This is a genomic window from Tenacibaculum sp. TB-53 (genome assembly GCF_059716285.2).
In genome coordinates this window covers 2,077,913-2,135,583 of sequence record NZ_CM202790.1, presented here as the reverse complement: position 1 = coordinate 2,135,583, position 57,671 = coordinate 2,077,913, and the positions used below count along the sequence as shown (strand labels likewise).

The window sequence follows — 57,671 nt, the reverse complement described above, 5'->3', positions numbered from 1 at the left end:
AGATTTCATATGATAATCCTTTAATCTTAATATCCATTTGACAAGCTGTAATACCATCAGCAGTACCAGTTACTTTAAAGTCCATGTCTCCTAAGTGATCTTCATCTCCTAAAATATCAGATAAAACTGCATAACGATCACCATCAGAAATTAACCCCATTGCAATACCAGAAACTGGTTTTTTCATTTGAACCCCTGCGTCCATCAGTGCCATTGTACCCGAACAAACAGTAGCCATTGAAGAAGAACCATTAGATTCTAATACTTCAGATACTATACGAACTGTATAAGGGCAATCTTCAGGAATCATTCCTTTTAAAGCTCTTTGAGCTAGGTTACCATGACCAATTTCACGGCGAGAAGTTCCTCTTAAAGGGCGTGCTTCTCCAGTTGAAAAAGGAGGGAAGTTATAGTGTAAGTAGAATTTCTCTTCTCCTTGCATTGTTGGAGAATCTACCATGTTTGCATCTCTAGAAGTACCTAAAGTTACTGTAGCTAATGCTTGAGTTTCTCCACGTGTAAAGATTGATGAACCATGAGTTCTTGGTAAGTAATCTACCTCACACCAAATAGGTCTAATATCAGTAGTGGTACGTCCGTCTAAACGTAAACCTTCATTTAAAGTTAAATCTCTAACAGCAGCTTTGTGTGCTTTACTAAAATATTTTCCTACTAAATCACCGTATTCTTCTAATTCTTCTTCGGTGAACATTGCAATAACCTCTTCTTTAACTTCAGAAAAAGCTAATCCTCTTTCTTGTTTAGAAGTTCCTTTTTTAGCAATGTCATAACATTTTTGGTAAGCTGCATCATGAATTTTTTGTGCCAACTCTTCGTCTTCAGCTTCTCCTTCATACTCACGAGTTTCTTTTTTACCAAAAGCTTCTGCCAATGCTACTTGAGCATCACATTGTACTTTAATAGCTTCGTGTGCCACACGGATTGCTTCTGCCATTTCTTCTTCAGAAACTTCATCCATTTCTCCTTCAACCATTGCAACAAAGTCATTAGAAGCTCCAACCATTAAGTCGATATCCGCTTCAGCTAATTGAGTAGCACTAGGGTTGATAATGAATTCACCATTAATACGCGCAACACGTACTTCTGAAATCGGTGCTTCAAATGGGATGTCTGATAATTGAATTGCAGCAGAGGCGGCTAAACCAGCTAAGGCATCTGGCATTACCTCTTCGTCATGAGACATTAATTGAATCATTACCTGAGTTTCTGCGTGGTAATCTTTTGGGAATAGTGGACGCAATACACGGTCTACTAAACGCATTGTTAAAATTTCTTCGTTTGAAGGGCGTGCTTCACGCTTCATAAATCCACCAGGGTAACGACCTGCAGCTGCAAATTTTTCACGGTAATCTACCGTTAATGGTAAAAAGTCAATACCTGGATTTGCAGTTCTTGCTGATACAACTGTTGCTAATAACATTGTATCTCCCATTCTTACAACAACAGAACCATCTGCTTGTTTTGCTAATTTTCCTGTTTCTAATGTGATGGTTCTTCCATCTCCAAGTTCTATTACTTGGTTAAATACTTTTGGAATCATAAATTAATTCTTCTAAATTTTAATTCGTTTTTGTTTGTTGTTGTGTTGTTGTTGCTCCAATGGAAAATCAAAATTGTTGTTAGTAATTTTGAGCTTTTTATATATAAATTTCTGTTTGTTAGTCAGAAATAAACTTCATGTAAAAATAAAAAAGAGGCACGTTTATAGAGCCTCTTTTCTTGTAGAATTATTTTCTAATTCCTAATTCTTTAATAATCGCACGATATCTATTAATCTCTTTTTTCTTTAGATAATCTAATAAGCTTCTACGCTTACCTACCATACGTACTAACGAGCGTTCTGTGTTAAAATCTTTACGATTTTTCTTTAAATGCTCAGTTAAGTGGTTAATTCTGTGCGTAAATAACGCGATTTGACCTTCTGCAGTACCAGTATCATTTGCTCCTTTACCGTGTTTTGCGAAGATTTGTTCTTTAACTTCTTTTGTTAAATACATGCCAATATTATTTAAATGATTATTATGTACTCAATGCATTTACATTGAAGATGCAAATGTACGATTATTTTTTTGAATGGTAACGAAAAAGTTAGAAAGCAAAAAAGCTAGCAATCGCTAGCTTTTTTGTTATGCTCTTACAGGTTGATTTTGTATTAAATCTAAATACAAGTTTACCTGTTTTTTTAAGTCTTTTCGTTCGTAAATACCATCTAAGAAACCGTGTTCTAATAAAAATTCTGAACGTTGGAAGCCTTCTGGTAAATCTTTACCAGTAGTATCTTTTACTACACGAGGTCCTGCAAATCCAATTAAAGCATTTGGTTCAGCAATGTTTATATCTCCTAACATGGCAAATGAAGCTGTAGTTCCTCCAGTAGTTGGATCGGTACATAAAGATATATATGGAATTTTAGCCTCTGCTAATTGCGCTAGCTTTGCAGAAGTTTTAGCTAATTGCATTAAAGAAAGTAAAGCCTCTTGCATACGAGCTCCTCCTGATTTAGAAATCATTAAGAAAGGAATATTGTTTTTGATAGAATAATCAATAGCTCTTGCTATTTTTTCACCAACAACACTTCCCATAGATCCACCAATAAAAGCAAAATCCATTGAAGCAATTACTAAATCTTTTCCCATTGATTTACCAACAGCAGCACGAGCAGCATCTTTTAATCCTGTTTTCTTCTGAGCAGCTTTTAGTTTTTCAGGGTACTTTTTAGTATCCTCAAATTTTAATGGGTCTTTAGCAGATAATTTTGGATCAAGTTCTGTGAACTTATTATCGTCAAAAAATATTTCAAAATATTCTTTACTCCCTATACGCACATGATATCCATCTTCTGGACTTACGTATAAATTTTTTTTAAGTTCGTCTGTGTCAATTATCTTTCCGCTTGGGGTTTTATACCACAAGCCTTTTGGTGTGTCTTTTTTTTCTTCTGTTGGGGTTTGAATCCCTTTGTCTGTACGTTTAAACCAAGCCATAATTTAGTTTTTTAATCTTTAGTTGTTTGGTTTTTCTTTTTTCAAAGAATTTTATAATGTGTTTACATTATTTAGGTCTTCAAAAGCTTTCTTTAATCTAGCTTTAAAAGTTTGTTCTCCTTCACGTAACCATTTACGAGGGTCATAATGTTTTTTGTTAGGAATATCATCTCCTTCAGGGTTACCGATTTGAGATTGCAAATATGCAGATTTTTCTTTCATATAATCACGAACACCTTCGGTAAATGCATATTGCAAATCAGTATCGATATTCATTTTTATAACTCCGTAACTAATTGCTTCACGAATTTCTTCTAAAGTAGAACCAGATCCTCCGTGGAAAACAAAGTCGATTGTGTTATGAGGAACGTTATATTTTTCTGAAATATGTTCTTGTGAGTTCTTTAAAATTTTTGGAGTTAATTTTACGTTTCCTGGTTTATATACTCCGTGAACATTTCCGAAGGCAGCAGCAATAGTAAATTGTGGACTAACTTTCATTAATTCTTCATAAGCATAGGCTACTTCTTCTGGCTGTGTGTATAATTTAGAGCTATCAACATCTGTATTATCAACACCGTCTTCTTCACCTCCAGTAATTCCTAATTCAATTTCTAAAGTCATTCCCATTTTACTCATACGAGCAAGGTATTCTTTACAAATTTCAATATTTTCTTCTATTGGTTCTTCACTTAAGTCAATCATGTGAGAACTGTATAGAGGTTTTCCTGTTTCTTTATAAAATTGCTCACTAGCATCTAATAAACCATCAATCCAAGGTAATAATTTTTTTGCAGCATGGTCGGTGTGTAAAATAACAGGAATACCATATGCTTCAGCTAATAAGTGTATATGCTTAGCGCCAGCTACTGCACCAGCAATAGCAGCTTTTTCATTATCGTTTGATAAGCCTTTACCTGCATTGAATTGAGCACCTCCATTAGAGAACTGGATTATTACAGGCGAGTTAAGTTCTTTAGCTGTTTCTAAAACCGTATTAATTGTGTTTGATCCTACAACATTAACAGCAGGTAAAGCAAAACCTTTTTGTTTTGCTAATTTAAAAATTGCTTGAACTTCTTTTCCGGTGGCAACTCCAGGTTTAATCATTTTTTATTTTGTTTAGTAGTGTGTTACTTAGTTTAAGGAACAAATCTACACTTTTTTATACAAGTTGCGATAAATTTTTATTAGAAAGTACTTTGTTAAAAGGGGTAATTAATACCTATATTTAGCACAGAGTTAGAGAAATTGAAGTTTTGGAACCACTTATTATTAGTTAAATATGGTTCATGAGCTTTGAATCCTAAATCCAATCTTGCAATTAAAAATTTAAAGTCGTAACGAAGCCCGAAACCAGCACCAACAGCCATATCTTTTAACGATTTAAAACCGTTAAATTTAGCTGGATCATCAACAAATTCTGTGTTGGTTATATCCCAAATGTTTCCTGCATCTACAAATAAAGCAGACTTTAAAGAACCAAAAACGTTAAAACGGTATTCAAAGCTAGTTAAAAATTTTAAGCTACCAATGTTGTATTCAAGAAGAGGTGCTCTAGTACCAGGACCCAAATCGTAGGTTCTCCATGCACGTATGTCGTTAGAACCTCCTGCAAAATAACTACGAGAAAAAGGAACGCCAGAATTATCATAAGTAAAAATAGCTCCAAGAAAAGTTCTGTGCGCTAAAACATTGTTATCACCTAAATCCCAATATTTTTTATACTCAATATCTGTTTTAAAATATTGAGCAATAGGAATTTTAAAAACAGTTTTTTGTCCAGAACTATTGGTCTTATTTGATAAAAGTCCCATAATATTTCCTGAGTTAGCAACTCTAAACTTAAAAAAAGAAAAGCTAGCATCTTTAATACTTTCTTGATTATTATAGGTATAACTATAGGCTATTTCTGGAATTAAAAAGTCGGATGTTACAATATTATATCTGTTAGCAAGGTTTAAGACGTTTTGAAACTCAATTGGGTTTGATGCTGCAAAATTAGCATCGGTAAGAACGCCTGAAATGAAATTAATTATTTCACCTGAGTTACTAGGGATATTGTCTGGAAACGTATATGAAGGATCATAAATTTCAGCGACTTCAGATAATTTTCGATATTCAGAATTATATATAGAAAAATAATTATCAACATTTAGATTTCTAATATATTGAGTATTTAATAGTTCTAATTGAATGGATTTTCTTTTGTTATAGTCCCATTTGTAATCTATACCAATAGATATATTTTGTTTATCCAATCCTATGTTTTTTTGAATTCCTATTCCTGAGTAAAACTTAGTTCTAGGAAACATTCTTTTTGGAACCAATTTATGCAATCCGAAAGGAGCCATAAATCGAGGAACTTCTAGTGAAATATCCGAACCAATTTCCCAACCGGGTCCATTATTGGAGTTAAAATAAGAACCAAAAGTAGAGAGTTTAAAAAGCTCAGCACCTTTAAATGTATTTCTATTAGTTAATGAAAACTTTAAAGAAACATCAAAGTTACGAATGTTGGAACGTGATAATTCTGTTTCAAAACCTAAAGTGTATTTTTCTATAGGGGTTAAATATACATTGGCTTCCAGTTCGTTTTCGCTTAATTCATTATATCGAATAGAGGTTGCTTTGAAGTTTTTTAATCCTCTTAAATGTGTGCGTGTTAAATTTCTTAGTGAGTCACTATAAACGGTATTTGGTTTTATGAATAAAGATTGAGATAAGTACTTAGGATTGTATTTTAGTTTTCGAAGTGCGTAAAAATTAATTCCATTATAACTTACACTGTCTTTATGCTTAGAGTTTCTAGTGCTATAATTATAGTCGGTATAAACGTTTACTTTTCTTAATTTCTGAATTTGAAAAGGAATAGTTTTATCAGAAATATTGATATCTACATCGGTTTTTTCATAATTTTTTAAAGTGTCATTTTCAAAGGAGATATAATTTTCATTAAATTGATATATTCCTTTATTCCTAAAAAGTTTTACAAGTCGATTCGCTTCCTTTATAAAGTTGTCATTCTTATAATGATCTCCAGGTTTTAGATAGCTTTTCTTTTTTGTAAGTTGATATAAAGAATCAAGAACTGGAGATGTAATAAAAGTTTTAATACTATCTAAATAAGAAGGATTCCCTTTGGTAATATGGTAGCTAATTTCTCCTTTTTTCTTACCAATAGTATCTTTTTTAGAGAAAACTTTAGCTCTAAAATATCCTTCAGTTTGAAAGTAAGCTTTTAAGTTATCTACAGTTTTATCTGTTTTTTTATCGTCAATAATAATTGGGGGTTCCCCACTAGTTAAAAACCAATTATTAAAACCAATAAGTGTTTTAGCTACAGCTATACTTTGCTTTTCTGAAAATACATCTTTGTAAAAATTATAGGTTTTTGGATTTTTTTTAGCCCATTCACTAGGTGTTTTTGGAGCTTCGGGATTTCCTAAATTATAAAAATGTAATGATAATGGTATACCCAAAGCCTTAGCGTTAGGGCGTTGTAATAATAATTCAGCAATATTATCACTAGAGTTTTTTACACTATCAATATATACTGTGTTTTTAGCTAGTAATAACTCATTTTTTTTAACATATTTAATTGTGCTACATGAGCTGAATAAGCCTACTAATAAAAAGAAGAAAGAAAGTTTTTTCATTAACTTTACGCCTCGTATTAAGAATCAAAAATACTATTTTTTAGTGGTTTTAGAGTGTTAAAAATAATTTAATGAATTTATCTAAAAACAACATAAAGTTAATAACTAGTTTACAGCAAAAAAAGTATAGACAAAAGCATCAATTATTTGTAGCAGAAGGTGTAAAGGTGGTTAATGAATTACTAGCGTCTTCTTTGGTAGTAGAACAATTATATACTACAGAAGAGTCTTTTATTTCTTCAAAAAATGTAGAGGTTATTTTGATTTCTGAAAATGAGTTAAAAAAGATTAGTACTTTAAAAACACCAAACAAAGTTTTAGGAATTTTTAAAATTCCAAACAAAAAAGAGGTTAATAAGGGCAATTTTATAGTTGCTTTAGATGGTATTAATGACCCAGGAAATCTAGGAACAATTATTCGTTTGTGTGATTGGTTTGGGATTTCTGAGTTGGTATGTTCTCAAAATACGGTTGATTGTTATAATCAAAAAGTGGTACAGTCTACCATGGGATCGTTAACTAGAGTTCAGGTTTCATATGTTGATTTGCCTAAGTTTTTAAAGAGTACTCCATTGCCTGTTTATACAGCAGATATGTATGGTGATAATGTTTATACTACTCCATTACCTCAAAAAGCAGTTTTAGTAATGGGAAATGAGGCAAATGGAATTTCTCTTGAAGTTGCTGATATTGTAAAAAACACTGTAACCATCCCAAGGTTTGGCGATTTACAAAAAACGGAGAGTTTAAATGTTGCCACTGCTACAGCTATATTATTAAGTGAGTTTAAAAGAAACTTGATTTAATATGATTGATTAGCTAATGCTTTATTTTTCTTAGAGAAAGCTTCCAATTCTTTTTTGTAAGGAGTGTAAGTGCTTTGAGCAAAAGTTGAAAGATAATTTGTAATTTCTATAGGTTTTATTGGTTGGATGTTCTCTTTTTTATGTAGCTCTGGATAACATGATATAAAGAACTTTTGTATGTGAGCAATAAGCTTAATTAAATCATTACAGTAAACAGAAGGGTTATTGAAACCATTTTTTTTGCTATAACGATGAACCAATCTACCTCCTTTACAAATTTCATTTAATGGACATTCTAAGCATTGTGTACAAAGCTTTGTGTTAAAATCATTAAAATATAATTTACCTAAAGAGGTATGTTGTATGTCTTGAAAATTGTTCTTTTTAATATTAAGACCTGTTTTAGTAAAACCGTGACCGCAAGCTTTAAGAGAATCAATAGCCTCGATTTCTCCATTTGTTTCGATAACTAAAACGCTTGATTCATTTTTTGCTTTTTCGTTAACTCTCATTAGAGAATTTAACAAGCCTAAAAATAATGGGATTTTAAATCGCTTTGTATCTTTAATCCAAATATCAAATAAATTAATTAACCAATCGGCCATTAAGGTTTTGTCTTTATCGAAGGGAAAATTGTCATGTGTGTAATCAGGAATTAAAAAGTTTACATAACTAACATTCATTTTTTTAAAACTATCGTAAATTTCTTTTGGGCTTTCTTCAATATTAATAACACAAGCTATGTCAGCAAAATTCATTTCATTTTTTAATAACTTGACACTTTCAAAAACTGTGTCGTAGCTGCCATTTCCTTTATGGTCTACTCTATACATATCGTGTGCCTTTTTAGTTCCGTCAACGCTTACACTAGGGTAAATGTTCAAGCTTTTGAATAGCTGTATCCAACTTTTATCTAAAAGAACACCGTTTGTTTGCAAGTCAAAAGAAAAAGATACATCGGTTAGTTCTTGTTGTACTTTGTGCACTTTATTTATAAAATTAATATAAAAATCTTTAGAAGCGAGTAGAGGTTCGCCTCCATGGAAAATAAAGGAAAATTCTTTTTTATTATACTTTTTTATATAATTTTTAGTCTTTTCAATAATATTATCAACAACTTCTGAAGACATGAATTTAGGTTGGTTTTTATAGGTAGTGTCTCCAAGATTATACATAAAACAGTATGAACAATTAAGATTACATCTACTAGCAATTTTTATAGCTAAAGAATTAAAATTCATAATTAGAAAAAGTGTTGGTTAAAACAAGGAAACTATACAGTGTACAATTTCCTTGAGAAGATTTTAAAATTCTGTGTTATAATCTGAAGTGCTCTTTTTCAGCTTCAACTTCTATTAATTTCACACATTTTCGTAGCTTGTTACTCCAAACTAATCCGTCAGGACATACTCTTCCTCCTCCACTAGTAGGGTAATAAATTTCTTCTTCCACATAAATAGCTCCTCCTTTAACAAGGTCTAGATTGTCAGTTTGTAAGTTTGTGAACTTTTCTAATCCCTTTGGTAAAAAAAATGTTTTCTTCATAATTATTAATTTTAAGTTAATTGCTTACTCTATTTCTTTTTAAGTTTAAAAGATTACATTTTCAGCTACCTGTAAATCATTAAACTAATAGAAGTTAATAGGCTTGTTTTTAAACAAGTTTCTTAAATGAATTGCAACAAATATTAATGATTTGAGATGAAAAAGTAAGGTGATTAGGTGACTATTTATAAAAAATGGATGCATAATTTAAAAATTATAACACCCTTTTAGAGGGGTAATTAACTTGTTTTTGAAGAGAAGAGATTTGAGAGTAAGATTTCTGTTTGAAGCTAGATTTTTATTTTTTAGGATAGCGAATACGCTATAAAGATATAGATTGATAAAAGAAAACCTCTTTGTTTTTACTAAAAAACAAAGAGGTTGTTATTGTAGGCTTAAATTCTTTAAAACTTAAAATAATCCATTTATTTGAGCATCTATTCTATCGATAATAAAACCTAAGTCTTCTTGGTTATCAACAAAATCTAAATTATCAACATCTATAATTAATAATTTACCTTTATTGTATTGACTAATCCAAGCTTCATAGCGTTCATTTAACCTACTTAAATAATCAATACTAATAGAGTTTTCATATTCTCTACCACGTTTATGAATTTGACCTACGAGTGTAGAAATATCAGCACGTAAATAAATTAATAAATCAGGAGGGGTTACTAAGTTTTCCATTAATTCAAATAATGAAGAATAGTTACTATAATCTCTATTGGTCATAAGCCCCATTGCATGTAGGTTTGGAGCAAAAATATGAGCATCTTCATAAATAGTTCTATCTTGAATTATTTTTTTACCAGATTTACGAAGTTCTAAAACTTGACGAAAACGGCTATTTAAAAAGTATACTTGCAAATTAAAAGACCAACGCTCCATTTCTCCATAAAAATCATCTAAGTATGGATTTTCATCAACCGATTCAAAATGAGCTTCCCAATCGTAGTGTTTTGCTAATAATTTAGTTAAAGTGGTTTTTCCCGCGCCTATGTTTCCGGCAATTGCTACGTGCATAATTGTTTGTGTAAAAATGTTTTTAATATTGCTGGCACAGCCAGATTAGGGGATGGTAAAATTACATAAAAAAAGGAATTAAGAAACAAGTTTAATAAATGAATATTAGATAAAAATAAAAAGCAAGCCAATTAGCTTGCTTTTTACTTTTCAGACATAGTTTATAACCTACTTAACAACTATTTTTCTTGTCACTTGTTTACCCGCATTTTCAACTTGTAATAAATAAAGTCCGCTTGCAGCTTTGGTTAATTGTATTTCTTTATTAAACTGACTAGAAATAGTTGAAAATTTTTGTGTTTCAAGTAATCTTCCCCTAAAATCAAAAAGTCTAATAATTGTTGATTTTTTATCTTTTACCTTGAAGTTTATTGTTAGCTTTTTATTTAATAGCGTGGGTGTTGGGCCTATTTTTAAATCATTAAACAACGTATTGTCTGTAGCAAAGCTTTCTTCAACGGTAATAGTATAGTCTTCTACCTCACCATTAAAATTTAATCCACAAGAATTAGGATTACTATTTACTTTTGTAGAAATTCTCATAGTTGTAGAACCTAATAAAGCATCTTCAGGAACGATAATAGAAAGAGTATTAGAAGTTAAGTCATAAGTTTCATTAGTATCAAATGCACAGTTTTGGTTCCAGTCTATCCAAGCAAATGTGTTTGTATTACTATTTCCTGCTGTATTGATAGTGGTTGTTAAATCATAAGTTTCACCTCTAACTACTTGGGTTGTTACTGATTTAAAATCTGAATACCCATTTGCTTTATCAGAATTATTGTTGATACCATTAAAAGTAACATTAGTAATACTTAATTGAGACTCAGTGTTACCTGAAGAGTTACAAAGGCTGTTGTTTACGTTTAAAAGGATATTTACTGATTTAGCCATTGAACCTGATGCTGCAGTAACAGTAATTGTGTAATCTCCTGTATCTACTTCTTTGGCGGTTAAATTACTTATTGTTAAGGTAAATTTTCCACTAGCATTCATACTAGTAGGGTTTAATGTTACATTTAGGTTAGTTGGTGATACTGAATAAGAAAGATTAACAGTTTCATTAAACCCATACAAAGCTGTATAATCAAAATCAAAGGTTACTTCATTTGTAGCTTGTTTACATACAGATAGGTCTCCTGTACTATTAGAAATAGAAAAAGTAGGTTCTAAAACTGTAATAGTATAATCTTCAACTTCACCATTAAAGCCCAAGTTACAAGAATTTGGGTCAGCGTCTGACCTTGTAGAAACTCTCATAATAGTTTCTCCTGTTGGAATGCCTTCAGGAACCGTGATTAAAATAGCGCTAGTAGAGGTTAAGTCGTAAGTTTCATTAGTATCAAAAACACAATTTTGGTTCCAGTCAATCCAAGCAAATGTTTTTACATTATCATTTCCAGCTGTATTAATAGTAGTTGTTAAATTATAGTTGTTACCTCTAACTACCTCAGTGTTTTGACTGGTGAAGTTAGAATAACCAGTTGTTTTAGTAGAGTTATTGTTAATGCTATTAAAGGTAACATTCGTAATGCTCAATTGCGATGCAATATTTCCAGAAGAATTACAAAGATTGTCATTTACGTTTAAAAGTATATCAACAGATTTAGTTATTGAACCTGACGTAGCTGTAACAGTAATTGTATAATCTCCTTTTGAAATATTTGTAAGGTTAGTTACGGTTAAGGTAAACTTACCGCTACTACTTATTGAAGAATTACTTAACGTAACAGTAGAGTTAGCAGGAGCTCCTGAGTAAGACAAATTTACTGTTTCATTAAATCCGTATAAAGCATTGTAGTCAAAATCAAAAACAAGCTCATTTGTAGCTATATTACATACAGATAAATCTCCTGTATTATTAGCTATTGAATACGTTGGAGCTGTAGGGAAAATGGTTAAATTGCTATTGTTTATGTTATAAAAAATATTATCTGAAGCTTCTACTAATATTCGTGCATTTGTAGTAGGGGTATCAGGTATAATAATATCTTCTGAACCGTCATTTGGTGTATTGTTTTTTAGAGTGATAGGGTAAGTAAGGCCTCCATCTGTTGAAAGTTTTATGTTTACATTAGCACAGTTAATAGGTGATTGGTCTGTAGTTCCTTTATTCCATATAATGGTTTGGGTTGAACCAACTCCCCAAGATACCGCAGAATTAGGAGATGTTACAGTAAAAGCTTCAGCGTTTGTAACAGTTATTTTTATATCATCTCTAGCTGAGCTACCTCCTCCTATATGATTATCTCTAACTGTAAAGGCGAAATCTAATTCTCTTGCCACAGAAGGTAAAACTTCCCATTCAGTAGAATTGTTACCACTTAATACGGTAGATAGTGCAGGTATGTATCTATCAGCTGATGAAGAAGGAAGTAATGATCTGAACATAGGACCTCCTGTATTTGTAGATAATGGAGACATGGTTGCTACTTCATTATCAATTTGTTCCCAAGTATAAGATAAAGATTCTGTTCCATCAACATCTGTAGCGGTTCCTTTTAAAACAAATGGTGTCGATTTAGGAATACTAACATTATTTCCCGCATTAGCTGTAGGAGCAGTATTACCTGTGTTTGAAGTGCTGGCACAATTCCCTGAACCTTGAATATGATTCCACATTTGAGCAATGCTAACCGCATGAAAATAGTCATCACTTACATTTTGTACATTTGGACCGCAAATACCAGCATATCCCATAATTGTTGAACCACTACCTGGTTCAACAGCAGTACTAGAGCTTCTATTCCCCTCACATGAATTATTAAATGTATGAGTAGCTCCGAATTGGTGTCCAATTTCATGAGCAACATAATCTATATCGTAAGTATCTCCTATAGGTCGGCTTCTTCCTGTAACTCCTTGAGCCTTATAGTTTGTAGCACAAACAGAGTTTAGCTGAGCTAGTCCTCCTGCTCCAGTACTAAACGTATGTCCAATATCATAATTAGCATCACCAATAATTTCATCACATTTTTCTTGACTTTCATCAATCAAGGTTCTGGCACTATCATTTGTTAAGCCATCTGTATCAGCATCTAAAAAGATTAAAGCATCATTATTGTCTACGATAACCATTCTTACAGCTAAATCTCTTTCATAAACCTCATTAACACGAGTAATTGTAGTATTCATAGCAGATAGTACAGCTGCTTTTTTTTCTGCATCACTAGCTGTAGATGGTACTCTTTGGTTGTTTATGTGAAACTGAGCATATTCACCTGTACAAGCAATGGCCATTCTATAGGTTCTTAAATTGCCATCATCAGCATTTCTTCGTTGATGTGGTGATATGTTATTTTTTTGTACAGTGTCTTCTACCTTACACGAAAATTCATCTTTGCTTGGAGGTAGACTACTTTTCTTATAAACAATATATTCTTTATAGTCTTTGGTGTATGGATTTATGTAGGAAGTACCTTCATTTGCTGAAGAAATAATTACGTGAACTCCATCTTTTCCAATACTTATCTTAGCCGAAGAAGAAGGATTGTCAATTCCTTGAGCTGAAAAAGATTTAATCATAGGGTATTTTTCAGCTAGGGAAGGAGCTAAATAAGAAGTTTCTTTTATAGAAAATCTTTCTAGTTGTCCGTTAGCATTAGGAAGCTGGATAATTTTTGAATTAGGTGTATTTTTAGATAATGAGTTAGGCAATGTATTTTTAAAGCCTTCTAAGTTTAAACTCATTAAAATGTATTCTTTAGGTAAAGTATTATTTGTATTAAAAATTTCTTTCTTTTGTTGAGTAATGGCGTCTTTATGACTCCTTGTCCATAGTTGTTGTGAAAACAAGCTAGCTATTGATAAATAGAAAGCAAATAAAAAAGGAAGGGTACTTTTTTTAAACATGATTTTTGTTATTGATATGCGTTTAGTTTATAACAGTAAAACTCTAAATTTCCCTACCTTTGTAGGGTAGTTTAGCGCCACAATTTATGAATAAAAAAATAAGAATTAGTGATCTAGGAAGAAAAGATTACAAGGAAACATGGGATTATCAAACGAATCTTTTAGATGAAATAGTATCATTAAAAAGAGAAAGAAGAAATGGAGATAGTGAAATAGAAACTCCTAATTACTTTTTGTTTGTAGAGCACCCGCATGTGTACACCTTAGGAAAATCAGGAGATATAAAAAATCTTTTGTTGAATGAAGAAAAATTAAAAGAGAAAGAAGCAACTTTTTATAAGATTAATAGAGGAGGGGATATAACTTATCATGGACCAGGACAAATTGTTGGTTATCCAATTTTAGATTTAGAAAATTTTTTTACAGACATCCATAAATATTTACGTTTGTTGGAGGAGTCAATCATTTTAACAATAGCAGAGTATGGGTTGGAAGGAGAAAGAAGTGAAGGAGAAACAGGTGTATGGCTTGGAGTAGGTACGCCGTTTGCTAGAAAAATTTGTGCCATGGGAATTAGAGCCAGTAGATGGGTAACTATGCACGGTTTTGCTTTAAATGTGAATGCTAACTTAGGCTATTTTGATAATATTATTCCTTGTGGAATACGTGGAAAAGCTGTTACTTCAATGGAAGTTGAATTAGGTAGAAAGGTCTCGGAAGAAGAGGTAAAAGAGAAAATTATAAAACATTTTAAAGAACTGTTTGAAGTGGAAGAGTTTATAAAAGCATAAAAAAAGGTTGACAATTGTCAACCTTTTTTTATGCTTTAGAACTAAAAATTATTTTTTAGCTTTGATTTCAAAAGAAATTTCCATTAAATCATTGATGAATTTGTCTTTTAAAGCAGCGTCAATTTTTTTAGACTTGTAAGTAACACCAAAGTCAGTTCTGTCAATACTAAAAGTATCACTTTTAAAAGTTACCATATCATCAGCTTCTGTAATAGTAGCAGGTATAGTAATACTTTTAGTAACGTCTTTAAGAGTTAAGTTCCCTGTAACGTGTACTTTTCCACCTTTTACTTCAGAGCTAGCTACTTGAAATTTAGCAGTAGGGAATTTTTCAACATCAAAGAAATCAGCATTTTTTAAGTGTCCCTCTAAATCTTCTTTACCGTCTCCAGCTTTTAAATCTTCACAAGAAATAGTAGTCATGTCAATAATGAACTCACCAGATTTTACGTTTCCGTTTTCGATTTCTAACGTTCCTTTACTTAAACTTACGACACCATTATGAGAACCAGTAGGTTTGCTACCTTTCCAAGCAACAGAAGATTCAGCGATGTTAGCCTTATAAGTATTAATAACATTCTCTGTTTTTGCAACTTCTTTAATTTCGTCACTAACAGTAGCCTTGTTTTTATCTGTTTTACAAGAAACAGCTCCAATTGCAACAAATGCAATAGCTAAAATTGTTTTTTTCATTTTTGTGTTTTTAATAATGATACTTAATCAGATACAAATATAATTAAAAATAATTCCCATGGAAATTATTTTTTATCTTTGGAATCAATAATGATAGTTATAGGTCCATCATTTAGCAACTCTACCTTCATATCCGCACCAAACTGACCTGTTTGTACTTTTTTACCTAAATCAACCTCAATTTGTTGAACAAACTTTTCATATAAAGGAATAGCAACATCAGGTTTGGCAGCTTTAATATAACTAGGACGATTTCCTTTTTTGGTAGAAGCGTGTAAAGTAAATTGACTTACTATAATAGCATCTCCATTTATATCTTTAATCGATTTATTCATAACACCTTCTTCGTCATTAAAAATACGAAGGTTTGTTATTTTGTTTGAGAGCCATTTAATATCATCAGGTGTATCTTCAGTAACAATTCCAAGTAAAATTAAAAGCCCCTGTTGTATTTTAGCTACTCTTTCACCTTCAATAGTAACGCTAGCTTTTGAAACACGTTGAATGACAATTTTCATTTTATATAAATTGTTGAATTTTTAAATATTTGAATGTTTTGAACCTTAGTGGAGATTAGACTAAAAAATTATATTACTCCCAAATGTCGGTTCTGTAGTGTTCTTCTTCGCCTTCTAAAATTTGTAGATAACTTTTATAACGAGACCAAGCTATTTCTTCATTTTCTAGGGCTTCTTTAACTGCGCACTGTGGTTCGTTAATATGAATGCAATTGTTGAATTTGCAGTTTTGTTTTAAAGCAAAAAACTCAGGAAAATAATCACCTAATTCATCTTTGTCCATATCAACTACACCAAAACCTTTAATACCTGGAGTGTCTATAATGCGAGCATTAAAACTTAAATCAAACATTTCGGCAAATGTAGTAGTATGTTGCCCTTGTTTGTGTTGTTCAGAAATTTCTTTCGTTTTTAAGTCTAAAGATGGTTCAATAGCGTTAACTAAGGTTGTTTTTCCAACTCCTGAATGACCTGCAAACATACTTACTTTGTCTGTCATCATCTCTTTTATTTTATCAATATTGATGTTTTTAGTCGCGGAAACTTCAATGCATTCGTAACCGATGGCTTCATAAATATCTTTTAAATACAAAATTTCGGCACGCTGCTCAATTTCGTAAGAATCAATTTTATTGAAAACTAATATAGTTTTAATTGAATAGGCTTCGGAAGTAACTAAAAAGCGATCAATGAAAGTCGTAAATGTAGGAGGGTTGTCAATAGTAATCAATAAAAACACCTGATCAATATTAGAAGCAATAACATGAGTTTGTTTTGAAAGATTAACAGACTTGCGAACGATATAGTTTTCTCGTTCATGAATATTAGTAATCAATCCTGTTTCTTCATCATTTTTAGTTTCTAACGAAAAATCAACAATATCACCTACAGAGATGGGATTGGTACTTTTAATTCCTTTGATACGAAACTTTCCTTTAATACGACACTTATATAGCTCGCCTTCAGATTTTACCCAATACCAACTTCCTGTAGATTTGTAAACTGTTCCTATCATAAAACAAAGATGAGAATAAATTAGAAAACTCAATGTAAAAATCCCGCTTTTGCGGGATTTAATATTTAGTTGTTGATAATTTTTTCTTGATGATTAATACTTTCTTGATGTATTGCTTTGAACATTTTAAGTACAAACTCTTCACTTAAACCACGTTCATCACCTTCTAAAATCATTTTGCCTAGTATCTCATTCCACCGTTTAGTTTGTAAAATAGCGACGTTTTTCTCTTTTTTTAACTGACCAATTGAGTCTGCTATTTTCATACGCTTTCCTAACATTTCAATGAGTTGATGATCTACTACGTCAATTTGAGTACGTAGCGTATTTAAAGCATTTCTGTACTCAGTTTCTGTATCCGTGGCTTTTCTAACTTTTAAATCAATCATCATTTGAATTAATGATTTAGGAGTAATTTGCTGAGCTGCATCGCTCCATGCATTATCTGGATCGTAATGAGTTTCAACCATTAAACCATCAAAGTTTAAATCTAAGGCAGTTTGACAAACATCGAAAATAATATCACGACGACCAGCGATGTGTGACGGATCACAAATCAGTGGTAAATCAGGAAAACGGTTTTGCAATTCAATAGGAATTTGCCATTCAGGGTTGTTACGGTACCTTGTTTTTTCATAAGTAGAGAATCCTCTATGGATAACCCCTAGTTTTTTAATGTTTTTAGCGTACAAGCGTTCTATGGCACCTAACCACAATGGTAAATCGGGGTTTACAGGGTTTTTTACTAAAACAATTTTATCTGTACCCTCTAAAGCATCTGCTATTTCTTGAACAATAAAAGGACTTACGGTAGTGCGAGCACCAATCCATAAGATGTCTACGTCGTGCTCAATTGCAAGTTTTACGTGATCTTTGTTGGCTACTTCAGTAGCAATTAACATTCCTGTTTCTTGCTTTGCTTTTTGTAACCATTTTAGCCCTAAAGCACCCACACCTTCAAAATTACCTGGTCTTGTACGAGGTTTCCAAATTCCAGCTCTTAAAACAGTAGCATCTGTATCTTTTAATTCGTGTGCAATTTGTAGTACTTGTTCTTCTGTTTCGGCGCTACAAGGTCCTGCAATTACTAGTGGATGCCCTAACCCGAAAGCATCTAACCATTTTTTTAACTCTTTTGTATTCTCCATTTTTGATATTCTTATTGTTGAGGTATTCCCTCTAAAATTCCATTTAATATTTGTTTTATATGATTGGTGTTTTCCATTTCTATATAGATTTCTGGAAAATCGTTGTTTTCTAATAAAGTTTTGAATTGTTGTAAGTTATGAATATATTCATTCAGAGACTCAATAACATTTTCTTTATTTTGCTCAAAAATAGGTGTCCACATTGCTGGTGAGCTTTTTGCTAAACGCACAGTAGAAGCAAATCCACTACCAGCCATATCAAAAATATCACGCTCGTTTTTCTCTTTTTCAATAACTGTTTTACCTAACATGAAAGAGCTGATATGTGATAAATGTGATACATAGGCTATATGCTTATCGTGCGATTTTGGATCCATGTATCGAATACGCATTCCTAATTTTGAAAATATATCTAATGCTTTTTCCTGTAATTTGAAAGCTGTTTTTTCTACCTCACAAATAATATTAGTTTTATTTCTAAATAAATTTGTCAATGCTGCATTTGGTCCTGAAAACTCAGTTCCAGCAATAGGGTGTGTTGCTAAAAAATTTCTTCTTTTCGGATGGTTTTTAACGGCATCACAAATTAGTTCTTTAGTCGAACCTACATCGAAAACCAAACAAGTATCAGAGATATTATCCAATGTTTTCAAAATAATCTCTCGTGAAACATCAACAGGAATAGCAATAATGACTATATCTGCATTTTTCAACTCTGAAAAAGTTGCTTTTTGATGGATAATCCTTTTCTCTAAAGCAAGGTCTCCATGCTCTTCGTTGGAATCTATTCCGTAGATAGTAGCATTTTTAAATCCTAGCTGAATATCTAAGGCAAAACTTCCGCCGATTAATCCTAGTCCTATGATAAATACGTTCATTATATTCTGTTGATTGCTTCGTTAATTTTTTTTTCTGGAACGCATAATGAGAAACGAATATAGCCTTCTCCTTGATTACCAAAAATGGTTCCTGGAGCAGCGAAGATGTGTTTATTATATAGTAAATCATCAATCATTTCTTCAGATGTTTTTCCATCAGGAAGTTTGCACCAAACAAACATTCCAGATGCGTTTTTATCGTAGGTACATCCTAATTTTTCTGCTAACTCAAACACTAGTTTTTGCCTTTTTTTATAGGTGTTGTTTAGTTGAGTAAACCAATCCTTATCTAGTTCTAATGCTTTGGTAGCTCCTTTCTGAATTCCATAAAACATACCTGAATCCATTTGAGTTTTTACTTTTAAAATTTCAGTTAAGAATTCAGGTTTGCCTAATAACATTCCAACACGCCATCCAGCCATGTTAAAAGATTTACTTACTGAGTTTAATTCTAAAGCAACATCTTTTGAGCCTTCAATTTGTAAAATACTTTGAGGGTGTTCATTCAATATAAAGCTATACGGATTGTCATTTACAATAACTATGTTATGTTTTTTTCCAAAGTCAATCAATTTTTGAAAGGTTTCTTTGGTAGCATCAGCACCTGTTGGCATGTGTGGATAATTTACCCACATCAACTTTATTTTTGAAGTATCGAGTTTTTCCAAAGCTTCAAAGTTAGGTTGCCAGTTAGTTGCTTCTTCTAACTCGTAAAAAATAGGTTCTCCTCCTAATAAATTGGTCACAGAACTATAGGTCGGATACCCTGGATTAGGAATTAATACCTGATCTCCTTCATTTAAAAAAGTTAATGAAATATGCATAATTCCTTCTTTACTTCCCATTAAAGGTAGTACTTCGTTAGCAGGATTAATGCTAACTTGATAGTTATTCTGATAAAAATTTGAAACAGCTTGTCTAAATTCAGGTAAACCTTGATAACTCTGATAACTATGTGCTCCGTTATCTTGTAAGCTATCTTGAATAGCTTTTAATACTGATGTTGGAGGCTGTAAATCAGGACTACCGATTCCAATATTTATAATTGGTTTACCTTCTGAAATTAATTGACGTACTTCTTGTAATTTTTTAGAGAAGTAGTATTCTTGCACGGTTTGTAATCGATTGGCAAACTGTATCATAATCTTCCGCTTTTGTATTCGCCTAATATTTTAAATTCTTCTGCCATAATTTGTATGATGGCTTTTGCTTTTTCGTAATCTTCATATTTTTCAAAAGTTACATCTACGAAAAAAGAGTACTTCCAAGGTGTCTCGATTTTGGGTAACGATTGTATTTTAGTAAGGTTTAATTTACAGTCGCTCATTACATTTAGCACTGTAGCTAAACTTCCTCTTTTGTGATCTAGTTCAAACTTTAATGAAGCTTTATTGATTTCACTTTTACCATTTTTTGGAAGACTTGTTTGAAGAAATACAAATCGAGTAGCATTATTTTTAATCGTTTGAATTTCATCTTCAATAACTGATAATTTAAAAATATCAGCAGCCATTTTAGGTGCAATTGCTGCAACTCCTTTTAATTGTTGATCCGCGATTCTTTTTGCAACAGCGGAAGTGTCAACATCTTCAACTAACTTGATGTGCTTATGTTGTTTGAAAAATTCTTTACATTGTAGTAATGCCATTGGATGCGAACAAACCTCAGTGATGTCTTCAATTCGTTGGTCAGGTAACGCCATTAAATGATGATGTATAGACAAGTAATACTCACCAGAAATATGCAAATTGTACTTGTCAATTAGGGCATAGTTGGGTATGATTGAGCCTGCTATGGTGTTTTCTAAAGCCATAATTGCTTGCTCACTTCTTGAATTAATAAGGCTATCAACCAATACGTCAAAAGATAAGCACTCGTGTAAGTCGATGTTTTCTCCGTAGTAGTTGTTTGCAACAATATGGTGGTTGCTTCCTTGTATTCCTTGAATGGCTATTTTTTTCATTTTACATCAAAAAAAAAGCCTCGATAAATTCGAGACTTTGATTGGGTATATATTTTTTGTTAGGTTAACAATATGATACAAAGTCTCGTCTCTTACTAAAAAAGTAAAAGTAAAAATAGAAACCTTGCCATACGTTTTGTAACATCATTGTATTTGTGTTTTTTGTACGGAACAAATCTTAGAAATAAATTTAACTAAACCAAATTTTTTTAAAAAAAAGTGTAAAAAATAAAAAAGCTTCTCATTTTGAGAAGCTTTTTGCGGTCTGGACGGGACTCGAACCCGCGACCCCATGCGTGACAGGCATGTATTCTAACCAGCTGAACTACCAGACCGTTGCTTTAAGCAATATGTTATATGTTTTTAGAGAAACTTTAGCGGTCTGGACGGGACTCGAACCCGCGACCCCATGCGTGACAGGCATGTATTCTAACCAGCTGAACTACCAGACCGTTGCTCTAAGCGGATGCAAATATATAATCTTTTTTTAAATAAAAAAGAGTTATTTATAAAAAATTCTGTCTAGTGATAAGATAAGCTATAAGCACTTTATCATAACCTTCACTAATATCTACAGGAATGTAATCTATTTTGTATTGTAAGCATTTGTTTTTTAGGTTCTTGAAAAAAAAGGAGCTCAATTCTTGATATTTTTGCTGTACATTTTCTGCGTATAAATTTATTTCTTCTCCAGTTTCAACATCCACAAATTTTTTTGGTGAGTTGTCAAAATCAAACAAAAATTCTGTTTTTTTATCATATGTATGAAACAATACTACTTCATGTTTATTAAATTTTAGATGTCTTAAAGCATTAAAAAGTTCTTCTTCATTCTTTGAAGTTTGAAACATATCGGTAAATAAGAAAATTAAAGACCTTCTATGAATCTTCTCTGCTATTTCATGTAAGTATTGATAGGTTTTTGTATTTGAAGTAGAATTAGATGATAATAAATGCTCTAATTGATGTAATAACATTTTACGATGACGTTCACTACCTTTTTCTGGAGCATAGTATTCATAAGTGTCAGAGTAAATACTTAAACCAACAGCATCACGTTGTCGCTTTAAGATATCCATTAAAGAGGCAGCTGCTACTGCAGAGAAACCAATCTTATTTAAATCATTTATTGATTCATTATTGCTTGGAGGATAATGCATCGACGCAGAATTATCAATGATTATATGACATCTAAGATTCGTTTCTTCTTCGTACTTTTTAGTGTACAATTTTTCAGTTTTGGCAAATAGCTTCCAATCTATATGTCGAGTACTTTCTCCTTTGTTGTAGAGTTTGTGTTCAGAAAATTCAACTGAAAATCCGTGAAATGGACTTTTATGCATTCCTGTAATAAAGCCTTCTACCACTTGTTTAGCAAGTAGCTCAAGGTTGTTAATTTTTGAAGCAGTACTGTTTAAATCAATCATAGATTACCGAAAATAACAAAAGGTTTGGCGATAGCCAAACCTTTTTTATAATATCAAATAATATCTTTACTTATAAAGCAGCATCAATTTTATCTGTATATGCTTTTTTTGGAGCAGCACCAACTTGTTTGTCTACAACTTCTCCGTTTTTGAAGATTAATACAGTTGGTATGTTTCTTACACCATACTTAGCGGCAAATTCTTGGTTTGCATCTACATCTACTTTTCCAACTACAGCCTTACCATCGTATTCATTACTAATTTCATCAACGATAGGAGATACCATTCTACAAGGTCCACACCAAGCTGCCCAAAAATCTACTAATACTGGTTTGTCAGATTTTAATACTACTTCTTCGAAAGAAGCATCTGTAATTTCTAATGCCATTTTATTTATGTTTTATCTAAAGTTATTTTCTTATTTATTTACGTACAAATGTAAACAAATATTTTACCAATACAATTTTACAAAAATTACTTTTTATTATCATAATATCAATACTTTCTATTTATTTACGTGTAAGTTTGTTTTTGTGTATGTAAAATAATCTATAACTTTGTCAAATATATTTTGAGGAAAAATTTGACTGATTGCAACCTCATTGAACAATGATTCAAAATAAAAATGCTAAAGCAGTAATTTCTACTCCTTTTAGCGACTTAGCAATTCAGATTTTTTCTTTTAGTTAAATTAAAAAAAAAAGTATTTATGTCATATTTTTTTACTTCAGAAAGTGTTTCTGAAGGACATCCAGATAAAGTAGCAGATCAAATATCTGATGCTCTAATAGATAATTTTTTAGCTTTTGATTCAAATTCAAAAGTAGCATGTGAAACATTAGTAACAACTGGTCAAGTAGTATTAGCAGGAGAAGTTAAGTCTTCTACTTACTTAGATGTTCAAAAAATTGCTCGTGAGGTAATTAATAAAATTGGATATACCAAAGGTGAGTATATGTTTGACGGTAATTCTTGTGGAGTGTTATCAGCAATTCATGAACAGTCAGATGATATTAACCGTGGAGTAGATAGAGCTTCAAAAGAAGAGCAAGGAGCAGGTGATCAAGGAATGATGTTTGGTTATGCGACAAACGAAACTGAGCATTATATGCCGTTAGCGTTAGATTTATCACATATAATTTTAAAGGAATTAGCAGCAATCCGTAGAGAGAATAAGGAAATTACTTATTTACGTCCAGATGCTAAAAGTCAGGTAACTATTGAGTATTCTGACGATAACGTACCGCAACGCATTGAGGCAATTGTAGTTTCTACTCAACATGATGATTTTGCTGATGATGAAACAATGTTAGCTAAAATTAGAAAAGATATTGTTGAGATTTTAATTCCTAGAGTAAAAGCACAGTTAACTCCAGAAATTCAAGCGCTATTTAATGATGATATTAAATATCATATTAATCCAACAGGAAAGTTTGTAATTGGTGGACCTCATGGAGATACAGGGTTAACAGGCCGTAAGATTATTGTTGATACTTATGGAGGAAAAGGAGCGCATGGTGGTGGAGCATTTTCTGGAAAAGATCCAAGTAAAGTAGATCGCTCTGCAGCGTATGCAACACGTCATATAGCTAAGAATTTAGTAGCTGCTGGAGTGGCTGATGAGGTTTTAGTACAAGTATCGTATGCTATTGGAGTAGTAGAACCGATGGGTATTTTTGTAGATACTTATGGAACTTCAAGAGTGGATTTAACTGATGGAGAAATTGCTCAAAAAGTTTCTGAAATTTTTGACATGCGTCCACACGCTATTGAAGATCGTTTAAAGTTACGTAATCCAATGTATAGTGAAACAGCAGCTTACGGGCATATGGGAAGAAAAAATGAAGTAGTTTCTAAAACATTTACACAACCTAATGGAGAAAGTAAAACAATGGAAGTTGAATTGTTTACTTGGGAAAAATTAGATTATGTGTCTAAAGTAAAAGAGAGTTTCGGTTTGTAATAAACGAAATAAAAACATAGTGAAAAATACCTGTAATTTTATTGCAGGTATTTTTTTATACAGCTATTTTTGTATGAAATTTAAAAACAATATAAACCGAACTTGTTTTTTATATTTTTCAAATTGCTAAAAATTGCTGTTATCTTCTTTTACTCATTTCTATTAATTGTCTTAAAGATTTTATGTAGAGGGAAATACTTAGTTTTTGCTTGAACAATAAAAATGAGTTCATTAAAAATCACAAAAAATGAAAAAATTAAAGTATGTTTTTGCTATTGGATTAGGAGTAGCATTATTAACCTCATGTAGTAGCTCTGCTTCAGACGATTTTGATGAAGTTAACGGAGAAGCTAAAAAGAAAAGATTAAAAACTGTTGCAGCGACAAATCAAGAAAATGAAACAATTACTACACAGTTTATTTATAATGCTGAAAAAGAATTGGTAAGTGTTTCTGGAACAAATGGAACAGACGCTACTTTAATAAACTATAGCAATGACGGGAGTACTATTAAGGTGACAGAAGACAGCGATCTTTCAGAAAGCCTTTCAATAGAAGAGTTGTATCAATCACCATATAATATTTATGAAACAGGAATGGCATTAGAATATGATTCTAACAAAAATCCTAGTAAAGTTTTATTTCAAGTTGAGGTTTATGATTGGGAAACTGAAATGAATGTTGTTGAAAATTATACAGCAGAAATATTTTATGACAATAAGCCAAATATGTATTTTTCTACTTTAGAATCTGCTGGGCTTATTGAAATTTTAGATGGAGTTGATGTTAGTTTTGGTGTAAGTCCTCAAGCATCAGAAGCAATTAAAGCTAGAAGATTATTGCCGTTAAATAACGTAACGAAAATTATCTATAAAGATGCAGATGATAGTGTTATAGGTACTTTAACGGTAGATTATACTTATGATTCGGATGGGTACCCTTTAATAGGAAAAGGAGTAGCTGTTGCTGGTGAAGAATCAATTGCTATAAATACTACTTATAGTTACGAATAAACTAAATTATTAAAACTAAAAAAAGCCTCGACATTGTCGAGGCTTTTCTTTTTTATTTCACTTGTAATACAAAGGGTATTCTAGCTTGAATTCCTTTTAGGTTTTTCATTTTGTGAATATTATGGTATAATTGGTAATTTTCATCACCTAAAGTTTCTTTAAGTATTTCTTCTTTTGAAGCTTTCATGAATGGAGAGAATTTTAGAGCCTCTTTTAAGTCAGTTTTGTAATTAGGGTAATTACGAACTCTAAAATTTTGAACTTCTGCTAATTCAGCGGCAACTTTAATGGCGTCATTTAATCCTCCTAATTGATCTACTAAGCCATTTTCAATAGCTTCTTTACCAGTCCAAACCCTACCTTGAGCTATTTCATTAACTTGCTCAAAAGTCATGTTACGCCCTGCAGAAACACGGTTAACAAAAGTAGTGTAGATTTGTTCAACACCTTCTTTAGTTACATCGTAGAATTTCTGGTTCATTGGCTCAAAAACACTATAAGAAGCGCTGTTGTTAGTAGATACTTGTTCTGCATTGATACCAATATTATCGGTAAATTGACTAAAGTTAGGAATGGCTCCAAAAACCCCAATAGATCCTGTAATTGTAGTAGGTTCTGCAATAATTTTGTTAGCATTACAAGCAATATAGTAACCTCCAGAAGCTGCATAGTTACCCATAGAAACTACTAAAGGTTTTTCTTTTTTTGTTAATTCTAGTTCACGCCAAATTAATTCAGAGGCTAAAGCACTACCTCCAGGTGAATTTACGCGAAGTACGATAGCTTTTACATTATCATCTTTTCGGGCTTTTCTGATAGCTTTGTTTATAATTCCTTGTCCTATATAGTCTTCGCTTCCTTCTCCATACACAATATCACCTTGTGCATAAATCACGGCGATTTTATCTTTAGCAGTAGAAGAAATTCTTCCTTTTCCAGAGTTTATGTAGTCTTCAATAGAAATAGTATTTACTTTCTTATCAGAACCCATAGCTAACTTCTTTTCGTATTCATCTTCGTAAATAGAAGCATCTATTAAATTATTTTCTTTTGCTACAGTAATATTTCTTCCATTAGAATTATCAGCAATAAGGTTTAGTTTTTCAATAGAAATGTTTCTACTCTTACTAATATCATCTGTGATTTCTGACCAAATTGATTTTAAAAATGAAGTGGTTTGTTCGCGGTTAGCTTCGCTCATTTCATTTTCCAAGAAAGGTTCAACTGCACTTTTATATTTTCCGTGACGAATAACCTCCATTTTAATACCATATTTGTCTTCAAAGTCTTTGAAATATAAAATTTCGGTAGATAAACCTCTAAAGTCAATAGCTCCTACTGGGTTTAAGAATAAACTGTCAGCAACAGAGCTTAGGTAGTAATTTTTTTGAGTATAAATGTCATTATATGCATATACAAACTTACCACTTTCTTTAAACTCTTCAATTTTGTTTCGTATGGCTTGTGTTTGGGCAATACCAGCATTAACAAAAGGTGTTTTAATACTTATTCCTTTTATTTTATCATCAGTTTTTGCATTTTCAATAGCGTTGATAATTTTGTTTAAAGCCAATTTTTCATCTGTTAGTTCTAGAGCTTCAGCAATAGGATTGTCTTCTTTTGGAGCATAATCTTTAATAGGGGTTGATAAGTCTAATTCTAAAACTGAGTTTGATTTTACAACAATTTTTTCTTCAGCTCCTACAATAGCAGCTATAGCAAAAAAGAATACAAACAGTAAAAATAAGGCAATGAAAAAGCCTAGAACAGAGGCAAGTAAATTTCTTAAAAACTTCATGTTATATGATTAATTTTTTGAGCAAATATACAGTTTTTAGAAAGATGCCTTATACTAAGATATTGCTAGTTCCAGCGATTTATTCCTACCCCCAAGTTCATGCGGTATTTTCGTTGAGCGAACTCAAAATAATTAAAAAGTTTATAATTTACTTCATAGCCATAATCAACGTGTGGACTATAATCAATTACATTTTCATAAATGTTTGAATTAAATTGTAAAGGATTCCTAGCTCGATAATTCCATGTGTTTACATACAAACGGTTTTTATTTTCGAGGTATTGTTGTGAATAAAATCCTTCGGGTTTAGCAATGCTGTTTAAATAGGTAGTAAAACCAGGGTCTATAATTATAATTTCATATTCTAAACTATCATTAGCAATTACAACTGGTTCCTCTTTAGGAGTGTTAGAAGTATTTTTTATAGGCGAGGAACTGCAAGCCCATATCATAATTCCAATAATGCTAAGAAAAAGAATGCGTTGTAAGGTTTTCATAATCAGTATGATTTATAATTATAAAGTTGCAAAAATTATTCCATTTTTCATTGATTTTTAATTTGTTTAACAGTAATTTTCAGCATTAAATAATAGAAAATGAAGAAAAGATGTTTTTGGGTTAGTGATGACCCACTATATATTGAGTATCACGATAATGAATGGGGAGTGCCTGTATATGATGACGATAAGCTGTTTGAGTTTTTAATATTAGAAACTTTTCAAGCAGGTTTGAGTTGGATTACAGTTTTGAAGAAAAGAGAAAACTTTAGAAAGGCGTTTGATAATTTCGACTATAAAAAAATAGCAAAATACTCTGAAGACAAATATGAAGAATTGCTTCAAGATGCTGGAATTATAAGAAATAAATTAAAGATAAAAGCGACTATAACCAATGCTCAGGCTTTTATGAAAGTACAAGAAGAGTTTGGTACGTTTTCAAAATATATTTGGGCTTTTACTAATGGACAACCGATAGTGAATAAGTTTGAAAAGAGAGAAGAAGTACCGGCAACAACAGAGCTTTCCGATGCAATTTCAAAAGATTTAAAAAAACGAGGATTTAAGTTTGTAGGTTCAACAGTAATTTATGCACATATGCAGGCGACAGGAATGGTTAACGACCATACAACCGACTGTTTCCGATATCATGAAGTTTAAATTTCGTAATTTTAGCGTTCAAAAAATAAATTTAAAAATATATAAATGAAACTAAAACAAATGCTTTTTGTGTTTGCAGCAGCAGGAGTGTTAACTTCTTGTGGTGTAGACGCAAAAAAAGAGCCTAAAGTAGTAGAAAAAAAGGCAAAAGAATTTGAATATGTTGTTGAGCAATTTGCTGATATAAAAGTGTTACGTTATCAAATTCCTGGGTTTGATGAGTTAACACTAAAAGAAAAAAAATTAGTGTACTATTTAACACAAGCTGGTTTATCTGGACGTGATATTATGTGGGATCAAAACTACCGTCATAATCTAGAAATTAGAGCTGCTTTAGAAAATATTAACAATAGCTTCAAAGGAGATAAAGAAAGTGAAGATTTTAAAGGATTCACTACCTATTTGAAAAGAGTGTGGTTTTCTAACGGAATCCATCATCATTACTCTAACGATAAGTTAAAACCTACATTTTCTAAAGAGTATTTAGAAACGTTGTTAAAAGAAACTAATACTGAGTTATCTACGGAAGCATTAGAAGTTATTTTTAATGATAAAGATGCTAAAAAAGTAAACAAGAAAGCTGGAGTGGATAATGTATTAGCATCAGCAGTAAATTTTTACGGAGCAGATATTACAAGTAAAGATGTAGAAGACTTTTATGCGAAAGCTGATAAAGGACCAGAAGGGCAACCAATTGAGGCAGGATTAAACTCGAAGCTAGTTCGTGAGAATGGAAAACTAGTGGAGAAAGTTTGGAAGTCTGGTGGAATGTACGGACAAGCAATCGATAAAATTATTTATTGGTTAGAAAAAGCTAAAGAAGTAGCAGAAAATGAAAAGCAAGCAAAAACCTTAGAGTTATTAATCGAATACTATAAAACAGGAGATTTACATACTTGGGATGAATATGCAATTGCTTGGGTTGAATCTACAGAAGGAAATATTGATTGGATTAATGGTTTTATTGAAGTTTATAATGATCCTAAAGGGTATAGAGGTTCGTACGAAACAATTGTACAAATCAAAGACTTTGATATGTCTAAAAAGATGAAAGTATTATCAGACAATGCACAATGGTTTGAAGATAATTCTCCGTTAGATCCAAGTCACAAAAAGAAAGATGTTGTAGGGGTTTCGTATAAAACAGTAAATGTTGCTGGTGAAGCAGGAGATGCATCTCCAAGTACTCCAATTGGAGTGAATTTGCCAAACAATAACTGGATTCGTCAACAACACGGTTCTAAATCGGTATCGTTAGGAAATATCATAGGATCTTATAATAATGCTGGAGGAACTGGACGTTTAACAGAGTTTGCTAACGATCAAGAAGAAATTGATTTAGAGATTAAATATGGGAAGTTAGCAGATAAATTACACACGGCATTACACGAGGTAATTGGGCATGCTTCAGGTGTAATTAACGACGGAGTTGGTCAACCAAAAGAAACTTTGAAAAACTACGCTTCTACAATGGAAGAGGGTAGAGCTGATTTAGTTGGACTTTATTACTTAATGGATCCTAAATTACAAGAATTAGGATTAGTTGATGATTGGCAAAAAGTAGGAAAAGCTGCTTATGACGGGTATATCAGAAATGGATTAATGACACAGTTAATTAGAATTAATTTAGGAGACGATATTGAAGAAGATCACATGGTAAACCGTCAATGGGTTTCAGCTTGGGCTTTTGAGCAAGGAGCGAAAGATAATGTAATTGAAAAAGTTACCAGAGATGGAAAAACTTTTTATAATATTAACGATTATGAGAAGCTTCGTGAAATTTTCGGACGTTTATTAAAAGAAACACAAAGAATTAAATCTGAAGGAGATTTTGAAGCGGCAAAAGCATTAGTGGAAGGTTATGGAGTAAAAGTAGATCAAGATATTCATAAAGAAGTTTTAGATCGTAATGCTCAATTTACATCAGCTCCTTATAGCGGATTTGTAAATCCAGTATTAGAGCCAGTAACTGATACTGAAGGAAATATTACTGATATTAAGATTAAGCAACCAGAAACGTTTGAAGAGCAAATGAAGTTCTACGCTAAAAACTATAACTTCTTACCAATAAAAAATTAAAAAGTTATAAGCTTGAATAAAAAAACCGATTCTGAAAAGAATCGGTTTTTTGCTTTTATAAGAAACTCTTAAGAGTTTTATTATTTAGTTAATAATTTTGATAAAAACAATAACGCAATTACTACCGCTATTGCTATGGCAACGTATAAAGCTCCATTTTGATAATGCTTTTTATTGTTTTTAGCATCTTTTTTATAACTAAAATACATTAAAAGAATAAAAGCTATAACAAATAAACTCGCAAAAATAATTCTACCTGTAGTAAACATTTTTGCAGCAATAAGTATAAACATAAAATTGTATTTTTAGCAAAGTTAAAGAATGATTTTAGAATGAAAAAAACTAAAACAGCAATTATTTTTGGAGGCACTTCTGGTATTGGAAAAGGACTTGTAGAAAAACTAATACAAGAAAATTATATCGTAGCGGTAACCGGGAGAAGGCTCGAAAAATTGGAAGAGTTAAAGAAGAGGTATTCTAACCAAATACTTATTAAGCAAAATGATATCCAACAAGTAGATGAGGTAGAAAAAGTGTTTAATGAGTTAGTAAATGAATTAGGAGAAGTTCATTTGGTGATACAATCTTCAGGAGTTGGATTTGTAAACCCAAAGTTAGACTGGGATAAACAAGAGCAAACTATAAACACGAATGTTTTAGGTGTAACAAAATTATATGCATTAGCTTATAAATTGTTTAAAAAACAAGGTTTTGGTCATTTAGTTGGTATTTCTTCTATCGCTTCACTACGTGGAAATAGAGCAGCACCAGATTATTTCTCTTCTAAAGCATATCAAAAAGCGTATTTAGAGAGTTTGTATATCAAAACAAAATCTATTAAAACAAAAAAAGTTTTTATTACAGATATCCGTCCGGGGTTTGTTGATACAGCAATGGCTTTAGGTGATGGTATTTTTTGGATGGTTCCTCTAGAAAAAGCAGTTAATCAAATTTATGTAGCAATAAAACGAAAAAAACGAGTAGCTTATATCTCAAAAAGATGGAGGTTAATAGCTTGGGTACTAAAAATAGTACCAGCAAGAATTTTAAAAATGGCAACATAATACTTTAGATAAGTTAAAGTGTAAACAAAAAAGCGAAACAAGTCCGCTTTTCTATTAATTCTAACAGTAACTAGAGCCTATCTCGTATTGTTCACCACATAAGTAACAATATCCATTGTAATAAGTTGGGGCAGAGCTACAGGGTAAAGGTCGACCTGTACCACCGTTTATTAATTTTTGTTCAGTTTTATTTAGGGTTGAACCTAATTTAGAGATCTCTTTTACATAATTTATTTTTTTTGAGTTTCTTAAAGTTAAATAACTTAAAATATATAAAGGAATAAAAAAAACTAAAAAAGTATGGTAAAACCATAAAATGTGTCAAATGATGATATAAATAAAAACATTATTGACTAATAATTATTGAATTAAAATCATAACTATAATGAAAAAAAGAATAGCAGCAGTACACGAATTTCATTCAGCTTTCGGGTTAGGAATAAAAAATGAACCAACAGCAAACATTGGAGAAGAACGAAACTTACTTCGCTATAATTTAATGAAAGAAGAAAATGAAGAGTATTTAGAAGCTGCACAAAATAACGATTTGGTTGAGGTAGCAGACGCTTTAGGCGATATGTTGTATATTTTATGTGGAACTATAATAGAACACGGTATGCAACATAAAATAGAAGAAGTATTCAATGAAATACAACGAAGCAACATGAGTAAGTTAGGAGAAGACGGTAAGCCTATTTATCGTGAAGATGGTAAAGTACTGAAAGGACCAAATTACTTTAAACCAAACATTAAAGAAATTTTAGATAAATAAAAAAGCTCCTTAATAAGGAGCTTTTTTACATTTTGTTTTTCTATTTATTTACCCATAATTCTTTCTAATTCTGATGTTAATGTTTTTACATTATTAACCATTTTAATAATAATACCATTAGCATCTACAATTAAATGTGTAGGATATTGTTTAACCTTTAGTTTCTTAGCCATATAATCCTTTTGTTCAGGAATAGTAGGGTATTTAAATTCTTTAGTTTCTAAAAATTTAATCAATTCATCTTTTTTATCAAAAGCCAAACTAACAAATTCTATTTTATCATCCTTGTATTTATCAACCAGTTCATTTAATTCAGGAAACTCTTCTACACATACCTTACATGTAATAAACCAGCATTTTAGTACTAATAATTTTCCTTTTGTATCCGATTTATTGTGAGCGTTACCATTTAAATCAACAAAATTGTAATCAGGAAGTTTTTTGCCTTCCATCTTAAAATATTGATGTGCTATTGAAGCCTTACTAACGATTGATTTTTTTATTTTTTCATCAGAAGAAGCATCAATACCAGTAAGCTGGTATTGTACTTTACCTTTTTTTTCCGATTTAATCGGAATATAAGCGCCTGTGCGTAGTAAGGTTAAAAAGATACCTTTTTCCATAGCTGCACCTTCATCATCTAGAGGAATAAAGGTAGACATTAAATCAATGTTTTCCTTTGCATAAGCTTCCCAGTTATCAAAGTTCTTTTGAATGTCTTCAATGTCAACGGAAAAAGAACCTGTTGAGGAATTATCAACAGATAAGGGCTCTTCAGGAGTGTCTTCTTTAGAAGAAGTAATTTTATTACTTTGGGCTATGATATTATTTTCATTTTCTAATGAATTAGAATAGAAATCCAATCCAAAAAATGAAATAACAAAACCAACTCCTATTGATAATAAAGCAGGTATAATATTTCTCATTTCTTTAGAATTTTTTATTAAAATAACTTAATTCCGTTTACTAATATAGCTTTTTTAAATGAAATGATTAAATTTTAACTCTCCAGTTGTGCTTGTCTTCTAATTTGTTATACTGAATGTTGAGTAGTTTTTCTTTAAAGAAAGAAGCATAAGAATCATTTGTTTCAGGTAATTCAAAAGTTTCGTTTTGGTGTTTAAATCCTTTTATAGGATTTATAACAGCAGCAGTACCAGAACCAAAAATTTCCAACAGTTCACCTTGCCTAGCAGCTTCTTTAATTTCAGCAACTGAAACTCTTTTAACTTCAATATCTATATTATAATCTTTTGCAAGTTGAATAATTGATTTACGAGTAACACCATCTAAAATTCTATCATTAGTAGGAGCAGTTATAAGTTTATTACCTATTCTAAAAAAGATATTCATTGTACCTGCTTCTTCAAGGTATTCGTGGGTGTTTGCATCAGTCCAAATAATTTGTTGATACCCTTCCTTATGTGCTAAACTAGTAGGGTAAAATTGCGCAGCATAGTTACCAGCCGCTTTAGCAAAACCAACACCACCGTCAGCAGAACGACTGTATTCTTCAGCAAATAGTACTCTAACTTCACCAGCATAATATGATTGAGCAGGTGAGCAAATAATTATGAATTTATATTCTTCAGCAGGTGAAGCAGCAATAGCTCCTTCTGAAGCAATAATAAACGGACGAATATATAACGAGTTTCCTATTCCTTTCTTAATCCATGCATCATCTATCTCAAGAAGTTTTTTTAACCCTTCAAAAAATACATTTTCAGGAACTGGAGGCATTGCTAAACGAGCCCCAGATTTATTAATTCTATGAAAATTTTCATCTGGACGGAATAAAAAGACATCATTATTTTCATCTTTATAAGCCTTCATTCCTTCAAAAACAGCTTGCCCGTAATGAAAAACCCTAGCAGAAGGCTCAAAAGTTAAAGGTCCATAAGGTAAAATTTTAGGTGTTTTCCATTCTCCATTAGCAAAGTCACAAACTAGCATATGGTCAGTAAAAGTGCGACCGAACGCTAAGTTGTTAAAATCTACCGTATTTATTTTAGACTCTTGTATAAGCTCAATATCAATATTCATTATGTGATTGTTTTAGAAGTGCTACGAAGATACGAAATCTAGTGGTATGTTTTGAGGTTAACTACCAGCTTGAAGAAATATGAGTATATTTGTTGATATGTTAATTTTAATTTTTTGAAAATGAAAAGACTACTAGTTTTTGCTACGCTTTTAAGCGTAATGTTTAGTGCTTGTAAAACTGAAAAGAAAGATGCAGCTCCTGCTGCGAATGGTATTAAAGAACAAAAGATTGCCTATGCGTCTTTTGGAGATGAGATTACAGATAGCAATGCTATTTCTGCTGAAGAAATGCGAATAAAATTCAAAAACTTAAAAAAAGGGGATACTCTAAACATAAAATTTACTTCAACAATAAACGAAGTATGTAAGAAAAAAGGGTGTTGGATGAAGCTAGATTTAGGTGAAGAACAAGAATCAATGGTACGTTTTAAAGATTATGGTTTTTTCATGCCTTTAAATGCAGATAATAAAGAAGTGGTAGTAAACGGTAAAGCTTTTGTTACTGAGATTTCTGTTGATGAATTAAAACATTATGCTAAAGATGCAGGAAAATCAGAAGAAGAAATAGCAAAAATTATAGAACCAAAATACACCTATGCTTTTGAAGCAGATGGAGTGTTAATGAAAAAATAATGAAACAATTAATTATTGTTTTATTGATGTCTTTGGTGCTTTTTTCTTGCAAAGAGGAAAAGAAACAACCAAAAGAGGAACTTATAATGTATCAGTCTTCTGAAATGGCAGCTTTAATGAATGCTATGTACGAAGGGAATATGACCGTTAAAAATAAGATTTTAGAAGGAGAGCCAATAGGTGACTTTCCTGAGACTTACTTGAATATTCATAATGCTGTTTTAACAGACCCAGCAGATAGAAATGCAAGTTTTGAAGCTTTTTCTAAACTGTATATTCAAAATATGCAATTAGTATATTCTGGTTCTAAAGATTCTTTAAAGCAAAATTTCAACAAAGCTGTAAATAGTTGTATTGCCTGTCATAAAACAACTTGCACTGGACCAATACCTAGGATTAAAAAATTACTAATTAAATAGTTTAGTTATAAAACGAGAAATTATCATAACGTCAGATGGTTCTACAACCATTCATTTACCAGAATGGAATGAACAATATCATTCTAAACACGGAGCAATACAAGAAGCATATCATGTATTCATTAGAAATGGACTGAAGTATGTAGACACTAAAAGTGTTTCTATTCTAGAAATAGGCTTTGGTACAGGACTTAATTCTTTTATCACGTTATTGGAAGCTAAAAAGGAGATTGATTATGTTGGAGTAGAGGCATATCCTGTAGCTAAAGAAGAAGTAGCAAAATTAAATTATGTTGCGGAGTTGGACGCCGATGATAAAAGAGAATTTTTTGAAAAAATTCACGAAGTTTCTTGGGAAGAAAAACACAACATTACTCCCAATTTTTCATTAACTAAACGCAAACAATTTTTTGCTGAAATTACCGATGAGAATAGTTTTGATTTGATTTATTTTGATGCTTTTGGAGCAAGAGTACAACCCGATTTGTGGACTGAGGATATTTTTAGAATTATGTTTGCTGCGTTAAAACCAGAGGGTGTTTTAGTAACTTATTCAGCAAAGGGAAGTGTACGACGAGCAATGCAAGCAGTAGGTTTTGATGTTGAGCGTTTACCCGGGCCTCCAGGTAAAAGAGAAATGTTACGAGGAACAAAAATTATAACGTGATATTTTACGTGATTAATGTAGAAATTAGAAAATAAAGAAATGGAGTTTAAAAGACGTTTCGGTAATCGAAAAAGAGGGAATCCTAAAAGAGGGTTGTTTTTAGTAGTTTTATTAATTGTTGTGTTGTACTTATTTTTCAACGCAGAAAAAATTCTTGGAAAATTTTTATAAATGAAACCATTTCAGTTTAAAGAATTTACAGTGCATCAAGATAAAACAGCGATGAAAATAGGTACTGATGCTGTATTATTAGGAACATGGTGTAATTTAGGAGAGTTTCCAGACACAATATTAGATGTTGGCTCTGGTACAGGAATCATTTCGTTAATGTTAGCACAACGAAGTGATGCGATGACTATTGATGCAGTTGAGATTGATACAAACGCTTATGAGCAAACGGTTGAGAATTTTGAGCAGTCTGATTGGGGAGATAGACTCTTTTGTTACAATGCTTCTTTTGTGGAATTTGCAGAAGAAATGTCTGAAGATGAAGAAGAGTATGATATAATTGTATCCAATCCACCATTTTATACTGATAACTACGAAACAGAAGATGTATCGCGAAACAAAGCGCGCTTTACGAGTTCATTATCTTTTGAAGAGTTATTGAAAGGAGTGAGTGAAATATTGTCGGAGTATGGAAAGTTTTCAACTATTATACCGTTTAAAGAAGAAGAAAACTTTATAGAACTAGCTAAAAATCATAATTTATACCTACACAGAGTTTGTCGAGTAAAAGGAGCTCCTACTACTGAAATCAAACGTAGTTTATTAGAAATGTCCTTTGTAGAGACTACAATCCAAGAAGAAGAGTTGATAATAGAAACAAAAAGGCACCAGTACACTGATGCCTATATTAACCTTACGAAAGATTTTTATTTGAAGATGTAATCTTTTATGAGGTTGTATTTTCAAAATTTCTGTTTAGTTTTAGTTATGTTCTTGTGAGTAATGTAGTTCTTCAGTGCCAGTTTTTATGACAGCAATAGGGGTTTTATTTTCATCAATAGCAACAAAGGTGAATTCACCTTCAATGGCTTTTTCTCTATGTTGAGAGTACATCTGTTCAGTAAAAATTTTAACAGTAACTTTTAAACTTTTGTTACCTATATAACTTACTTTTCCTACTAATTCAATAATAGTTCCAGCAGGGATAGGCTTTTTAAAATCAATTTTATCACTACTTACGGTTACAACTTTTTGCCTGCAGAATCGTGTTGCTGTAATAAAAGCAACTTCATCCATTAGTTGCATAGCGGTTCCTCCAAAAAGGGTGTCATAATGATTGGTTGTATTTGGAAATACGGCTTTGAAAATACGTGTTTCCGACTTTGCTATTTTTTCTTCTGTGGTCATTTTATATATGTTAGTATAATCAGTGCCTGAAAAGAATATTTCAGGCACTTTATTATTAATTTACAGTTTCTAAGGTGTTAGCATTATAGCTTAAATAGGCTTCTTTTGCAGCTGAAACCATAGCTATTAAAGCTTTTTCAGTTTCATCCCAATGTCTAGTTTTAAGACCACAATCAGGATTTACCCAAAGACGAGAAGCTGGAATAACTTTTTGTGCTTTTTGTAGTAATTCAACCATTTCTTCTTTTGAAGGAACTCTTGGTGAGTGGATGTCATAAACCCCAGGCCCAATTTCATTCGGATATTTGAAATCTGCAAAAGCGTTTAACAACTCCATTTGAGAGCGAGAACATTCAATAGTAATTACATCGGCATCCATATCAGCAATGCTTTGAATAATGTCATTAAATTCAGAATAGCACATATGTGTATGTATTTGTGTAGCGTCATTTACACCACAAGATGAAATTTTAAAAGCTTCAACAGCCCACTTTAGATAATCATTCCACCCTGATTTTCGTAACGGTAAACCTTCTCTTATAGCAGGCTCATCAATTTGAATAATTCTAATACCAGCATTTTCTAGGTCTCTAACTTCATCACGTATAGCCAGTGCAATTTGTTGGCAAGTAATGCTACGAGGTTGATCGTCACGAACAAATGACCATTGTAAAATAGTAACAGGGCCTGTAAGCATTCCTTTAACCCATTTGTCAGTTAAAGATTGTGCGTATTGTGACCAATAAACAGTCATTGGGTGTGGTCTGTATACATCCCCATAAATAATAGGAGGTTTTACACAACGACTACCATAACTTTGAACCCAACCTTTTTTAGTAAATGTAACTCCAGCAAGTTGTTCACCAAAATACTCTACCATATCGTTTCGCTCATACTCACCATGAACTAATACATCTAACCCTATTTTTTCTTGCCATTGAATGGTTTTTTGGGTTTCTTTTTTTAGTAGGAATTTGTACTCCTCACTACTTAAGATACCTTTTTTAAATTGAGCTCTCCAGCTTCTTACTTCTTTAGTTTGAGGGAAGGAACCAATGGTTGTAGTAGGGAATAGCGGTAAATTCAATACTTTTTCTTGTGCTTCTTTACGAATTAAAAAACTATTTTTTCTTCTAGAATCTGTTTCGTTAATGGAATCAACACGTAGTTTTACATCGTTATGATGGATTAATGCTGAAGATTTTCTATTGGCAATAGCTTTTTTATTTTCTTCAAAAGCATTTAAAATATTTTCATCACTAGTGTTTTCAGATAACTCTTTTAATAAGCTTACTTCGGTAAGTTTTTGTTTAGCAAAAGAAAGCCATTGTTTAATGTCAGTGTCAAGAGAGATCTCTAAATCTAAATCACAAGGAGAATGCAACAAAGAACAAGAAGAAGCAATAAAGGTTTTTTCAGAACCTAACTTATCAGTGACTTTTTTTATTAGCTGTAATGACTTTTTAAAGTCATTTTTCCAAATGTTTCTTCCATCTACAACACCTAACGATAAGATTCTATTTTTAGGAAGAGTATTCAATACATCATCTAGCTGTTCTTCGCAGCGAACTAAGTCGATATGCAATGCGTCTAAAGGAAGTATGTTAGCTAATGAAAGATTGTCTTTTAAACCTTCAAAATAAGTAGTAACTATAAACTTTAGTTTAGGAAACTTTTTTCTAATCTCATTATAGATAAATTGATAGGTTTCTTTGGCTTTTTCACTCAAATCTAATGCTAAAAAAGGTTCGTCAAACTGAATCCATTCAGCACCTTGTGTTTGAAGTTCTTGTAGAATTTCAATATATACAGGGAGTAGTTTTGGGGCTAAATCTAATTTATCAAAACCTTCTTCTTTTTCTTTACCTAAAAGAAGGTAGCTAACCAAACCAATAATTACAGGCTTAGCATTAATCCCTGCTTGTTTAGCTCCGACAAACTCATTAACAATTTTGTTAGAAAATAGTTTGAATTCCTGATTTTTATAAAATTCAGGAACGATATAATGGTAATTGGTGTCAAACCATTTAGTCATTTCCATAGCAGTGATATCAAGATCATCTTTTTGATATCCTCTTGCCATAGCAAAGTAAAGGTCAAGTTCAGAATTTGAAGTTTTTAACATTACTTCATTGTAACGTTTAGGAATAGCTCCAACAGTAAGCGTCATGTCTAACACCTGATCATAATAAGAAAAATCATTACAAGGAATAAGGTCTATGCCTGCTTCTTGTTGTGTTTTCCAATTTTGTTGACAGATATTTCTTCCTGTTTCAAGAAGTTCCTGTAAACTAGTTTTGCCTGACCAATATTGCTCGCAGGCTTTTTTGAGTTCTCTGTTGCTACCAATACGCGGATAGCCAAGAATGTGCGTTTGCATTTTCTTTTAAACTTTTATAATTAAACATTAATTTTAAAAGCTCTTTTAGATGCTTCGAAATGCTAAAAACGATAAGATGTTTGAGGAAAAATAATGACATACCAAAAAAGCACAGCATTTCATAAAGAAAGTGTGCGTTAAAAATATATCATCGGTATGACCCAAAAGCTTCAAATCGCGAAAGCATTGTCAATATCCGAATAGGCAGGTCTCCTGACTTATAACAGCTTTTATCATCCTTCCCGCTTTTGGCAGTGGATATACTAGGATAAAAACTTTTGGTGTGTTACTTACAGTTGCGCGACAGTTCGTGATTTGCACACGATTCCCTATTAATCTACAGTTAAGTAAAACCTTTTCGGTTGATGAAGTATGTAAAGAACTTATCGGGGTAAATGTATGTATTATTTTTTTAGAACTGGTAATAAAAAAAGCACCAATAAATTGATGCTTATGTTTGAAAAAGAAAATTTATAACTAATGTTTATTTTTTCCAGTTTTTAAGTTGGTCCAAGTATAGATAGCTTTCAACAAATTTTCTATGTTCAGTATTTGTCATAATTTCGAGAAGTTCTAATGCTGAAATATAGCTTGCTAAATTTCCGTTTGAAGATAAAAACTTACCATCCTTAACAAAAGTCACTAAGCTGTCGTTTTGCACTTTTAAATTTGGATAGTCTTTTTGTAGTTGTTCACCACCACCAATCCATGTTACAATTTTATGACCATCTGCTATACCAGATTTACCAATTAAATTAGCTCCAGCACAATTACTAACAGTGTATTGGGTTTCTTGATTTTTTGTCTTTATAAAATCTACAACTTTATTATTATGTACTTGTGCGTACATGTCGTAAGCGCTTGGTACAAACAAGGCTGTTAGTTTAGGGCAGTTTTCAAAAGTATAGTCGGGAACAAAATGCATTCCTTCTTCAGTAGTAATGGGTTTAGCTGTTTCAGCAATAGCTACTACATTAAAAAGTTGTTTGCCATCTTTATCTGCTTTTCCAAATACATCTGACGTTGCTATAACTTCTCCTTGTAAAACCCCATTAAACATTAAAAGTCCAATAGTTGGTAAATTAGGATTAAATGGTTTTAGGTGTTTAGTTAGTGTGTCAGATGGAGATACAACTTGTTCAACTTCTTCTGTTTTTTTATTGGTTTTCGATTTTTCTGAATTACAACCAACAGTAATAATTGTAAAAAGTAGTATTACTACAATGCTTAAATTTTTCATGCGTATTTTATTTAGTATCTCTTTGAGTAGGTTTAATAATCATTCTAAAATATTGGTCTTTGTATATGTAATAGCCTAACCAGTTGTATAGAGTTCTTACTTTGTTTTTGAAGTTTACAAGCCCCATAATATGTACAAAAATCCAAATTAACCATGCAACAAAACCTTTTAATGATTGTTTTTGTCCTGGGAAATCTAATACAGCCTTATTTCTTCCAATAATAGCTAATGAACCTTTATCATTATATTGAAAAGTTTTCCAGTTTGTATCTTTTCTAGAAAGGTTTTTAGCTAAGTTTCTAGCTTGTTGTAATGCAGGTTGTGCTAATTGAGGATGTCCTTTAGGATAGCTTTCATCTCCTAAAATCAAAGCACAGTCACCTAAAGCATAAATATTATCATATGAATGTACTAGGTTGAACTGATTTGTTTTTAACCTTCTACCAGCACCAAAGCTTTCTTTTGAAAAACCATCAAATGTTTTAGCAGATACACCGGCAGCCCATATAAGGTTTTTAGTATGTATTTCTTCTCCGTTTGATAAATATACAGTTTCACCATCAAAATCATTAACCATGGTGTTCATCGTTAATGTTACTCCGAGTTCACTTAACTTTTTAGAGGTATATTCTTGTGCTCTTTTAGACATTGGAGCTAATACAGAGCTTTGACCATCAATAAGATGAATTTCTCCAAAATCATTTTTATCTAACTCTGGATAATCTTTTATGATAATTGAAGTTTTAATTTCAGATAAAATACCAGAAAGTTCAACCCCAGTAGGACCAGCACCAGCGATAACAAAAGTTAAACACTTCTTTCTTTCTTCAGGATTGTGAATTCTAGTAGCACGGTCAAATCGAGTTAAAATAACATTTCTAAGTGACAAGGCGTCACTAATAGTTTTCATTGGTAAACTGTACTTTTCAATGTTTTTGTTTCCGAAAAAATTACTTTCTGTACCAGTAGCCATTACTAAGATATCATATGCTATTTCTCCATTACTTACCACTATTTTATTTTCTTCTGGAACAACTTTTTCAAGTGTACCCAGACGAAAACGAGCATTTTTAAATTTTCTTAAAATTTTTCTGAATGGATAACTAATTGCAGAAGGTTCCATAAAACCTGTGGATACTTGGTAGATTAAAGGAGGAAAGAAATTATAGTTATTACTATCTACTAAAATAATTTGATAATTTTCAGAATTTCCTAACCCTTTTATAAGTTCTAACCCAGCAAAACCGCCGCCAACAACGACAATTTTTTTCATGTTTTTCATAATGCTATTATGCCCTTAAATTAATATAAATGCAAAGGTAGTTAAGTATGTTTTAGTAAAAAATAAACTAACTTAAGAATAGCTATTTTCTTTTAATTTCACTTAAATATTCAGGAGTTAATCCTAAAAAACTAGCTAATAAATATTGGGGTACTCGTTGTACAAAATCAGGGAAGTCTTTTCTAAATCTAAAAAAGATATCTTCTTTAGAGTAACTGTTAATGTATTTTAAACGCATTAAAGCAGCTCCGTATGCGGTTTCATATATACTTCTAAAATATTTTTCTAATAAGGGAAACTTATTTAATAACTCGTTATATTTTGAAAAGGAGATTGACAAAATTTCAGAGTTTTCAACTGTTTCTATGGTAAAGTTAGCATGTTTTTGGTTCTGAAAAGCTAAAAAGTCAGTTAACCACCAATTTTCTAGAGCAAACTGTGTAGTTTTTTTGTAGCCCAAACTATCAATAAAATATAAATGTAAGCAACCTTTGGTAACAAAAAATAGTTTATTACAACGTTTATTTGTGAGTAATAAAATTTCTTTTTTTTTATAGGATTGACAATCAAAAAAAGAAAGTATTTCCGTTAATTTTTCTTCAGAAAGATTTGTGTAATTTTTAATATGATTTTTTAAAATGCTTTTACCCATATCTTAGTTTAGTATTTAAAGGTAAAAATACCAACTTTATAGAGATTCCTTTTATTTTTAAAAGAAAAAGGCACCAAATAAATTGATGCCTTGTGTTCGTTTTGGAAGACTTTATCCTTTTATACTCTCAGGGTTATAGCCTAAATACGGAACTTCTTTTTCAACAAAAGTAATTCCGTAATCTTCTAATTCTTTTAAAATTGGTTCGTACACCTCTTTGTTAATCGGTAATTGAACTCCAGGAGTTGTGATGTCACCGTTTAAAATACGTACCGTAGCCATAGCTACAGGTAAGCCAACAGTTTTTGCCATAGCAGTATAGGTTTGATCATCACCTTTAATAACCATGCTACTTTCTATTTGATGATTTTCCTCCTTGTATTGATACCCAAAAATATGATGCATTACAATCATATCTTTATCCTCAGCTTCAAGAGTCCAAGAATCCATCAATATTTTTTGTAAAATTTCAGCAGGGGTAGCGTTTTTCAAGCCTACTTTTTTGTTCGGATTGAAGATGTCTAACTCTACAAATTTATCCCACATCAAATCATCTTGATCAATCTTTGCATACGAACGGAATTTTAATTCAACAGAATCTGAAGGAGAATAGGCTAGGAAAAGATTTGTAAAATCACGATAGCTCATGTTTTCAGAATCTTCAATAGTGTATGTATCATCAGTCATTCCTAACTGGACAAAAACATTCCAAGCACGAGAAAAACCAACTTTACGAATAGTTCCACGATACATGGTTTTAATATCTTCTAAACCATAAATACTTCTATACTTTAAAGAATCACGGTTTGCATACGCTTCAAATCTTCCACTGCCATTAATAGTTAAAAATTCAGTTCTTCTAAATAATTTTTGATATGGAATATACTTATAGGTTCCTTCTTGAATAAACATTGAAGCTCCACCTTGACCAGCTAATACTACATTTCTTGGGTTCCAAGTAAATTTATAATTCCATAAGTTGGTATCGCTTTCAGGAGCTACTAATCCACCACAAAAAGATTCAAATAATAGCATTTTTCCTCCTTGTTCTTTTATACGATCAATAACTTGCATAGCACTCATGTGGTCAATTCCTGGATCCAGACCAATTTCGTTCATAAATACTAAACCTTTAGCTTTAGCTTCTTCATCTAAAGCTTTCATTTCATCAGAAATATAAGACGCAGTAACCATGTGTTTTCCATAAGTAATACAATCTTTAGCTACTTCAATATGAAAACGAGCAGGTAACATTGAAATAACAATGTCAGCTTTTTGAATTGCATTTGAGCGCTCTTCAGCATTAAAAACATCTAGCTGTATTGCTGTAGCACTTGAATGATTGTGAATTTTAGATTGAGCGCTTTCTAACGAAACATCACCAATAGTTATATGTAGGTTTTCTTGTGAAGATTTATCTAATAAATATTTTATAAGTGAAGAGCTCGATCTACCAGCACCAATAATCAATATATTTCTCATTTATAATTATTTTTGTTGTGTATAAAATTTGAGGCGACAATATCGCTAAAAAAGTTTAAATTTAAACAAAAATTAAAATAATGTATAAAAATTTAACAATAGCTGCGGTCTTGGGAATGATTGCTGTGATTTTAGGTGCCTTCGGAGCTCATGCTTTAAAAACAAAATTAACACTAGAAGCCCTCGAGAGTTTTGAAACTGCTGTACGTTATCAGTTTTTTCATGTGTTTTTATTACTTTTTGTAAATATGTTTACTGAGCTTACTAACAAAGAAAAAAACAGAATTAGTTATTTTTTAATAGCTGGGATTTTATTGTTTTCTGGGTCTATATATTTAATTTACTTAGCGAATGTTCCTGCAAAAGCAATTTGGTTTGTAACGCCGTTAGGAGGAGTGTTATTAATCGTTGGTTGGAGCCTTTTAGCATATAGCTTTTTTAAAAAAGTTATTAAAGGTTAAAGTTGATAAAATCATTTAATGATATAGCTGTTTAATCAAAAAGAACTATTTTTGTCCAAAATTAAACACAACTAAAATCTTTTAAGATGACAAATCTTGATACGAAAACGATATCGTTAGATAACTTAGGCATAAAAGACGCTACGGTTCGTTATCAATTAACTTCAGACGAGTTACACGACATCACTATTGAAAAAGAACAAGGAGTAGAAACCAGTTTTGGAGCATTAGCTGTTAAAACAGGTGAGTTCACAGGACGTTCTCCAATGGATCGTTTTATTGTTAAAGACGATATAACTAAAGACCAAGTTTGGTGGGGAGATATTAATATTCCTTTCGATTCAGAAAAATTTGACAAGCTATACGATAAAGTAACTAATTATTTATCTAACAAAGAAGTATTTGTACGTGATAGTTATGCATGTGCAGACGAAGATTATAAATTAAATATTCGTGTTGTAAATGAATACCCTTGGAGTAACATGTTTGCGCACAATATGTTTTTACGTCCTACCGCAGAGGAGTTAAAAAACTTTTCTCCAGAGTGGACAGTAGTAAACGCTCCAGGTTTTATGGCAGATCCTGAAGTGGATGGAACACGCCAACACAACTTTGCTATTTTAAACTTTACTAGAAAAGTAGCGTTAATTGGTGGTACAGGATACACAGGGGAAATTAAAAAAGGAATTTTCTCTGCATTAAACTTTATTTTACCTGTATTCAAAAACACGTTACCAATGCATTGTTCTGCAAACGTTGGTAAAGATGGTGATACAGCTATTTTCTTTGGATTATCAGGAACAGGTAAAACTACATTATCTACCGATCCAAATCGTAGTTTAATTGGTGATGACGAGCATGGTTGGACTGCTGAAAACACAATCTTTAACTTTGAAGGAGGATGTTATGCAAAAGTAATTGACTTATCTCAAGAGAAAGAGCCAGAAATTTACGGAGCAATTAAAAGAGGAGCGATCCTTGAAAATATTGTGATGGATGATAAAGGAAATGTAGATTTTCATGATACATCAATTACACAAAATACTCGTGTAAGTTATCCTATTTATCACATTGAAAATATTCAAAAACCATCTAAAGGTGCAAACCCAAAGAATATTTTCTTCTTAACAGCAGATGCTTTTGGAGTACTGCCTCCAATCTCTAAATTAACACCAGGGCAGGCAGCATATCACTTTATTTCTGGGTACACAGCAAAAGTAGCAGGTACAGAGGCTGGAATTAACGAACCATTACCAAGTTTCTCAGCTTGTTTTGGAGCTCCATTTATGCCATTACACCCAACGCGTTACGCTGAAATGTTAAGTAAGAAAATGCAAGAAGCAGGTGTAAACGTTTGGTTAATTAATACTGGATGGACAGGAGGTGCTTACGGTACTGGTAGCAGAATGAAATTAAAGTACACTCGTGCTATGATTACAGAAGCTTTAGAAGGTAATTTAGAAAATGTTGAATTTGTACAACACCCAATTTTTGGATTATCAATGCCAACTACTTGTGAAAATGTTCCTGATGAAGTATTAAATCCAAAGCAAACATGGGCAGACAAAGATGCCTATGATGCAAAAGCTATGGAATTAGCGAATTCATTTAGAAAGAACTTTGCTCAGTTTGAAGAAATGGCAAGCGAGGAAATTATTAAAGGAGGACCAATAGCGTAACCTTAAAAAAAATATACTTATCAAAAAAGCATCCGTTACGGGTGCTTTTTTTGTGAAAAATACTCAGTATTTTAGCAATAAATAAATTTTAGCATGATTGTACAGGGAAATATAGTCGATATTCAAAACAAACGAATATTTAAAGGAGAAGTTGAGGTTAAAGAAGGAAAGATTACACAAATTAGAGCAGTAGAACATACTGTAGAAAACTATATTTTACCCGGATTTATAGATGCGCATATTCATATAGAAAGTTCTATGTTAGTGCCATCAGAGTTTGCAAAAATAGCCGTAACACACGGTACGGTAGCAACAGTATCCGATCCACATGAAATAGCCAATGTGTTAGGTGTAAAAGGAGTAAATTTTATGATTGAAAACGGAAAAAAAGTTCCGTTAAAATTTAATTTCGGAGCGCCATCATGCGTACCAGCGACTTCTTTTGAAAGTGCCGGAGCGGTAATTGATTCAGAAGACATAAAAAAAATGATGGAGAATCCTGATATCAAATATTTAGCAGAAATGATGAATTATCCGGGGGTTATTTATCAAGATGAAGAAGTGTTGCAAAAAATAGCTTGGGCAAAACATTACAACAAACCTGTAGATGGTCATGCACCTGGACTACGTGGAGAAGATTTAGATAAATACATAGCGGCAGGAATTTATACCGACCACGAATGCTTTACCTATGAAGAAGGATTGGAGAAGTTAGAAAAAGGGATGAAAGTCATTATCCGTGAAGGAAGTGCTGCAAAAAACTTTGAAGCATTAATTGATTTGCTACCTGAGTATTATGAGAACATGATGTTCTGTTCTGATGATAAGCATCCAGATGATTTGTTATTAGGACATATTAACCAATTATGTGAGCGCGCAGTAGCGAAAGAAATAGATGTTTTTAAAGTATTGCAAGTAGCCTGTATAAACCCAGTAGAGCATTACAATTTGGATGTTGGGATTTTAAACGAAGGAGATGATGCTGATTTTATTGTGGTGAAAGATTTACAAAAGTTTGAAATACTACAAACGTATATTAATGGTGAATTAGTAGCTGATAAAGGAAAATCATTTGTAGAGCATGTAGATTTTGAAGTGTTGAATAATTTTGACACTGATGCAAAAAACGTTTCCGATTTTGAGTTCCATTCAGCATCTGAAAAGATTCGAGTTATTGAGGCTTTGGACGGAGAATTAGTGACAAATGAAATAGAAGCAGATTCGTTGATAAAAGATGGAAGTTTAGTTTCTGATGTAGCAAACGATGTGTTAAAAATGACCGTAGTAAACCGTTATCAAAATGCAGAACCTTCTATTGCGTTTATTAAGAACTTCGGGTTAAAAGAAGGGGCAATAGCGAGTTCTGTAGGACATGATTCTCATAATATTATCGCTGTCGGTGTATCGGATGAATTAATTTGTAAGGCGGTAAACTTATTGATTGAAAATAAAGGAGGCGTTTGCGCTGTAACATCTTCTGAAGAAAAAGTTGTTCCGCTCCCTGTGGCTGGAATCATGTCAGATAAACCAGCAGTTGAAATAGGAAAAGCCTATGCCGAATTGGATGCGATGGTAAAACAACTAGGTAGCAAATTACGAGCTCCGTACATGACCTTATCTTTTATGGCGTTGTTGGTAATTCCATCCTTAAAACTATCAGACAAAGGCTTGTTTGATGGGAACACATTTAAATTTACTTCTTTAGAAGTTAAATAAACGAGAGTTTGAAGACAGAAAAAATTATATTAGGGATTGACCCAGGAACTTCCATTATGGGATTTGGAATTATAAAGATAGTAGGGAAAAAGATGGAATTTGTTCAAATGAATGAATTGCTCTTAAAAAAATATGACGATCATTATTTAAAACTCAAAATTATTTTTGAACGTACCATTGAATTGATTGATACTTATCATCCAGATGAAATAGCGTTGGAAGCTCCTTTTTATGGGAAGAATGTACAATCCATGTTGAAATTAGGGCGTGCTCAGGGAGTAGCCATGGCAGCAGGATTGTCAAGACAAATACCAGTAACCGAGTATGCGCCCAAGAAAATAAAAATGGCCATTACAGGAAAAGGAACTTCAAGTAAAGAACAGGTAGCCTTAATGTTAAAATCGTTATTGAATTTAAAAGTGCTACCTAAAAACTTAGATGCAACGGATGGTTTAGCAGCTGCGGTGTGCCATTTTTATAATTCAGGAACAAAAGTAGGAGGTAAGAACTATACAGGTTGGGCAGCGTTTGTAAAACAAAATCCGAAAAAAATTAAAAATTGATTTTTTCAATGATCAATGAACAGTAAACAATAGTCAAATATTATAGCTATGAAACTAGAAAAGAACCCACTTCAAAATAAATCATACGATTTTGCTCTTTTGATTATTAAACTAAGTAAAAAATTGATGAAGGAAAACAAGGAGTTTATTTTATCTAAGCAGATAGTAAGAAGTGGTACATCGGTAGGAGCAAATATAGTAGAGGCTAATGGAGCTATTTCTAAGGCAGATTTCTCAGCAAAAATTTCAATAGCTTATAAAGAATGTTTAGAAACTAAATATTGGCTGTCTTTATTAAAAGATAGTGAAGAAATAAGAATAGAGGAGTATGAGGAGTTGTTTGAAAAAGCCGATGAAATAGCAAAAATTCTTTTTTCAATATTAAAAACGACAAGGATTTATAAGTAATCTTGATAACTGATAACTGATAACTGATAACTGATAACTGATAACTGATTTGGCAGGAATTTATCTACATATCCCATTTTGTAAGCAAGCATGTTATTATTGCGATTTTCACTTTTCTACTTCATTAAAAAAGAAAGAGGAGTTAGTTTCTTGCTTGGTGAAAGAGCTAGAATTGCGAAAGGAAGAGTTACAAAATGAAGAAATAGAAACGATTTATTTTGGAGGAGGAACCCCAAGTTTGTTGTCACATGAAGAATTGAGGTTGTTAATAGATACTATTTATCAAAACTATGTAGTAATAGCCAACCCAGAAATCACCTTAGAAGCGAACCCAGATGATTTATCAGAAGAAAAAATAATTGAATTATCTAAAACCCCTGTTAATCGCTTAAGCATAGGAATACAATCTTTTTTTGAAGAAGATTTACAATTGATGAATCGAGTTCATAATGCACAAGAAGCAAAAAACTGCTTGTCTGTCGCGACACGCTACTTTGATAATATTACTATTGATTTGATTTACGGAGTTCCGAATATGAGTAATGAACGTTGGAGAGAAAATTTGCAAATAGCTTTTGATTTCGAGATCAATCATATTTCATCATATGCGTTAACGGTAGAACCTAAAACAGCATTAGATTCATTTATCAAGCAAGGAAAATATCCTGATGTTGACGAAACAGTAGCCAAAGAACATTTTGATGTTTTGGTAGCAGAAACCACTAAAAACGGATTTGTACATTACGAAATTTCCAATTTTGGAAAACCAAATTATTTTTCAAAACACAATACAAGTTACTGGCTAGGGAAAAAATATATAGGCATTGGTCCATCAGCACACTCGTTTAATAAAACACACCGTAGTTGGAATGTAGCTAACAATGCAAAATATATAAAAGCAATTCAAGAAGGAAAACTCCCTTTAGAAGAAGAAAAACTCACTAAGAAAGATCAGTTTAATGAATATTTGATGACAGGATTAAGAACCATTTGGGGAGTGTCGGTAGAGAAAATTGAGGAGGATTTCGGGGAAGAGTTTAGAAAAAAACTCCTTAAAAATGCTGAGAAATTTATCCAGCAAGAGCTACTAGTCATTACAAATGAAGTTTTGAAGACTACAGAAAAGGGAAAGTTCTTAGCAGATGGATTGGCTTCCGAATTATTTATTATTTAAGTATATTTGAGTATGATTGCAACAATTGAATACAACTCAAGAAAATACAAAATAGATTTATCAAAACCACTAGACATTTCAATAGCAATTGATACCTCAAAAGAAAATATAAATGCATGGTATCTTGATGATCCTAAAATTTTTCCTGTTTCAGATGGGAATTGGATTGGAAGTGTACAACAAGGAGCTGATGTAAATTTTAATAACATACAGTTTAATCCGCACTCACATATTACGCATACCGAATGTGTGGGGCATATAACAGAAGAAGTTTATTCAGTAAACAAAGAACTATCAAAATTTTTCTTCTTAGCAGAAGTAGTGACTATTGCTCCAGAGCAGTTAAAAAATAAGGATTTTGTAATTTCAAAAAAACAATTACAAAATGTTTTAGGAAACAAAAAGCGCGATGCAATTGTAATCAGAACCTTACCAAACCTTTCAGACAAAAAATCGATGCGGTATTCAAACACAAATCCAACCTATTTGTTAGAAGAAGGTGCTATATACTTAAAAGAAAAAGGAATAGAACATTTACTAATTGATTTACCATCGGTAGACAAAGAAAAAGACGAAGGAAAATTGTTAGCACATAATGCTTTTTGGGATACACAAGGAGAAATTAGAATGCAGGCAACAATAACAGAATTTATATATGTACCTAATAGAATAGAGGATGGAACTTACTTTTTGAACCTTATGATAGCACCATTTGAAAATGATGCTACTCCAAGTAAGCCAATTCTTTATAAATTGTGTTAATTGTTATGATAAAAACAAACTACTGAAAAGTTTTAGATAAGCATGCTTTTCTGAATATTTAAAATAGAATAGTTTATTGATGTTACTTAGTAAATGTTTCTTTTTAGGGATCTCTATCTGTTCGGCGAGATTTACTTTATGTTTCACTTACACTTCAAAGATAATGTAGATATTAAAGTGAAAATAAAAAATAAGATTAAAAGAGTGTTACTGTAGACGAATGGTTAAAAGTAAACTTTTAAGCGTGTAAAAACTATTAAAAAAAATAAAAAATAAAATTTTTGTAGAAACAATTTGTTTTTTTATAAATTTACAGTCGTAGAATTAAAGTAATGACAATTTTTAATACATATAAGCAATGTAAATCGACTGTGGTAAGACACAAAGACGATCGGGCAATGTATGTATTATAATTATGTTCACATAAAATATAACGATAATAAAAAGTCCGACTTCATAGTCGGACTTTTTATTTTTATATCAACATCAACACTAAAACCAAACCACATGAAAAAACTCTATTTTAATTATTTAGATACCTTTAAAGGTTTATCAATCGAAGTATGGTGGCTCGCTTTAATAACTCTAATAAACAGGGCAGGTACAATGGTAATTCCGTTTATGTCTTTGTATTTAAGAGAAAGTTTACAGTTTACTTTAAAAGATGTAGGTTGGATTATGACTTGCTTTGGATTAGGTTCTGTTGTAGGCTCTTGGTTGGGAGGAAAATTAGCAGATAAAATAGGTTTTTACAAGGTAATGAAAACCAGTTTGTTTTTAACAGGATTACTCTTTGTATCCTTACAATTTGTAGAAACTTTCTGGGGGTTTTGTATTGGTATCTTTTTGGTGATGCTAGTAGCAGATACTTTTAGACCCGCTATGTTTGTAGCCTTAAATACTTATAGTAAACCAGAAAATAAAACACGTTCAGTAACCTTAATCCGTCTGGCAATTAACTTGGGGTTTTCTGCAGGTCCAGCAGTTGGAGGATTAATAATTACCTCAATGGGGTATAGCGGGCTGTTTTGGGTAGATGGAGTTACTTGTGTTTTAGCAACTTTATTATTGATAAATGTATTACATCCTAAAAAAGCAAGAGTGTTAGATCAAGTAAAGGTAGAAAATCCAAAGTCGATTTTTTCAGATAAGGCTTTTTGGATATTTTTTGTAGGAATGTTTGTGTTCGGGTTTATTTTTTTACAATATTTCTCTACCATGCCATTATATTATAAAGATATACATCATTTAACAGAGTTAGAAATAGGACTGTTAATGGGCATGAACGGTTTTTTCATTTTCCTATTAGAAATGCCCCTGATTACTTGGTTAGAAAAAAGTAAGTATACTAAAGAATTCTTAATGTTTTTTGGTTTATCACTTACAGGATTAAGTTTTGTAGTAATCAATTTAACAGGTTGGGCTGGAATTTTAATTGTAGGAATGTTGTTAATGACTATTGGAGAAATGATAGCTTTCCCTTTTTCAAACGCCTTTGTAATGGAACGAGCCAAAAGAGGAAATCAAGGAGAATATATGGCGTATTATAGTATTGCATTTTCTATGTCGCATATTTTCGGACACAATTCTGGAATGCAATTAATTGATAATATTGGATTTGATAATACATGGAATTTTATGATTGTATTATCGGGAATAGGAGTATTATTTTTATTAATGTTAGTACGAATTGTAAAAAGAGAGAAAGTAATCGCATGGACTTAAATCAAGTAACAATTCCGTCTATAGATGTAAATGAATCTGTAATATTTTATAAAAAACTAGGCTTGCTTCTCATTGTAGATGCAAGCCCTAGATATGTCCGATTTGAAGTGCCAGATGGTAATACAACTTTCTCAATTCATCAAGTAGAGAAGCTGCCTAAAAGAGAGGGTGTTACATTGTATTTTGAAGATGAAAATTTAGATGAATTAGTAGAGAAACTACAAGAAAAGGGAGTTCAATTCACCCAATTACCCAAAGATCAAACATGGTTATGGAGAGAAGCCCACTTGTTAGATCCAGATGGTAATAAATTAATTCTGTTTAAAGCAGGAGAACACAGAAAAAATCCGCCTTGGCGAATCGATTAAGAAATAGAAGTTTTTATCTTTGAATGTTTAATAAGAAAGCAGAAAATATGAATATACAAGACGCACAAAAACAGGTAGATGATTGGATTAAAAATCACGGAGTACGTTACTTTAACGAGTTAACAAATATGGCGCAACTAACAGAAGAAGTTGGAGAGGTTGCTCGAATTATTGCGCGTCGTTATGGAGAGCAAAGTGAAAAAGAAAGTGATAAAAACAAAGATTTAGGAGAAGAATTGGCCGATGTAATGTTTGTAGTGTTGTGTTTAGCAAATCAAACAGGCGTAAATTTGCAAGAAGCCTTTGATAAGAAGTTGGATATTAAAACTAAAAGAGATCACGATCGTCATCACAATAACAAAAAACTACAATAAATGAGTCTCATTAATAATATACAAAAAGGAAGTTTTTGGATTAATGTTTTAAAAGTAGGAACTCCTTTTTTAATAATCGTAGCGGTATTTTCTTTATTATTTAAAACAGGAGGGGCTATTTTTTCAGGAGACTTTGAAACTGTGTACAATGTACATTTCGCAAATAAACAGTGGATTCGTTTTTGGTTGAGCAAAATAGTAATCGCACTTATTTATAGTGTATACATTGTAAATAAAAAAACGAAATAGTTTTTTATGGATTTAAGATTAAAAACTGAAGAATTTAATTCAGGTACTCACATAACCATTTCAGGTTCAAAAAGTGAATCGAATAGATTGTTGATTTTACAACAGTTATATCCAGATTTACAGATAGAAAATTTATCAGATTCTGACGATACACACCATTTACAAGGAGCGTTAACTTCTGATAATACGATTGCAGACATTGGACATGCAGGAACTGCGATGCGCTTTTTAACTGCTTTTTTTGCAACCCAAGAAGGTGTTACAAAAATATTGCAAGGATCAGACCGCATGCATAATCGACCGATTGAAATTTTGGTTAATGCGCTCCGTGATTTAGGAGCAACTATAGAGTACGTTGAAAAAGAAGGATACCCGCCACTTAAAATATCAGGGAAAAAACTAGCAAAGGATAAGGTTTCGATTAATGGAAATGTAAGTAGTCAATATATTTCAGCATTAATGTTAATTGCTCCAGGTTTACAAAACGGATTAGAGATTGAGTTAATAGGTGAAATAACGTCTGTCCCTTACATCAATATGACCTTACAGCTATTACATCAATTGAAGGTTGAAGCTGAGTTTAAAGGACAGGTTATTAAAATAAAACCTAAATTAACTTTAGAGAAACAAACAGTTGTAGTTGAGTCTGATTGGAGTTCAGCGTCTTATTTTTATTCGATTATAGCGTTGAGTAAAGTAGGTTCCTTTGTGAAATTATCAGCGTATAAAAAAGATAGTTTGCAAGGAGATAGTTGTTTGGAAAAAATTTATAAACACTTTGGAGTAACGACTACTTTTAAAGACAACTCAATTCTTTTAACCAAAGAAAAAGAACATAGTTCAGCTGTATTGAAAGAAAATTTAAAAAATGCACCAGATATAGCCCAAACTATTGCAGTTACATGTTTCGGATTAGGTGTTGCTTGTGATTTAACAGGGCTACATACCTTAAAAATTAAAGAGACTGATCGTTTAGAAGCATTACGTGAAGAGTTAACAAAATTAGGAGCAGATATTTCTGTTACTAATGAAAGTTTACACTTAAAATCATCTATAAAAATTAAAGAGAATATTCAAATAGCCACTTATAATGATCACCGTATGGCAATGGCATTTGCTCCGTTAGCATTAAAAGTTTCCATAGAAATTTTAGAAGCAGAAGTAGTAACTAAATCGTATAGAAGTTTTTGGAAAGATATGCTGAGTGTAGGAATTCAGAATGTTACCATAAAATAATAGGGCAATAGCTTGACAACCCCTATGTTGAAATTGTATATTTGCCACCGTTAAGAAAATTTTACAAATGAAATTATCAAATTTTAATTTTGAATTGCCAAAAGAATTATTGGCAGAATATCCTTCAGAGCATAGAGATGAAGCACGATTAATGGTATTGCACCGTGACACACAAAAAATCGAGCATAAACTATTTAAAGATTTAATCGATTATTTTGATGAAGGAGATGTAATGATGTTGAACAATACGAAAGTTTTTCCAGCTCGTATGTACGGGAACAAGGAAAAAACAGGAGCCCGTATTGAAGTATTTTTATTACGTGAATTAAATGCTGAAAATCGTTTGTGGGATGTATTAGTAGATCCAGCAAGAAAAATAAGAATAGGTAATAAATTATTCTTTGGAGACGATGAAAGTTTAGTAGCTGAAGTTATTGACAATACTACTTCACGAGGTAGAACATTACGTTTCTTATTTGATGGACCTTACGATGAATTTAGAAAAAAATTAATTGAGTTAGGAGAAACTCCATTACCAAAATACATAAAACGTGAGGTAGAGCCAGAAGATGAAGATCGTTACCAAACTATTTTTGCTAAGCACGAAGGAGCAGTAGCAGCACCAACAGCAGGATTACACTTCTCTAAGCACTTAATGAAACGATTAGAAATTAAGGGAGTAGATTTTGCTGAAACAACATTGCATGTAGGTTTAGGTACATTTAATCCAGTTGAGGTTGAAGATTTATCTAAGCACAAAATGGATTCTGAGCAAATTATTATCCCACAAGCTAGTGCAGATATTGTAAATAATGCTATAGCTAATAAAAAAAGAGTATGTGCAATTGGAACTACTGTAATGAGAACTATAGAATCATCTGTTTCTTCAAGCAATCAATTAAACGCTTTTGAAGGATGGACGAATAAGTTTATTTTTCCTCCTTATGATTTTAGTATAGCTAACTCTATGGTAACGAATTTTCATACGCCTAAATCTACATTGTTAATGATGGTTTCTGCATTTGCAGGGCACGATTTTATTATGGAAGCATACCATGAAGCAATTAAAGAAAAATATAAATTTTACTCGTACGGAGATGCGATGTTAATTTTATAAAACAGTTTTTAAACCATTTACAAAACCTCACAAGTTACTTGTGAGGTTTTGTGTATTTTTGTACCTGATGATGATAGTAAAGAAAAAAGACATACGTGCATTAACCAAAGAACAACTCCGTGACTTTTTTATTGAAAACGGAGATAAAGCCTTTCGAGGTAACCAAGTATATGAATGGTTATGGCATAAAGCAGCACATTCGTTTGATGATATGACAAGTTTATCTAAAGTAACAAGAAGAATGCTTGATGAAAACTTTGTAATCAATCATATTGAAGTTGATACAATGCAGCGTAGTAATGATGGTACTATAAAAAATGCAATTAAACTTCATGACGGATTAATTGTAGAGTCAGTTTTAATTCCTACTGAAAAACGTACTACAGCTTGTGTATCTAGTCAAGTAGGATGTAGTTTAGATTGTAAATTTTGTGCAACAGCTCGTTTAAAACGTATGCGTAATTTAAATGCGGATGAAATTTACGATCAAGTTGTAGCAATTGATAAACAAAGTAGGTTATACCATAATCATAAATTGTCAAATATTGTTTTTATGGGAATGGGAGAACCTTTAATGAATTACAACAACGTAATTAAAGCTATTGATAAAATAACTTCAGAAGAAGGCTTGGGAATGGCAGCTCGACGAATTACCGTATCAACTTCTGGTGTGCCTAAAATGATTAAAAAAATGGCAGATGATGAAGTACGTTTTAATTTAGCAGTTTCATTACACTCCGCTATTGATGAGGTTCGAACATCTATTATGCCATTTAATGCTACTTTTCCATTAAAAGATCTAAGGGAATCTTTGGAGTATTGGTATGAAAAGACTAAACGAAAAATAACGTATGAGTACGTTGTTTGGAATGGAATTAACGATCGAAAAGAAGATATTGATGCCTTGGTGCAATTCTGCAAATATGTTCCGTGTAAGGTTAATTTAATTGAGTACAACCCAATAGATGACGGAGAGTTTCAACAAGCATCAGATAGAGCTTTAAACAATTATATTTCTAATCTTGAAATGAACGATATTGTGGTAAATGTGCGTCGTTCTAGAGGAAAAGATATTGATGCTGCTTGTGGGCAATTAGCTAATAAATCTTAGTACTCTATAAATAGAAAAGCAATGAGAAAAGAAACTAGAATTAAACTTAAGTTAATAATAATTTTATAAAGTCTTAGTTTCTTTAAAAAAGTTAAAACGATAATATCCAGTATACCTAACAAAAATACAAAAGGGAGACCTAAAAAAATGTATGGTAAAATAACTGGATTACCTAAACAAGAGCGTTGATTACCGTCAGAAATGTAGCTTCCTAATAATATTAAACAGGTGCAGGTTATAAGAAAAACAATCGCTCTTATCTTTAAGTGTTTCATATTTTGTTTTTAATCAAAAGTAAACATTTTTTATTCTTATTTTTGTTCACTATATGAAGCCAGTTGAGCAAATAAAACTTCCGATTGCTAAAGAAATGGAACTCTTTGAAACAAAGTTCAAAGATTCG

The 57,671-nt window shown here is 31.8% G+C and carries 56 protein-coding genes, 2 tRNA genes and 1 riboswitch (2 of these 59 running past the window's edge); of the genes, 27 read left to right on the top strand and 31 right to left on the bottom strand.

The features are described from left to right. The 5 genes from AC3VJB_RS09740 to tamL form a co-directional block, all read right to left on the bottom strand. A protein-coding gene (locus tag AC3VJB_RS09740) for a polyribonucleotide nucleotidyltransferase (protein ID WP_047788612.1) crosses the window boundary here: on the bottom strand, nt 1–1,561 show its 5' portion. The gene continues 668 nt to the left of window position 1, outside the view; only the first 1,561 of its 2,229 coding nucleotides appear in the window; it begins with the start codon at nt 1,559–1,561; its stop codon lies off the left edge, out of view. Nucleotides 1,562–1,748: 187 nt separating this feature from the next. Beyond that, nucleotides 1,749–2,018: a 30S ribosomal protein S15 gene (rpsO, locus tag AC3VJB_RS09735; protein WP_047788611.1), complete on the bottom strand. Its 270-nt coding sequence runs from the start codon at nt 2,016–2,018 to the stop codon at nt 1,749–1,751. Between the two features lie 129 nt (nt 2,019–2,147). Next, nucleotides 2,148–3,005 carry an acetyl-CoA carboxylase, carboxyltransferase subunit beta gene (gene accD / locus AC3VJB_RS09730; protein WP_047788610.1) on the bottom strand — a complete coding sequence of 286 codons (858 nt, stop codon included), beginning with the start codon at nt 3,003–3,005 and terminating at the stop codon, nt 2,148–2,150. A 51-nt stretch (nt 3,006–3,056) separates the two neighbouring features. Further along, nucleotides 3,057–4,115 (bottom strand): class II fructose-bisphosphate aldolase, encoded by a 1,059-nt coding sequence (gene fbaA / locus AC3VJB_RS09725; protein WP_047788609.1) that lies wholly within the window; start codon nt 4,113–4,115, stop codon nt 3,057–3,059. 95 nt (nt 4,116–4,210) lie between these two features. Beyond that, a complete protein-coding gene (gene tamL, locus AC3VJB_RS09720) occupies nt 4,211–6,664 on the bottom strand; it encodes a translocation and assembly module lipoprotein TamL (RefSeq protein WP_437823207.1) in 2,454 nt (817 codons plus the stop codon). Between the two features lie 71 nt (nt 6,665–6,735). Here tamL and AC3VJB_RS09715 point away from each other — a divergent pair, with 71 nt between their 5' ends. Further along, the gene (locus AC3VJB_RS09715) at nt 6,736–7,470 is read left to right on the top strand and encodes a TrmH family RNA methyltransferase (protein ID WP_437823205.1); all 735 of its coding nucleotides are present in this window, start codon (nt 6,736–6,738) and stop codon (nt 7,468–7,470) included. On the opposite strand, the gene AC3VJB_RS09710 is transcribed toward AC3VJB_RS09715, so the two are convergent. From AC3VJB_RS09710 to AC3VJB_RS09695, 4 genes are all read right to left on the bottom strand, one after another. Continuing rightward, on the bottom strand, nt 7,467–8,711 hold the full coding sequence (locus AC3VJB_RS09710; protein ID WP_497667071.1) for a radical SAM protein: 1,245 nt from the start codon (nt 8,709–8,711) through the stop codon (nt 7,467–7,469). The two genes, AC3VJB_RS09715 and AC3VJB_RS09710, sit on opposite strands and share 4 nt — an antisense overlap. Before the next feature lie 76 nt (nt 8,712–8,787). Beyond that, entirely contained in the window at nt 8,788–9,015 is a 228-nt protein-coding gene (locus tag AC3VJB_RS09705; protein WP_437823202.1) for a hypothetical protein, read from the bottom strand. A gap of 411 nt (nt 9,016–9,426) precedes the next feature. Continuing rightward, the gene (locus AC3VJB_RS09700) at nt 9,427–10,041 is read right to left on the bottom strand and encodes a deoxynucleoside kinase (RefSeq protein WP_047788603.1); all 615 of its coding nucleotides are present in this window, start codon (nt 10,039–10,041) and stop codon (nt 9,427–9,429) included. A 168-nt stretch (nt 10,042–10,209) separates the two neighbouring features. Next, nucleotides 10,210–13,893, bottom strand: coding sequence for a reprolysin-like metallopeptidase (locus AC3VJB_RS09695; protein ID WP_437823200.1), 3,684 nt, complete (start codon nt 13,891–13,893; stop codon nt 10,210–10,212). Nucleotides 13,894–13,979: 86 nt separating this feature from the next. On the opposite strand from AC3VJB_RS09695, the gene lipB reads away from it, so the two are divergent. Next, nucleotides 13,980–14,684 carry a lipoyl(octanoyl) transferase LipB gene (lipB, locus tag AC3VJB_RS09690; RefSeq protein ID WP_047788602.1) on the top strand — a complete coding sequence of 235 codons (705 nt, stop codon included), beginning with the start codon at nt 13,980–13,982 and terminating at the stop codon, nt 14,682–14,684. 48 nt (nt 14,685–14,732) lie between these two features. On the opposite strand, the gene AC3VJB_RS09685 is transcribed toward lipB, so the two are convergent. The 11 genes from AC3VJB_RS09685 to trxA all read right to left on the bottom strand — a co-directional run bounded on the left by AC3VJB_RS09685 (nt 14,733) and on the right by trxA (nt 22,714). After that, nucleotides 14,733–15,377 (bottom strand): YceI family protein, encoded by a 645-nt coding sequence (locus tag AC3VJB_RS09685; protein ID WP_047788601.1) that lies wholly within the window; start codon nt 15,375–15,377, stop codon nt 14,733–14,735. 65 nt (nt 15,378–15,442) lie between these two features. Then, nucleotides 15,443–15,895, bottom strand: a complete 453-nt coding sequence (dtd, locus tag AC3VJB_RS09680; protein ID WP_047788600.1) for a D-aminoacyl-tRNA deacylase — start codon at nt 15,893–15,895, stop codon at nt 15,443–15,445. Nucleotides 15,896–15,968: 73 nt separating this feature from the next. Further along, nucleotides 15,969–16,910: a ribosome small subunit-dependent GTPase A gene (gene rsgA / locus AC3VJB_RS09675; protein WP_047788599.1), complete on the bottom strand. Its 942-nt coding sequence runs from the start codon at nt 16,908–16,910 to the stop codon at nt 15,969–15,971. 65 nt (nt 16,911–16,975) lie between these two features. Next, on the bottom strand, nt 16,976–18,058 hold the full coding sequence (locus tag AC3VJB_RS09670; RefSeq protein WP_047788598.1) for a bifunctional 3-deoxy-7-phosphoheptulonate synthase/chorismate mutase type II: 1,083 nt from the start codon (nt 18,056–18,058) through the stop codon (nt 16,976–16,978). A gap of 11 nt (nt 18,059–18,069) precedes the next feature. Beyond that, the gene (locus AC3VJB_RS09665) at nt 18,070–18,936 is read right to left on the bottom strand and encodes a prephenate dehydrogenase (RefSeq protein WP_349264532.1); all 867 of its coding nucleotides are present in this window, start codon (nt 18,934–18,936) and stop codon (nt 18,070–18,072) included. Then, a complete protein-coding gene (locus AC3VJB_RS09660) occupies nt 18,936–20,078 on the bottom strand; it encodes a pyridoxal phosphate-dependent aminotransferase (protein WP_437823197.1) in 1,143 nt (380 codons plus the stop codon). The genes AC3VJB_RS09665 and AC3VJB_RS09660 overlap by 1 nt, the downstream gene beginning before the upstream one ends. Next, nucleotides 20,075–20,899, bottom strand: a complete 825-nt coding sequence (locus tag AC3VJB_RS09655) for a prephenate dehydratase (RefSeq protein WP_437823195.1) — start codon at nt 20,897–20,899, stop codon at nt 20,075–20,077. Before AC3VJB_RS09655 ends, AC3VJB_RS09660 begins: the two co-directional genes overlap by 4 nt. Nucleotides 20,900–21,160: 261 nt before the next feature. Then, nucleotides 21,161–21,234 (bottom strand) — tRNA-Asp (locus AC3VJB_RS09650). A gap of 43 nt (nt 21,235–21,277) precedes the next feature. Continuing rightward, nucleotides 21,278–21,351, bottom strand: a tRNA-Asp gene (locus tag AC3VJB_RS09645). A 54-nt stretch (nt 21,352–21,405) separates the two neighbouring features. Further along, a complete protein-coding gene (locus AC3VJB_RS09640; RefSeq protein ID WP_073181843.1) occupies nt 21,406–22,326 on the bottom strand; it encodes a DUF58 domain-containing protein in 921 nt (306 codons plus the stop codon). A 70-nt stretch (nt 22,327–22,396) separates the two neighbouring features. Further along, nucleotides 22,397–22,714, bottom strand: coding sequence for a thioredoxin (gene trxA / locus AC3VJB_RS09635; protein ID WP_028892415.1), 318 nt, complete (start codon nt 22,712–22,714; stop codon nt 22,397–22,399). 321 nt (nt 22,715–23,035) lie between these two features. Between trxA and metK the strand changes: the two genes are divergently transcribed. Both metK and AC3VJB_RS09625 read left to right on the top strand, forming a co-directional pair. Continuing rightward, nucleotides 23,036–24,289, top strand: coding sequence for a methionine adenosyltransferase (gene metK / locus AC3VJB_RS09630; protein ID WP_159614039.1), 1,254 nt, complete (start codon nt 23,036–23,038; stop codon nt 24,287–24,289). A 247-nt stretch (nt 24,290–24,536) separates the two neighbouring features. Then, complete coding sequence (locus AC3VJB_RS09625; RefSeq protein ID WP_497667070.1) at nt 24,537–25,301, top strand: hypothetical protein; 765 nt, start codon at nt 24,537–24,539, stop codon at nt 25,299–25,301. Nucleotides 25,302–25,353: 52 nt separating this feature from the next. Here the strand turns inward: AC3VJB_RS09625 and sppA are convergent, their stop codons facing one another. Then, nucleotides 25,354–27,099: a signal peptide peptidase SppA gene (sppA, locus tag AC3VJB_RS09620; RefSeq protein WP_281979800.1), complete on the bottom strand. Its 1,746-nt coding sequence runs from the start codon at nt 27,097–27,099 to the stop codon at nt 25,354–25,356. A 65-nt stretch (nt 27,100–27,164) separates the two neighbouring features. After that, complete coding sequence (locus AC3VJB_RS09615; protein WP_159493313.1) at nt 27,165–27,596, bottom strand: DUF6146 family protein; 432 nt, start codon at nt 27,594–27,596, stop codon at nt 27,165–27,167. Between the two features lie 99 nt (nt 27,597–27,695). Between AC3VJB_RS09615 and AC3VJB_RS09610 the strand changes: the two genes are divergently transcribed. Together AC3VJB_RS09610 and AC3VJB_RS09605 are read left to right on the top strand one after the other, a co-directional pair. After that, a complete protein-coding gene (locus AC3VJB_RS09610; RefSeq protein WP_159614031.1) occupies nt 27,696–28,256 on the top strand; it encodes a DNA-3-methyladenine glycosylase I in 561 nt (186 codons plus the stop codon). A 45-nt stretch (nt 28,257–28,301) separates the two neighbouring features. Further along, entirely contained in the window at nt 28,302–30,335 is a 2,034-nt protein-coding gene (locus AC3VJB_RS09605) for a dipeptidyl-peptidase 3 family protein (RefSeq protein ID WP_497667069.1), read from the top strand. An 80-nt stretch (nt 30,336–30,415) separates the two neighbouring features. On the opposite strand, the gene AC3VJB_RS09600 is transcribed toward AC3VJB_RS09605, so the two are convergent. Next, the gene (locus tag AC3VJB_RS09600) at nt 30,416–30,628 is read right to left on the bottom strand and encodes a hypothetical protein (RefSeq protein ID WP_231128378.1); all 213 of its coding nucleotides are present in this window, start codon (nt 30,626–30,628) and stop codon (nt 30,416–30,418) included. A gap of 39 nt (nt 30,629–30,667) precedes the next feature. Here AC3VJB_RS09600 and AC3VJB_RS09595 point away from each other — a divergent pair, with 39 nt between their 5' ends. Then, complete coding sequence (locus AC3VJB_RS09595; RefSeq protein ID WP_389862602.1) at nt 30,668–31,399, top strand: SDR family NAD(P)-dependent oxidoreductase; 732 nt, start codon at nt 30,668–30,670, stop codon at nt 31,397–31,399. 385 nt (nt 31,400–31,784) lie between these two features. After that, nucleotides 31,785–32,171, top strand: a complete 387-nt coding sequence (locus AC3VJB_RS09590) for a pyrophosphohydrolase domain-containing protein (RefSeq protein ID WP_047788588.1) — start codon at nt 31,785–31,787, stop codon at nt 32,169–32,171. Nucleotides 32,172–32,215: 44 nt separating this feature from the next. Here the strand turns inward: AC3VJB_RS09590 and AC3VJB_RS09585 are convergent, their stop codons facing one another. Beyond that, nucleotides 32,216–33,097: a TlpA family protein disulfide reductase gene (locus tag AC3VJB_RS09585; protein WP_497667068.1), complete on the bottom strand. Its 882-nt coding sequence runs from the start codon at nt 33,095–33,097 to the stop codon at nt 32,216–32,218. 67 nt (nt 33,098–33,164) lie between these two features. Then, nucleotides 33,165–34,214, bottom strand: a complete 1,050-nt coding sequence (locus AC3VJB_RS09580; protein ID WP_159493316.1) for a branched-chain amino acid aminotransferase — start codon at nt 34,212–34,214, stop codon at nt 33,165–33,167. A 120-nt stretch (nt 34,215–34,334) separates the two neighbouring features. Here AC3VJB_RS09580 and AC3VJB_RS09575 point away from each other — a divergent pair, with 120 nt between their 5' ends. The 4 genes from AC3VJB_RS09575 (at nt 34,335) to AC3VJB_RS09560 (ending at nt 36,824) form a co-directional block, all read left to right on the top strand. Then, nucleotides 34,335–34,847, top strand: coding sequence for a DUF4920 domain-containing protein (locus AC3VJB_RS09575; RefSeq protein ID WP_047788586.1), 513 nt, complete (start codon nt 34,335–34,337; stop codon nt 34,845–34,847). After that, entirely contained in the window at nt 34,847–35,266 is a 420-nt protein-coding gene (locus AC3VJB_RS09570; RefSeq protein WP_497667067.1) for a hypothetical protein, read from the top strand. Before AC3VJB_RS09575 ends, AC3VJB_RS09570 begins: the two co-directional genes overlap by 1 nt. A 7-nt stretch (nt 35,267–35,273) precedes the next feature. Then, nucleotides 35,274–35,933, top strand: coding sequence for a tRNA (5-methylaminomethyl-2-thiouridine)(34)-methyltransferase MnmC2 (gene mnmC2 / locus AC3VJB_RS09565; protein ID WP_073181820.1), 660 nt, complete (start codon nt 35,274–35,276; stop codon nt 35,931–35,933). A 171-nt stretch (nt 35,934–36,104) separates the two neighbouring features. Then, nucleotides 36,105–36,824 (top strand): tRNA1(Val) (adenine(37)-N6)-methyltransferase, encoded by a 720-nt coding sequence (locus tag AC3VJB_RS09560; protein ID WP_497667066.1) that lies wholly within the window; start codon nt 36,105–36,107, stop codon nt 36,822–36,824. A gap of 39 nt (nt 36,825–36,863) precedes the next feature. On the opposite strand, the gene AC3VJB_RS09555 is transcribed toward AC3VJB_RS09560, so the two are convergent. The 6 genes from AC3VJB_RS09555 to AC3VJB_RS09530 form a co-directional block, all read right to left on the bottom strand. Continuing rightward, a complete protein-coding gene (locus tag AC3VJB_RS09555) occupies nt 36,864–37,289 on the bottom strand; it encodes an acyl-CoA thioesterase (RefSeq protein ID WP_437823182.1) in 426 nt (141 codons plus the stop codon). 55 nt (nt 37,290–37,344) lie between these two features. Next, nucleotides 37,345–39,669: a 5-methyltetrahydropteroyltriglutamate--homocysteine S-methyltransferase gene (gene metE, locus AC3VJB_RS09550; protein ID WP_437823180.1), complete on the bottom strand. Its 2,325-nt coding sequence runs from the start codon at nt 39,667–39,669 to the stop codon at nt 37,345–37,347. 186 nt (nt 39,670–39,855) lie between these two features. Then, nucleotides 39,856–40,042, bottom strand: a riboswitch (cobalamin riboswitch). A gap of 111 nt (nt 40,043–40,153) precedes the next feature. Beyond that, nucleotides 40,154–40,909, bottom strand: coding sequence for a DJ-1/PfpI family protein (locus AC3VJB_RS09545; protein WP_047788581.1), 756 nt, complete (start codon nt 40,907–40,909; stop codon nt 40,154–40,156). Nucleotides 40,910–40,916: 7 nt separating this feature from the next. Continuing rightward, nucleotides 40,917–42,191, bottom strand: coding sequence for an NAD(P)/FAD-dependent oxidoreductase (locus AC3VJB_RS09540; RefSeq protein WP_047788580.1), 1,275 nt, complete (start codon nt 42,189–42,191; stop codon nt 40,917–40,919). Nucleotides 42,192–42,273: 82 nt separating this feature from the next. Then, entirely contained in the window at nt 42,274–42,843 is a 570-nt protein-coding gene (locus tag AC3VJB_RS09535; protein WP_047788579.1) for a Crp/Fnr family transcriptional regulator, read from the bottom strand. A 111-nt stretch (nt 42,844–42,954) separates the two neighbouring features. Continuing rightward, nucleotides 42,955–44,325, bottom strand: coding sequence for a saccharopine dehydrogenase family protein (locus AC3VJB_RS09530; RefSeq protein WP_047788578.1), 1,371 nt, complete (start codon nt 44,323–44,325; stop codon nt 42,955–42,957). Between the two features lie 80 nt (nt 44,326–44,405). On the opposite strand from AC3VJB_RS09530, the gene AC3VJB_RS09525 reads away from it, so the two are divergent. The 15 genes from AC3VJB_RS09525 to AC3VJB_RS09455 form a co-directional block, all read left to right on the top strand. After that, nucleotides 44,406–44,786 carry a DUF423 domain-containing protein gene (locus AC3VJB_RS09525; protein ID WP_047788577.1) on the top strand — a complete coding sequence of 127 codons (381 nt, stop codon included), beginning with the start codon at nt 44,406–44,408 and terminating at the stop codon, nt 44,784–44,786. An 86-nt stretch (nt 44,787–44,872) separates the two neighbouring features. Further along, nucleotides 44,873–46,465, top strand: coding sequence for a phosphoenolpyruvate carboxykinase (ATP) (pckA, locus tag AC3VJB_RS09520; protein WP_073181804.1), 1,593 nt, complete (start codon nt 44,873–44,875; stop codon nt 46,463–46,465). Between the two features lie 93 nt (nt 46,466–46,558). Then, nucleotides 46,559–48,181, top strand: coding sequence for an adenine deaminase (gene ade, locus AC3VJB_RS09515; RefSeq protein WP_437823172.1), 1,623 nt, complete (start codon nt 46,559–46,561; stop codon nt 48,179–48,181). 8 nt (nt 48,182–48,189) lie between these two features. Further along, entirely contained in the window at nt 48,190–48,744 is a 555-nt protein-coding gene (ruvC, locus tag AC3VJB_RS09510; RefSeq protein WP_437823170.1) for a crossover junction endodeoxyribonuclease RuvC, read from the top strand. Nucleotides 48,745–48,792: 48 nt separating this feature from the next. After that, nucleotides 48,793–49,152 carry a four helix bundle protein gene (locus AC3VJB_RS09505; RefSeq protein ID WP_047788573.1) on the top strand — a complete coding sequence of 120 codons (360 nt, stop codon included), beginning with the start codon at nt 48,793–48,795 and terminating at the stop codon, nt 49,150–49,152. A gap of 49 nt (nt 49,153–49,201) precedes the next feature. Next, nucleotides 49,202–50,326 (top strand): radical SAM family heme chaperone HemW, encoded by a 1,125-nt coding sequence (hemW, locus tag AC3VJB_RS09500; RefSeq protein ID WP_437823168.1) that lies wholly within the window; start codon nt 49,202–49,204, stop codon nt 50,324–50,326. 12 nt (nt 50,327–50,338) lie between these two features. Further along, on the top strand, nt 50,339–51,088 hold the full coding sequence (locus tag AC3VJB_RS09495; RefSeq protein WP_073181796.1) for a cyclase family protein: 750 nt from the start codon (nt 50,339–50,341) through the stop codon (nt 51,086–51,088). A gap of 507 nt (nt 51,089–51,595) precedes the next feature. Beyond that, a complete protein-coding gene (locus AC3VJB_RS09490) occupies nt 51,596–52,813 on the top strand; it encodes an MFS transporter (protein ID WP_173360518.1) in 1,218 nt (405 codons plus the stop codon). After that, nucleotides 52,804–53,181 carry a VOC family protein gene (locus AC3VJB_RS09485; RefSeq protein WP_159493326.1) on the top strand — a complete coding sequence of 126 codons (378 nt, stop codon included), beginning with the start codon at nt 52,804–52,806 and terminating at the stop codon, nt 53,179–53,181. Before AC3VJB_RS09490 ends, AC3VJB_RS09485 begins: the two co-directional genes overlap by 10 nt. A 47-nt stretch (nt 53,182–53,228) precedes the next feature. After that, a complete protein-coding gene (locus AC3VJB_RS09480) occupies nt 53,229–53,555 on the top strand; it encodes a nucleotide pyrophosphohydrolase (protein ID WP_073182681.1) in 327 nt (108 codons plus the stop codon). Next, the gene (locus AC3VJB_RS09475) at nt 53,556–53,804 is read left to right on the top strand and encodes a hypothetical protein (RefSeq protein ID WP_073181790.1); all 249 of its coding nucleotides are present in this window, start codon (nt 53,556–53,558) and stop codon (nt 53,802–53,804) included. A gap of 6 nt (nt 53,805–53,810) precedes the next feature. Beyond that, a complete protein-coding gene (locus AC3VJB_RS09470; RefSeq protein ID WP_281979788.1) occupies nt 53,811–55,040 on the top strand; it encodes a 3-phosphoshikimate 1-carboxyvinyltransferase in 1,230 nt (409 codons plus the stop codon). A gap of 67 nt (nt 55,041–55,107) precedes the next feature. Beyond that, nucleotides 55,108–56,157 (top strand): tRNA preQ1(34) S-adenosylmethionine ribosyltransferase-isomerase QueA, encoded by a 1,050-nt coding sequence (gene queA, locus AC3VJB_RS09465; protein WP_047788566.1) that lies wholly within the window; start codon nt 55,108–55,110, stop codon nt 56,155–56,157. A gap of 70 nt (nt 56,158–56,227) precedes the next feature. Continuing rightward, complete coding sequence (gene rlmN, locus AC3VJB_RS09460) at nt 56,228–57,268, top strand: dual-specificity RNA methyltransferase RlmN (protein WP_196781620.1); 1,041 nt, start codon at nt 56,228–56,230, stop codon at nt 57,266–57,268. Between the two features lie 328 nt (nt 57,269–57,596). After that, on the top strand, nt 57,597–57,671 hold the 5' end (the start) of the coding sequence (locus tag AC3VJB_RS09455) for a polyprenyl synthetase family protein (protein WP_047788564.1). 903 nt of this gene lie beyond the right edge of the window; 75 of the gene's 978 nt are visible here — the first part of the coding sequence; it begins with the start codon at nt 57,597–57,599; the stop codon falls past the right edge of the window.

Coding starts and splice junctions, on each gene's coding strand:
- rsgA (WP_047788599.1), bottom strand. CDS start 16,910: ATGATAGGAACAGTTTACAAATCTACAGGAAGTTGGTATTGGGTAAAA.
- AC3VJB_RS09570 (WP_497667067.1), top strand. CDS start 34,847: ATGAAACAATTAATTATTGTTTTATTGATGTCTTTGGTGCTTTTTTCT.
- AC3VJB_RS09590 (WP_047788588.1), top strand. CDS start 31,785: ATGAAAAAAAGAATAGCAGCAGTACACGAATTTCATTCAGCTTTCGGG.
- AC3VJB_RS09560 (WP_497667066.1), top strand. CDS start 36,105: ATGAAACCATTTCAGTTTAAAGAATTTACAGTGCATCAAGATAAAACA.
- lipB (WP_047788602.1), top strand. CDS start 13,980: ATGAATAAAAAAATAAGAATTAGTGATCTAGGAAGAAAAGATTACAAG.
- sppA (WP_281979800.1), bottom strand. CDS start 27,099: ATGAAGTTTTTAAGAAATTTACTTGCCTCTGTTCTAGGCTTTTTCATT.
- AC3VJB_RS09610 (WP_159614031.1), top strand. CDS start 27,696: ATGAAGAAAAGATGTTTTTGGGTTAGTGATGACCCACTATATATTGAG.
- dtd (WP_047788600.1), bottom strand. CDS start 15,895: ATGAAAATTGTCATTCAACGTGTTTCAAAAGCTAGCGTTACTATTGAA.
- AC3VJB_RS09615 (WP_159493313.1), bottom strand. CDS start 27,596: ATGAAAACCTTACAACGCATTCTTTTTCTTAGCATTATTGGAATTATG.
- metE (WP_437823180.1), bottom strand. CDS start 39,669: ATGCAAACGCACATTCTTGGCTATCCGCGTATTGGTAGCAACAGAGAA.
- AC3VJB_RS09490 (WP_173360518.1), top strand. CDS start 51,596: ATGAAAAAACTCTATTTTAATTATTTAGATACCTTTAAAGGTTTATCA.
- queA (WP_047788566.1), top strand. CDS start 55,108: ATGAAATTATCAAATTTTAATTTTGAATTGCCAAAAGAATTATTGGCA.
- AC3VJB_RS09660 (WP_437823197.1), bottom strand. CDS start 20,078: ATGATACAGTTTGCCAATCGATTACAAACCGTGCAAGAATACTACTTC.
- AC3VJB_RS09535 (WP_047788579.1), bottom strand. CDS start 42,843: ATGGGTAAAAGCATTTTAAAAAATCATATTAAAAATTACACAAATCTT.
- AC3VJB_RS09655 (WP_437823195.1), bottom strand. CDS start 20,899: ATGAAAAAAATAGCCATTCAAGGAATACAAGGAAGCAACCACCATATT.
- AC3VJB_RS09670 (WP_047788598.1), bottom strand. CDS start 18,058: ATGGAGAATACAAAAGAGTTAAAAAAATGGTTAGATGCTTTCGGGTTA.
- AC3VJB_RS09485 (WP_159493326.1), top strand. CDS start 52,804: ATGGACTTAAATCAAGTAACAATTCCGTCTATAGATGTAAATGAATCT.
- rpsO (WP_047788611.1), bottom strand. CDS start 2,018: ATGTATTTAACAAAAGAAGTTAAAGAACAAATCTTCGCAAAACACGGT.
- AC3VJB_RS09525 (WP_047788577.1), top strand. CDS start 44,406: ATGTATAAAAATTTAACAATAGCTGCGGTCTTGGGAATGATTGCTGTG.
- AC3VJB_RS09495 (WP_073181796.1), top strand. CDS start 50,339: ATGATTGCAACAATTGAATACAACTCAAGAAAATACAAAATAGATTTA.
- metK (WP_159614039.1), top strand. CDS start 23,036: ATGTCATATTTTTTTACTTCAGAAAGTGTTTCTGAAGGACATCCAGAT.
- tamL (WP_437823207.1), bottom strand. CDS start 6,664: ATGAAAAAACTTTCTTTCTTCTTTTTATTAGTAGGCTTATTCAGCTCA.
- AC3VJB_RS09595 (WP_389862602.1), top strand. CDS start 30,668: ATGAAAAAAACTAAAACAGCAATTATTTTTGGAGGCACTTCTGGTATT.
- AC3VJB_RS09640 (WP_073181843.1), bottom strand. CDS start 22,326: ATGATTGATTTAAACAGTACTGCTTCAAAAATTAACAACCTTGAGCTA.
- rlmN (WP_196781620.1), top strand. CDS start 56,228: ATGATAGTAAAGAAAAAAGACATACGTGCATTAACCAAAGAACAACTC.
- AC3VJB_RS09665 (WP_349264532.1), bottom strand. CDS start 18,936: ATGAACGTATTTATCATAGGACTAGGATTAATCGGCGGAAGTTTTGCC.
- AC3VJB_RS09605 (WP_497667069.1), top strand. CDS start 28,302: ATGAAACTAAAACAAATGCTTTTTGTGTTTGCAGCAGCAGGAGTGTTA.
- AC3VJB_RS09705 (WP_437823202.1), bottom strand. CDS start 9,015: ATGAAGAAAACATTTTTTTTACCAAAGGGATTAGAAAAGTTCACAAAC.
- AC3VJB_RS09480 (WP_073182681.1), top strand. CDS start 53,229: ATGAATATACAAGACGCACAAAAACAGGTAGATGATTGGATTAAAAAT.
- trxA (WP_028892415.1), bottom strand. CDS start 22,714: ATGGCATTAGAAATTACAGATGCTTCTTTCGAAGAAGTAGTATTAAAA.
- AC3VJB_RS09475 (WP_073181790.1), top strand. CDS start 53,556: ATGAGTCTCATTAATAATATACAAAAAGGAAGTTTTTGGATTAATGTT.
- accD (WP_047788610.1), bottom strand. CDS start 3,005: ATGGCTTGGTTTAAACGTACAGACAAAGGGATTCAAACCCCAACAGAA.
- AC3VJB_RS09600 (WP_231128378.1), bottom strand. CDS start 30,628: ATGTTTATACTTATTGCTGCAAAAATGTTTACTACAGGTAGAATTATT.
- AC3VJB_RS09575 (WP_047788586.1), top strand. CDS start 34,335: ATGAAAAGACTACTAGTTTTTGCTACGCTTTTAAGCGTAATGTTTAGT.
- AC3VJB_RS09700 (WP_047788603.1), bottom strand. CDS start 10,041: ATGCACGTAGCAATTGCCGGAAACATAGGCGCGGGAAAAACCACTTTA.
- AC3VJB_RS09715 (WP_437823205.1), top strand. CDS start 6,736: ATGAATTTATCTAAAAACAACATAAAGTTAATAACTAGTTTACAGCAA.
- pckA (WP_073181804.1), top strand. CDS start 44,873: ATGACAAATCTTGATACGAAAACGATATCGTTAGATAACTTAGGCATA.
- AC3VJB_RS09505 (WP_047788573.1), top strand. CDS start 48,793: ATGAAACTAGAAAAGAACCCACTTCAAAATAAATCATACGATTTTGCT.
- AC3VJB_RS09625 (WP_497667070.1), top strand. CDS start 24,537: ATGAAAAAATTAAAGTATGTTTTTGCTATTGGATTAGGAGTAGCATTA.
- ade (WP_437823172.1), top strand. CDS start 46,559: ATGATTGTACAGGGAAATATAGTCGATATTCAAAACAAACGAATATTT.
- AC3VJB_RS09530 (WP_047788578.1), bottom strand. CDS start 44,325: ATGAGAAATATATTGATTATTGGTGCTGGTAGATCGAGCTCTTCACTT.
- AC3VJB_RS09695 (WP_437823200.1), bottom strand. CDS start 13,893: ATGTTTAAAAAAAGTACCCTTCCTTTTTTATTTGCTTTCTATTTATCA.
- AC3VJB_RS09710 (WP_497667071.1), bottom strand. CDS start 8,711: ATGAATTTTAATTCTTTAGCTATAAAAATTGCTAGTAGATGTAATCTT.
- AC3VJB_RS09580 (WP_159493316.1), bottom strand. CDS start 34,214: ATGAATATTGATATTGAGCTTATACAAGAGTCTAAAATAAATACGGTA.
- AC3VJB_RS09470 (WP_281979788.1), top strand. CDS start 53,811: ATGGATTTAAGATTAAAAACTGAAGAATTTAATTCAGGTACTCACATA.
- AC3VJB_RS09685 (WP_047788601.1), bottom strand. CDS start 15,377: ATGAAAAAAACAATTTTAGCTATTGCATTTGTTGCAATTGGAGCTGTT.
- AC3VJB_RS09585 (WP_497667068.1), bottom strand. CDS start 33,097: ATGAGAAATATTATACCTGCTTTATTATCAATAGGAGTTGGTTTTGTT.
- AC3VJB_RS09545 (WP_047788581.1), bottom strand. CDS start 40,909: ATGAAAAATTTAAGCATTGTAGTAATACTACTTTTTACAATTATTACT.
- AC3VJB_RS09555 (WP_437823182.1), bottom strand. CDS start 37,289: ATGACCACAGAAGAAAAAATAGCAAAGTCGGAAACACGTATTTTCAAA.
- AC3VJB_RS09540 (WP_047788580.1), bottom strand. CDS start 42,191: ATGAAAAACATGAAAAAAATTGTCGTTGTTGGCGGCGGTTTTGCTGGG.
- fbaA (WP_047788609.1), bottom strand. CDS start 4,115: ATGATTAAACCTGGAGTTGCCACCGGAAAAGAAGTTCAAGCAATTTTT.